This window comes from Streptomyces luteolus (genome assembly GCF_029968015.1).
GTDB lineage: Bacteria > Actinomycetota > Actinomycetes > Streptomycetales > Streptomycetaceae > Streptomyces > Streptomyces luteolus.
Genome location: NZ_JASCIS010000016.1, coordinates 55,986 through 112,110 on the forward strand (window position 1 = coordinate 55,986; position 56,125 = coordinate 112,110).

53 protein-coding genes, 1 tRNA gene and 1 pseudogene (2 of these 55 only partly in view) are annotated in these 56,125 nt (G+C 69.9%); 26 read left to right on the forward strand and 29 right to left on the reverse strand.

Features of this window, described 5'->3' with window-relative positions; genetic code table 11:
- Positions 1-417: the 5' portion of a DJ-1/PfpI family protein gene (locus QIT00_RS17640; protein ID WP_282536239.1), read on the reverse strand. The gene continues 228 nt to the left of window position 1, outside the view; 417 of the gene's 645 nt are visible here — the first part of the coding sequence; the start codon lies at positions 415-417; its stop codon lies beyond the left edge, outside the window.
- Positions 418-554: 137 nt separating this feature from the next.
- On the opposite strand from QIT00_RS17640, the gene QIT00_RS17645 reads away from it, so the two are divergent.
- Both QIT00_RS17645 and QIT00_RS17650 read left to right on the forward strand, forming a co-directional pair.
- Entirely contained in the window at positions 555-1,238 is a 684-nt protein-coding gene (locus tag QIT00_RS17645; RefSeq protein ID WP_282536240.1) for a DUF4956 domain-containing protein, read from the forward strand.
- Complete coding sequence (locus tag QIT00_RS17650; protein ID WP_282536241.1) at positions 1,235-2,107, forward strand: VTC domain-containing protein; 873 nt, start codon at positions 1,235-1,237, stop codon at positions 2,105-2,107. Before QIT00_RS17645 ends, QIT00_RS17650 begins: the two co-directional genes overlap by 4 nt.
- Before the next feature lie 26 nt (positions 2,108-2,133).
- On the opposite strand, the gene QIT00_RS17655 is transcribed toward QIT00_RS17650, so the two are convergent.
- Entirely contained in the window at positions 2,134-3,417 is a 1,284-nt protein-coding gene (locus tag QIT00_RS17655; protein WP_282536242.1) for a sensor histidine kinase, read from the reverse strand.
- Positions 3,417-4,136 (reverse strand): response regulator transcription factor, encoded by a 720-nt coding sequence (locus QIT00_RS17660; RefSeq protein ID WP_282536243.1) that lies wholly within the window; start codon positions 4,134-4,136, stop codon positions 3,417-3,419. The genes QIT00_RS17655 and QIT00_RS17660 overlap by 1 nt, the downstream gene beginning before the upstream one ends.
- A gap of 259 nt (positions 4,137-4,395) precedes the next feature.
- Between QIT00_RS17660 and QIT00_RS17665 the strand changes: the two genes are divergently transcribed.
- Complete coding sequence (locus QIT00_RS17665; RefSeq protein ID WP_282536244.1) at positions 4,396-4,896, forward strand: hypothetical protein; 501 nt, start codon at positions 4,396-4,398, stop codon at positions 4,894-4,896.
- A 145-nt stretch (positions 4,897-5,041) separates the two neighbouring features.
- Complete coding sequence (locus QIT00_RS17670; protein WP_282536245.1) at positions 5,042-6,412, forward strand: aspartate aminotransferase family protein; 1,371 nt, start codon at positions 5,042-5,044, stop codon at positions 6,410-6,412.
- Between the two features lie 226 nt (positions 6,413-6,638).
- Here the strand turns inward: QIT00_RS17670 and QIT00_RS17675 are convergent, their stop codons facing one another.
- From QIT00_RS17675 to QIT00_RS17695, 5 genes are all read right to left on the reverse strand, one after another.
- Complete coding sequence (locus QIT00_RS17675; RefSeq protein WP_282536246.1) at positions 6,639-7,289, reverse strand: hypothetical protein; 651 nt, start codon at positions 7,287-7,289, stop codon at positions 6,639-6,641.
- Positions 7,290-7,349: 60 nt separating this feature from the next.
- Positions 7,350-10,091 (reverse strand): glycosyltransferase, encoded by a 2,742-nt coding sequence (locus QIT00_RS17680; RefSeq protein ID WP_408909794.1) that lies wholly within the window; start codon positions 10,089-10,091, stop codon positions 7,350-7,352.
- 2 nt (positions 10,092-10,093) lie between these two features.
- Entirely contained in the window at positions 10,094-10,759 is a 666-nt protein-coding gene (locus QIT00_RS17685) for a GntR family transcriptional regulator (protein ID WP_282536248.1), read from the reverse strand.
- Positions 10,760-10,830: 71 nt separating this feature from the next.
- Positions 10,831-11,169, reverse strand: coding sequence for an ArsR/SmtB family transcription factor (locus QIT00_RS17690; protein ID WP_282536249.1), 339 nt, complete (start codon positions 11,167-11,169; stop codon positions 10,831-10,833).
- Positions 11,170-11,407: 238 nt separating this feature from the next.
- Complete coding sequence (locus QIT00_RS17695; protein ID WP_282536250.1) at positions 11,408-12,244, reverse strand: SLATT domain-containing protein; 837 nt, start codon at positions 12,242-12,244, stop codon at positions 11,408-11,410.
- Between the two features lie 302 nt (positions 12,245-12,546).
- On the opposite strand from QIT00_RS17695, the gene QIT00_RS17700 reads away from it, so the two are divergent.
- The 7 genes from QIT00_RS17700 (at position 12,547) to QIT00_RS17730 (ending at position 19,256) form a co-directional block, all read left to right on the forward strand.
- Positions 12,547-12,888 (forward strand): YbaB/EbfC family nucleoid-associated protein, encoded by a 342-nt coding sequence (locus QIT00_RS17700; protein ID WP_282536251.1) that lies wholly within the window; start codon positions 12,547-12,549, stop codon positions 12,886-12,888.
- Between the two features lie 181 nt (positions 12,889-13,069).
- Positions 13,070-13,669 (forward strand): recombination mediator RecR, encoded by a 600-nt coding sequence (recR, locus tag QIT00_RS17705; RefSeq protein ID WP_282536252.1) that lies wholly within the window; start codon positions 13,070-13,072, stop codon positions 13,667-13,669.
- The gene (locus QIT00_RS17710; RefSeq protein ID WP_282536253.1) at positions 13,662-14,372 is read left to right on the forward strand and encodes a DUF5063 domain-containing protein; all 711 of its coding nucleotides are present in this window, start codon (positions 13,662-13,664) and stop codon (positions 14,370-14,372) included. The genes recR and QIT00_RS17710 overlap by 8 nt, the downstream gene beginning before the upstream one ends.
- 239 nt (positions 14,373-14,611) lie before the next feature.
- Positions 14,612-15,907, forward strand: coding sequence for an aspartate kinase (locus QIT00_RS17715; protein WP_282536254.1), 1,296 nt, complete (start codon positions 14,612-14,614; stop codon positions 15,905-15,907).
- Positions 15,907-16,986: an aspartate-semialdehyde dehydrogenase gene (locus QIT00_RS17720; RefSeq protein ID WP_282536255.1), complete on the forward strand. Its 1,080-nt coding sequence runs from the start codon at positions 15,907-15,909 to the stop codon at positions 16,984-16,986. Before QIT00_RS17715 ends, QIT00_RS17720 begins: the two co-directional genes overlap by 1 nt.
- A 420-nt stretch (positions 16,987-17,406) precedes the next feature.
- On the forward strand, positions 17,407-18,021 hold the full coding sequence (locus QIT00_RS17725; protein ID WP_282536335.1) for a SigE family RNA polymerase sigma factor: 615 nt from the start codon (positions 17,407-17,409) through the stop codon (positions 18,019-18,021).
- Complete coding sequence (locus QIT00_RS17730) at positions 18,018-19,256, forward strand: hypothetical protein (RefSeq protein WP_282536256.1); 1,239 nt, start codon at positions 18,018-18,020, stop codon at positions 19,254-19,256. Before QIT00_RS17725 ends, QIT00_RS17730 begins: the two co-directional genes overlap by 4 nt.
- Positions 19,257-19,497: 241 nt before the next feature.
- Here the strand turns inward: QIT00_RS17730 and QIT00_RS17735 are convergent, their stop codons facing one another.
- From QIT00_RS17735 to QIT00_RS17745, 3 genes are all read right to left on the reverse strand, one after another.
- On the reverse strand, positions 19,498-20,364 hold the full coding sequence (locus tag QIT00_RS17735; RefSeq protein ID WP_282536257.1) for an SURF1 family protein: 867 nt from the start codon (positions 20,362-20,364) through the stop codon (positions 19,498-19,500).
- A 116-nt stretch (positions 20,365-20,480) separates the two neighbouring features.
- Positions 20,481-22,328: a S9 family peptidase gene (locus QIT00_RS17740; protein ID WP_282536258.1), complete on the reverse strand. Its 1,848-nt coding sequence runs from the start codon at positions 22,326-22,328 to the stop codon at positions 20,481-20,483.
- 386 nt (positions 22,329-22,714) lie between these two features.
- Entirely contained in the window at positions 22,715-22,882 is a 168-nt protein-coding gene (locus tag QIT00_RS17745; RefSeq protein WP_282536259.1) for a hypothetical protein, read from the reverse strand.
- Between the two features lie 188 nt (positions 22,883-23,070).
- On the opposite strand from QIT00_RS17745, the gene QIT00_RS17750 reads away from it, so the two are divergent.
- Positions 23,071-23,610, forward strand: a complete 540-nt coding sequence (locus tag QIT00_RS17750) for a flavoprotein (protein ID WP_282536260.1) — start codon at positions 23,071-23,073, stop codon at positions 23,608-23,610.
- A gap of 260 nt (positions 23,611-23,870) precedes the next feature.
- Positions 23,871-25,502 carry an adenosine deaminase family protein gene (locus tag QIT00_RS17755; RefSeq protein ID WP_408909792.1) on the forward strand — a complete coding sequence of 544 codons (1,632 nt, stop codon included), beginning with the start codon at positions 23,871-23,873 and terminating at the stop codon, positions 25,500-25,502.
- Between the two features lie 127 nt (positions 25,503-25,629).
- Here QIT00_RS17755 and QIT00_RS17760 read toward each other — a convergent pair whose 3' ends face one another.
- Entirely contained in the window at positions 25,630-26,673 is a 1,044-nt protein-coding gene (locus QIT00_RS17760) for an NAD(P)-dependent alcohol dehydrogenase (RefSeq protein ID WP_282536261.1), read from the reverse strand.
- 129 nt (positions 26,674-26,802) lie between these two features.
- On the opposite strand from QIT00_RS17760, the gene QIT00_RS17765 reads away from it, so the two are divergent.
- Positions 26,803-27,780: a helix-turn-helix domain-containing protein gene (locus tag QIT00_RS17765; protein WP_282536262.1), complete on the forward strand. Its 978-nt coding sequence runs from the start codon at positions 26,803-26,805 to the stop codon at positions 27,778-27,780.
- A 462-nt stretch (positions 27,781-28,242) separates the two neighbouring features.
- Here QIT00_RS17765 and QIT00_RS17770 read toward each other — a convergent pair whose 3' ends face one another.
- The 8 genes from QIT00_RS17770 to QIT00_RS17805 all read right to left on the reverse strand — a co-directional run bounded on the left by QIT00_RS17770 (position 28,243) and on the right by QIT00_RS17805 (position 37,308).
- Positions 28,243-29,157 carry an ornithine cyclodeaminase family protein gene (locus QIT00_RS17770; protein ID WP_282536263.1) on the reverse strand — a complete coding sequence of 305 codons (915 nt, stop codon included), beginning with the start codon at positions 29,155-29,157 and terminating at the stop codon, positions 28,243-28,245.
- Positions 29,154-30,281 carry an aminotransferase class I/II-fold pyridoxal phosphate-dependent enzyme gene (locus QIT00_RS17775; protein ID WP_282536264.1) on the reverse strand — a complete coding sequence of 376 codons (1,128 nt, stop codon included), beginning with the start codon at positions 30,279-30,281 and terminating at the stop codon, positions 29,154-29,156. Before QIT00_RS17775 ends, QIT00_RS17770 begins: the two co-directional genes overlap by 4 nt.
- A gap of 46 nt (positions 30,282-30,327) precedes the next feature.
- Positions 30,328-31,317 (reverse strand): aldo/keto reductase family protein, encoded by a 990-nt coding sequence (locus QIT00_RS17780; RefSeq protein ID WP_282536265.1) that lies wholly within the window; start codon positions 31,315-31,317, stop codon positions 30,328-30,330.
- Complete coding sequence (locus QIT00_RS17785) at positions 31,314-33,401, reverse strand: molybdopterin-containing oxidoreductase family protein (protein WP_282536266.1); 2,088 nt, start codon at positions 33,399-33,401, stop codon at positions 31,314-31,316. Before QIT00_RS17785 ends, QIT00_RS17780 begins: the two co-directional genes overlap by 4 nt.
- Complete coding sequence (dapF, locus tag QIT00_RS17790; RefSeq protein ID WP_282536267.1) at positions 33,398-34,264, reverse strand: diaminopimelate epimerase; 867 nt, start codon at positions 34,262-34,264, stop codon at positions 33,398-33,400. Before dapF ends, QIT00_RS17785 begins: the two co-directional genes overlap by 4 nt.
- An 8-nt stretch (positions 34,265-34,272) precedes the next feature.
- Entirely contained in the window at positions 34,273-34,974 is a 702-nt protein-coding gene (locus QIT00_RS17795) for a 2OG-Fe dioxygenase family protein (protein WP_282536268.1), read from the reverse strand.
- 22 nt (positions 34,975-34,996) lie between these two features.
- A complete protein-coding gene (locus QIT00_RS17800; RefSeq protein ID WP_282536269.1) occupies positions 34,997-36,043 on the reverse strand; it encodes an iron-containing redox enzyme family protein in 1,047 nt (348 codons plus the stop codon).
- 248 nt (positions 36,044-36,291) lie between these two features.
- On the reverse strand, positions 36,292-37,308 hold the full coding sequence (locus QIT00_RS17805; RefSeq protein WP_282536270.1) for a DMT family transporter: 1,017 nt from the start codon (positions 37,306-37,308) through the stop codon (positions 36,292-36,294).
- 229 nt (positions 37,309-37,537) lie between these two features.
- On the opposite strand from QIT00_RS17805, the pseudogene QIT00_RS38740 reads away from it, so the two are divergent.
- Positions 37,538-37,714: pseudogene (locus QIT00_RS38740) on the forward strand (LacI family transcriptional regulator); the annotation flags it as partial.
- 145 nt (positions 37,715-37,859) lie between these two features.
- Here the strand turns inward: QIT00_RS38740 and QIT00_RS17810 are convergent.
- Positions 37,860-38,372: an NUDIX domain-containing protein gene (locus QIT00_RS17810; RefSeq protein ID WP_282536271.1), complete on the reverse strand. Its 513-nt coding sequence runs from the start codon at positions 38,370-38,372 to the stop codon at positions 37,860-37,862.
- Positions 38,369-39,640, reverse strand: a complete 1,272-nt coding sequence (locus QIT00_RS17815) for a helix-turn-helix transcriptional regulator (protein WP_282536272.1) — start codon at positions 39,638-39,640, stop codon at positions 38,369-38,371. Before QIT00_RS17815 ends, QIT00_RS17810 begins: the two co-directional genes overlap by 4 nt.
- 242 nt (positions 39,641-39,882) lie before the next feature.
- Between QIT00_RS17815 and QIT00_RS17820 the strand changes: the two genes are divergently transcribed.
- The 6 genes from QIT00_RS17820 to QIT00_RS17845 all read left to right on the forward strand — a co-directional run bounded on the left by QIT00_RS17820 (position 39,883) and on the right by QIT00_RS17845 (position 43,365).
- Positions 39,883-40,389 (forward strand): ATP-binding protein, encoded by a 507-nt coding sequence (locus QIT00_RS17820; protein ID WP_282536273.1) that lies wholly within the window; start codon positions 39,883-39,885, stop codon positions 40,387-40,389.
- 62 nt (positions 40,390-40,451) lie between these two features.
- Complete coding sequence (locus tag QIT00_RS17825) at positions 40,452-40,583, forward strand: hypothetical protein (RefSeq protein ID WP_282536274.1); 132 nt, start codon at positions 40,452-40,454, stop codon at positions 40,581-40,583.
- On the forward strand, positions 40,580-41,737 hold the full coding sequence (gene amcB, locus QIT00_RS17830) for a cyclophane-forming radical SAM peptide maturase AmcB (protein ID WP_282536275.1): 1,158 nt from the start codon (positions 40,580-40,582) through the stop codon (positions 41,735-41,737). The genes QIT00_RS17825 and amcB overlap by 4 nt, the downstream gene beginning before the upstream one ends.
- Entirely contained in the window at positions 41,685-41,888 is a 204-nt protein-coding gene (amcA, locus tag QIT00_RS17835; RefSeq protein WP_282536276.1) for a multiple cyclophane-containing RiPP AmcA, read from the forward strand. Before amcB ends, amcA begins: the two co-directional genes overlap by 53 nt.
- A 5-nt stretch (positions 41,889-41,893) precedes the next feature.
- Positions 41,894-42,625 (forward strand): pentapeptide repeat-containing protein, encoded by a 732-nt coding sequence (locus tag QIT00_RS17840; RefSeq protein ID WP_282536277.1) that lies wholly within the window; start codon positions 41,894-41,896, stop codon positions 42,623-42,625.
- A 23-nt stretch (positions 42,626-42,648) separates the two neighbouring features.
- On the forward strand, positions 42,649-43,365 hold the full coding sequence (locus tag QIT00_RS17845) for a hypothetical protein (protein ID WP_282536278.1): 717 nt from the start codon (positions 42,649-42,651) through the stop codon (positions 43,363-43,365).
- Positions 43,366-43,381: 16 nt separating this feature from the next.
- Here the strand turns inward: QIT00_RS17845 and QIT00_RS17850 are convergent, their stop codons facing one another.
- The 4 genes from QIT00_RS17850 to QIT00_RS17865 all read right to left on the reverse strand — a co-directional run bounded on the left by QIT00_RS17850 (position 43,382) and on the right by QIT00_RS17865 (position 48,106).
- On the reverse strand, positions 43,382-45,097 hold the full coding sequence (locus QIT00_RS17850; protein ID WP_282536279.1) for a relaxase/mobilization nuclease domain-containing protein: 1,716 nt from the start codon (positions 45,095-45,097) through the stop codon (positions 43,382-43,384).
- Positions 45,094-45,603 carry a MobC family plasmid mobilization relaxosome protein gene (locus QIT00_RS17855; protein ID WP_408909793.1) on the reverse strand — a complete coding sequence of 170 codons (510 nt, stop codon included), beginning with the start codon at positions 45,601-45,603 and terminating at the stop codon, positions 45,094-45,096. The genes QIT00_RS17850 and QIT00_RS17855 overlap by 4 nt, the downstream gene beginning before the upstream one ends.
- Before the next feature lie 274 nt (positions 45,604-45,877).
- A complete protein-coding gene (locus tag QIT00_RS17860) occupies positions 45,878-46,603 on the reverse strand; it encodes a DUF2637 domain-containing protein (RefSeq protein ID WP_282536281.1) in 726 nt (241 codons plus the stop codon).
- Between the two features lie 225 nt (positions 46,604-46,828).
- Positions 46,829-48,106, reverse strand: coding sequence for a DUF3631 domain-containing protein (locus QIT00_RS17865; protein WP_282536282.1), 1,278 nt, complete (start codon positions 48,104-48,106; stop codon positions 46,829-46,831).
- A 249-nt stretch (positions 48,107-48,355) separates the two neighbouring features.
- On the opposite strand from QIT00_RS17865, the gene QIT00_RS17870 reads away from it, so the two are divergent.
- From QIT00_RS17870 to QIT00_RS17880, 3 genes are all read left to right on the forward strand, one after another.
- Positions 48,356-48,913 carry a helix-turn-helix domain-containing protein gene (locus tag QIT00_RS17870; RefSeq protein ID WP_282536283.1) on the forward strand — a complete coding sequence of 186 codons (558 nt, stop codon included), beginning with the start codon at positions 48,356-48,358 and terminating at the stop codon, positions 48,911-48,913.
- Between the two features lie 131 nt (positions 48,914-49,044).
- Entirely contained in the window at positions 49,045-49,422 is a 378-nt protein-coding gene (locus QIT00_RS17875) for a helix-turn-helix domain-containing protein (RefSeq protein WP_282536284.1), read from the forward strand.
- Between the two features lie 27 nt (positions 49,423-49,449).
- On the forward strand, positions 49,450-50,967 hold the full coding sequence (locus QIT00_RS17880) for a LacI family DNA-binding transcriptional regulator (protein WP_282536285.1): 1,518 nt from the start codon (positions 49,450-49,452) through the stop codon (positions 50,965-50,967).
- A gap of 119 nt (positions 50,968-51,086) precedes the next feature.
- Here the strand turns inward: QIT00_RS17880 and QIT00_RS17885 are convergent.
- Together QIT00_RS17885 and QIT00_RS17890 are read right to left on the reverse strand one after the other, a co-directional pair.
- A tRNA-Pro gene (locus tag QIT00_RS17885) sits at positions 51,087-51,160 on the reverse strand.
- A 178-nt stretch (positions 51,161-51,338) separates the two neighbouring features.
- Positions 51,339-52,277 (reverse strand): metallophosphoesterase, encoded by a 939-nt coding sequence (locus tag QIT00_RS17890; RefSeq protein ID WP_282536286.1) that lies wholly within the window; start codon positions 52,275-52,277, stop codon positions 51,339-51,341.
- Positions 52,278-52,364: 87 nt separating this feature from the next.
- On the opposite strand from QIT00_RS17890, the gene QIT00_RS17895 reads away from it, so the two are divergent.
- Positions 52,365-52,829: a GatB/YqeY domain-containing protein gene (locus tag QIT00_RS17895; protein WP_282536287.1), complete on the forward strand. Its 465-nt coding sequence runs from the start codon at positions 52,365-52,367 to the stop codon at positions 52,827-52,829.
- Between the two features lie 143 nt (positions 52,830-52,972).
- Here the strand turns inward: QIT00_RS17895 and QIT00_RS17900 are convergent, their stop codons facing one another.
- On the reverse strand, positions 52,973-55,219 hold the full coding sequence (locus QIT00_RS17900; RefSeq protein ID WP_282536288.1) for a transglycosylase domain-containing protein: 2,247 nt from the start codon (positions 55,217-55,219) through the stop codon (positions 52,973-52,975).
- Between the two features lie 581 nt (positions 55,220-55,800).
- Here QIT00_RS17900 and QIT00_RS17905 point away from each other — a divergent pair.
- A protein-coding gene (locus tag QIT00_RS17905; RefSeq protein WP_282536337.1) for a WhiB family transcriptional regulator crosses the window boundary here: on the forward strand, positions 55,801-56,125 show its 5' portion. Its footprint extends 47 nt past the window's final position; 325 of the gene's 372 nt are visible here — the first part of the coding sequence; it begins with the start codon at positions 55,801-55,803; its stop codon lies off the right edge, out of view.

Sequence of the window (56,125 nt, forward strand, 5' to 3'; positions counted from 1 at the left end):
GTAGCCGGTGGCCTGGAGGTAGAACGAGACGTTGCTGGTGTGCGGCCGGTCGTCCAGCAGCCCTTCGCGGGCCAGGCCGGCGGTGGCGCCGCAGATCGCGGCGACGGGCACCCCGGCGTCGAGGAACGCGCGGGCCTTGTGGGCGAACGGCGCGAGCTGCTCGCCTTCGTCCCACAGGCTGCCGCCGGTGAGGATCAGGAGCGCGCTGTCCTCGGGGCGTACGTCGGCGAGGGTGAGGTCGGGCGTGATGCGCAGGCCGCCGAGGGTGGTGACCGGGTCGAGGCTCGCCCCGACGTACCGGATCTCGTACCCGCCCTGGGCCAGCCAGGCCGTGGCGTGACCGGACTCCCAGTCGGCGTATGTGTCGTAGACGGCGACGTGCACGGGCTTGCGGGCAGTGCTGATCGTGTCGGTCATGGCTGCTCCCGGATGCCTGGATCCTGTGAACCTGACAGCAGTCTGTCAAATCGACAGCATATTGTCAATAATGTACGGGGAGGGGCTTAACCGCTCCGGGAGGCGGGCTTAAACCCCCCACCCCTACCTTCCGGGCCATGGAGAACCTGCAGAGCCTGCCCAGCCTCGCGGCCCACCTCGGCCTCGACCTCGCCGCCGTGACCGCGCTGACCTTCGGCGTCTTCTATCCACGCCACCGCCGACGCGAGCTGGTGCCCGCGTACCTCGCCCTGAACGTCGCCCTGTTCGCCGTCGTCGCGGCCCTCGCGCGCGGCGGCACGGGCGGCGGCACGGGCGGCGGGCTCGCCCTCGGCTTCGGGCTCTTCGGGGTGCTCTCGATCATCAGGCTGCGCTCCGACACGGTGCAGCACCAGGAAGTCGCCTACTACTTCACGACCCTCGTCCTCGGCCTCCTCTGCGGCCTGCCCGGCCTGGACCTCGGCACGGCCGCCGCGCTCGCCGCCGTACTCCTGCTCGTGATGTACGCGGCCGACCACCCCCGCCTCTACCGCCGCGACCGGCGTGCGCTCGTCACCCTCGACGCCGTGCACCGCGAACCGGACACGCTCCGCGCGGATCTGGCCGACCGCCTCGGTGAACCGCTCGGCTGGACCGTCCGTGAGGTCGACTACGTACGCGACCTCATGGTCGTGGAAGTCCGCTTCCGAGAACCGGAAGTCCGGGAACCCTCGGGCGGCGCCATACGTCCTTCCCGTACGCCCCGCCCCGCACCCCGGACCCGCACGATCGCCCCACGTCCCCCGCAAGAGGAGACCGTGTGAACCCCGCCCTGCGCGCTGTCGGCCGTGCCGCGCTCGCCGCCCATCCGATCCCGCTCGCCGAGGTCCTGGCCCGTGCCGAGCTGCTCGCCCGGTTCGACCACAGCTATCTGGTGCCGGTCGAGGTGTTCGAGGAGTTCGCCGCGCTGCTGACCGATCCGCGACGGCCGAGTGGGCCGTTCCGGGCCCTGTCGATCGGCGGCAAGCGCTGGTTCTCGTACCACTCCGTGTACTACGACACCCCCGCCCTGCGGACCTTCCACGACCACCGGCAGGGGCGGAGGCTTCGGTTCCGGGTGCGGGAGCGGCTCTACCGGGACACCGGGGAGCGGCAGTTCGAGGTCAAGCTCAAGGGGCCGCGCGGCGAGACCGTCAAGCACCGCGAGCGGCTGACCGGCACCGACCACGCCCTCGACGCCGACCGCCACGCCTTCCTCGGCGGAGTGCTGCGGTCCGCTTACGGGATCGAGGCGCCGGACGGCCTGGAGCCGGCGCTCGTCACCGACTACCGCCGGGCCACGTTCGTCGCGGACGGCCAGCGGGTGACCTGTGACGCGGGGCTCGTCGTGCGGGAGGCGGCCGGGCAGGGGCGCAGTGCGCGGGCCGACGCGGGCCTCGTCCTGGTCGAGACGAAGACGCGCGGCCATCTGACCGAGGCGGACCGCCTCCTGCACCGCTTCGGCCTGCGCGCCTCGGAGTTCACGAAGTACACCTGCGGATTCGCCGCGCTGCGGCCGGAGTTGGGGGTGAACCGGTGGACGCGGCCGGTGAATGAGGTTTTCTCTTCCCCACCCCGCCCCTTCCCGAATGTCCTGCCGGACGGGCCTCCTCAAACGCCGGAGGGGCTGAATTTGAGCCCCTCCGGCGATTGAGGAGCGGGGTCTGGGGCGGAGCCCAGTTACGGGAAGGGGCGGGACTGGGGAAAGAAGAGTGTCACCCGGGTCCCACCAGCACCGCCGTCCACCGTGAACCGACCCCCCGCCTCCTCCGCCGTCCGCCGAACGATGTCCAGACCGAGGCCCGTGGACCCGCCTCCGCTCGCCCCGCGTTCCGGTGCCCCATCCCCGAACCCCGGCCCGGCGTCAGCCACTTCGAGCCGCACAAACCCACCACCCCCGACACCGGCCGTGACCCCGAAATCCGTCCCCTGCGGCGTGTGGTCGAGCACATTCCCGATCAGCGCGTCCAACGCCGCCGCGAGATCGTCCTCCGCCACCGGCACCCACAGCTCCGCGTCCCCCGACGCGAGGGTCAGCTCCCGCTCCTGGTCCTCCGCCAACGGCAGCCAGAACGCGGTCCGTTCGCGGGTGACCCGGGCCAGGTCGGCGCGCGCGGGCCGGGTGCGCAGCGGCTTGCGGGCGCGCCGGATCACCTCGTCGACCTGTTGTTCCAGGGACACCACGCCCGCCGCGATCCGCTCGCCCTCCGCCTGGTCGCGCAGCCCCTCCGCGTCCAGGCGGAGCGCGGCCATCGGGGTGCGCAGGCGGTGCGCGAGGTCGGCGGCGTTCTCCCGCTCGGCGATGAGCAGCTCGTCGATACGGGCTGCGAGGTGATTCAACTCGACGCCGACGAGTCGGAGTTCGGGCGGACCCGAGGGTGCGGCTCGGGCCGTCAGGTCGCCGTCGGAGAGCCGCTCCGCGACCCCGGCGAGCCGGCGCGCGGAGCCGACCAGGCGGGCGCCGAGCCGGTCGGCGATCAGCAGGCCGACGAGGACGAGGCCGAGCCCTATCCCGGCGAGGATCAGCCAGGACGCCAGCATGCCCTCGTACAACTGACCCTTGCTCAGCGCCACTTGAACGACCGCCGTGCCCTCGCGCGGCCCCTGCACCGGGACCAGGACGAGGCGGCCGCCGTCCGGTGCCGTGTACGTGAAGGCGCGGCCGCGCCGGGCCAGGCGTACCGCGTCGCTCACGTGGGCGGGCGCGCCGAGGACCCGGCCGTCGGCGAGGATCACGGACGTGGCGGGTCCCGAGGGCGAGTTGGCGCCCTCGACGAACGACTCGGCGGCGCCGGTGCCGAGGACGGCGCCCGCGCCGGAGGCCACGTACTGGGCCCGCGCGGTCGCCTCCGCGGTCGCGCGCTCGGCGGCGTGCGTACGGGTGAGGAGCGCGAGTGGCACGAGCAGTGCGGCCAGGACGAGAGCGGTCGTCGCGGCGGTGAGAACGAGCAGCCAGCGCCGCATCAGCCGTCCGTTCCTTCCGTTCCTTCCGTTCCTTCCGTTCCTTCCGGTGGCGCGAGTTTGACCCCCACCGTGCGGACCGTGTGCAGATAGCGCGGCCGCTGGGCCGTCTCGCCCAACTTCCGCCGCAGCCAGGACAGATGGACGTCGACCGTCTTGTCGGCACCGCCCAGCGGCTGCTGCCACACCTCGGCGAGCAGCTCGCGCCGCGAGACCACCTGACCGGCCCGGCGCGCGAGGTGGGCGAGCAGGTCGAACTCGCGGGGCGTCAGGTCCAGGGCCCGCCCGTCCAGGTCCACTTCGCGCCCGGCGAGGTCCACGCGCAGCCCGCCGACCCGCAGCGGCTCGGCTTCCTCGGGCACGCCCAGGCGCCGCAGCACCGCCTTGATCCGGGCGTCCAGCTGGGCGGCGCCGAAGGGCTTCACGATGTAGTCGTCGGCGCCCGCGTCGAGCAGCGCCACCATGTCGGGCTCGTCGTCGCGGGCCGTGGCCACGATCACCGGTACGTCGCTGACCGCCCGCAGCATCCGCAGCACCTGCGCCCCGTCGACGTCCGGCAGGCCCAGGTCCAGGACGACGAGGTCGGGCCGGTCCGTGACGGCCGCGTCGAGCCCGCTCATCCCGGTGGGCGCGGTCGCCACGGCATGCCCCTTGTCGCGCAGGGCACGCACCAGGGCGCCGCGCAGCTGCGGATCGTCCTCGATGACCAGGAGATGGGGCATGTGGCCACGTTAGGACGGCAGTTCGGGCCGCGAGCAAGGGGGTACGAGGGGCTGCGCCCCGGCCGCGGCGGTTCCTTGGGCGGGCTTTAACCGGGCGTTAGGAAACGGTGGGGGAGGCTGGTCCCGCACGGCTTCTCGTGGACCCGTACGGATTCTCACGGACCCGTACGGATTCTCACGGACCCGTACGGATTCTCACGGACCCGTACGGCTTCTCATGGACAGGGGTGGATGACGGGTGAAGGGGCGGAGCGCCGCGGTGACCGCGGCCTGGGTGGCGGTCGCGGCCGTGGCGGGCGGCCTTGCCGCCTGGACCCTCGCGGGCTTCGACGGGGCGGCGGGCGACCGGGGCAGGCCCCTGGACGACGCGGCGGTCCGCCGAGCCCTCGCCGCCCGCCCGTCGACACCCACGACACCCACGACACCCGCGACGCCCGCCTCCCCGGACCCGTCGACGAGCCGGGAACCGGCCTCCTCCCCCGAGCCCACCGGCAGCGCCACGCCCCCGCCCCGCCGCTCCACCCTCCGCTTCACCGGCGGCACCGCCACCGCCGAGTGCCGCCCGGACGGCACGGTCTACCTGACCTCGTGGAGCCCGGCCGACGGCTACCACGTCGAGGAGTACGCCCGCGGCCCCGCGCGCTCCGCCCGCCTGGAACTGGAGCCGAGCGCGGAGGACGCTGACGACGTCGAGTACGAGATCTCCTGCGGGCCCACCGGCAAGGCGGCGGTGTCCCGGGCCCCGGAGGACGACGACTGAGTACGAGGACTGAGTACGACGACTGAGTACGACGACTGACGAGCGACCGCCGCCCGCGCGGCTCGACAACCTGTCGGGCCGACCCCGTACGCACCGAACACGACGCCGATGGTCCGTCCGCATCCCGGACATTTACTCTCGGCGCATGACCCCTCATGTCACCCCTCAGGCCGATCCCGCGAAGGGCGCCGCCGTCAAGGCCGCCGACCGCGCGCACGTGTTCCACTCCTGGTCGGCGCAGGAGCTGATCGACCCGCTCGCCGTCGCCGGCGCGGAGGGTTCGTATTTCTGGGACTACGAAGGCAACCGCTACCTCGACTTCACCAGCGGCCTCGTCTACACCAACATCGGCTACCAGCACCCCAAGGTCGTCGCCGCGGTGCAGGAGCAGGCCGGGCGGATGACGACGTTCGCGCCCGCCTTCGCCGTCGACGTGCGCTCCGAGGCCGCACGCCTCATCGCGCAGCGCACGCCCGGCGACCTCGACAAGATCTTCTTCACCAACGGTGGTGCCGAGGCGGTCGAGAACGCCGTCCGCATGGCCCGGCTGCACACCGGCCGCCCGAAGATCATGAGCGCCTACCGCTCGTACCACGGCGCCACCTCCGCCGCGATCAACCTGACCGGCGACCCGCGCCGCTGGGGCTCCGACAACGGTACGGCCGGTGTCGTGCACTTCTGGGCGCCGTTCCTGTACCGCTCGCCGTTCTACGCCGAGACCGAGGCGGAGGAGTGCGCGCGGGCGCTGCAGCACCTGGAAGACACCATCGCGTTCGAGAACCCGAACTCGATCGCCGCGATCGTCCTGGAGACGGTCCCGGGCACGGCCGGCATCATGACCCCGCCGCCGGGCTACCTCGCGGGCGTCCGCGAGATCTGCGACCGGTACGGCATCGTCTTCGTCCTCGACGAGGTCATGGCGGGCTTCGGCCGTACGGGCGCCTGGTTCGCGGCCGACCACTACGACGTGGTGCCGGACCTGCTGACCTTCGCCAAGGGCGTCAACTCGGGCTATGTCCCGCTCGGCGGCGTCGCGATCTCCTCGGCCATCGCGGAGACCTTCGCGCGCAAGCCGTACCCCGGCGGTCTCACGTACTCCGGTCACCCGCTGGCCTGCGCGGCGGCGGTCGCGACCCTGGAGGTCATGGAGGAGGAGCGGATCGTCGAGCACGCGGCCCGCGTCGGCGAGGACGTCCTCGGCCCCGGCCTGCGCGAACTGGCCGAGCGGCACCCGTCGGTGGGCGAGGTCCGCGGCCTCGGCGTCTTCTGGGCCCTCGACCTGGTACGCAACCGGGAGACCCGCGAGCCGCTGGTCCCGTACAACGCGACGGGCGAGGCGAACGCCCCGATGGCGGCGTTCGCGGCGGCCTGCAAGAGGAGCGGCCTGTGGCCCTTCGTCAACATGAACCGCACGCATGCGGTACCGGCGTGCAATGTGACGGAGGCCGAGGCCAAGGAGGGCTTGTCGATCCTGGACGAGGCGCTTTCCGTCGCCGACGAGCACGTGGTGGCCTAGCGGATCGGCCGTCTGCGGCGCCGTAAGGGCCTTTTCCCCTCCCCGCCCCTTCCCGAAAGTCCTGCCGGACGGGCCTCCTCAATCTCCCCCAGCTACCGCTGGGAGGTGCCCCCAGAGGGGCTCAAATTGAGCCCCTCCGGCGATTGAGGAGCGGGGGTCCCGGGGGCTGGCCCCCGAAGCTCCGCAGGCTTTCGGGAAGGGGCGGGGAGGGGATAAAAGGGCCCGCTCAGCTGAAGACGATCATCGACCCCTGCCCCAGACTCCGCGTCGCCGCCGCGTGCAACCCGAGCCACACATGCCGCTCCCGCGCGAACGGATCATCCCCGCAAGCAACCGGAGCCGCACGCTCCGCCAGCTCCGTCGGGGCCGGGGGCGGTGCCGGAGCCGGGGGCGGGTTGGCCGGGTCGAGGCCGATCGACGGGGCCACGAACTCCAGCTCACGCAGCAGCGCCTGCACCGACCCCAACGGCCCACCCCCCGCGAGAAGTTCCTCGTCGGCGAGCGGCGCCGCGAAGTCCACCGGCACGTACGCCCCCGCGTGGTCGTAGTGCCACACCAGGTGCGACTCCTTGGCCGTGGCCTCGAACATCTCCAGGAGCTGTTCGTAGTCCCCGCCCAGCTCGTCCACCGGCGTGACCTCAAGGCCGCACAGCTTCAGCAGATACGCCCGGCGCAGGAAATGCAGCGCGTCGTAGTCGAAACCGGCGACCGGCGCCACGTCCCCGGAGAGCCCCGGCATGTACGCGAAGACCGGCACCGGCGGCAGCCCGGCCTCGCCGAGCGCCTTGTCGTAGAGGGCGAGTTCCTCCGCGAACGGATTGTCGGGGCTGTGGCACAGCACATCGACGAGGGGGACGAGCCACAGGTCACAGGCCAAGGGAGAACTCCTCGGGTCGGCGTACGTGCTGGCAGGGTAGTGCTCACCCCCGTACGGCACTCACCCCCGTACGGCGGGGTTCTCTGCGTTCTGCCCATCCAGGTCCCACACCCACACCCCGTCCACCAACTCCCCGTCCTTCCCCAGGAGTTGCCGCACCGTGGCCCGCAGCGCCGCCGCACCCGGCTGCGGCGCGAGCACGAGGGCGCCCGCGTTCCAGTACGCCAGGTCCTGCGCGGCCTGCCGGCGCCACGCCTCACCGAGCCGCGGCGCGCGGCCCGAGTAGCGGACGTCGCGCAGCAGGTTCGCGGTGTGCCGGGGCGCCGCGCCGTAGATGCCGATGCGCTCCTCGCCCCAGGGCCCGTTGAAGTAGCCGCCGGGCAGCTTGAAGCCGAGGCCGGCGGCGGTCTGCCAGTGCAGGCCCTCGGCGTTGCCGGGGTCGGGCAGCGGCACGGGGACGAGGGTCTCGCCGCGCGCGGTGTCGACGTACCGCCGCCAGGTGCCGTCGGTGATGAACGGCGGTACGGCGACCCGCTCGACCGTGGTCAGCGGCATCGGCACGATCGGCACGAGCGCGGCGGCGACGGCGGCGAGGCCTAGGGCCCGTCTTCCCGATCTTTGCGGATCAGGCCGCGGCGTCATGGGGGTCCCCCCTGCTCTGGGGGCACCTCCCGGCCGAAGGCTGGGGGAGGAGCCGAGAGCTTGGGGGAGCGTGCTCTCGGCGTGCGCCCGGATCGCCCTCGTACCGGACGTACTTGGGTGATTCGGGCGTGCGGCGAGTGGGGGTCCCCCCGGCCGAAGGCTGGGGGAGCGTGCCTGGGGGCACCTCCCGGCCGAAGGCTGGGGGAGTCGTGGACCCGCGAAGATCGGGGAGACGGGCCCTAGCGCGCGCCGCGACGGTCGGGCGACGGCCAGGCGGTCCACGGCGAGCGCGACGAGCATGCCGAGCGCGGGCGCGCACACCATCGCGACCCTCGACTCGATGACCGACTCGAAGAGCGGCGCGTGCGCGAGCGGCCGCCAGGGCCCCGGCAGCACGACCTCCGTGAACGGAATCCGGAACTCCGGCCCGAGTGACAGGAACGCCGCCGCGAGCGCCGTGAAAGCGAGCGCCCGCACGGCCGCCCGGTGCCACAGTCCGAGGGTGATCGCCACGGCCAGGGTGACCAGCGGCCAGCCGTAGAAGGCGTTCTGCTCGGTGATGTTGAGGGCGAGCGGCTCGGCGGCCTCGCGGCTCCCGGCGAGCGAGCGCTCGGCGAAGGAGAGCAGCGCCAGCGGACTGTTGCCCGCGCCCTCGCCGTGCAGCACCGAGTGGTAGCTCTGCGGCCCGAAGAACTGCCAGTACAGCGGGTACGCGACGATCGGCAGCGCCACCCCCGCGCCGATCGCGAGCCCCTTGCCGAGCGGCCGCCACGCCGCCCGCGCCACGTCCCGCCGCAGCACCGCGTAGGCCACGGCGAACAGCAGCATCCCGATCACGGCGAGCAGCAGCGGCTCCTCGCCGAGGAAGATCTGGTACGCGGCGAACAGGCCGAGCACGACCCCGTCCCGTACGACCCGCGCACCCGGCACACACAGCCTGAGCGCCCGGTCGACGATCAGCGGGATCATGAACAGGACGACGAAGTTGGGGTGCGCGTTGGCGTGGCTGACCATCGGCGGCGCGAACGCGGCGAGCAGCCCTCCGACGACCGCCGCGACCCGCCCGGTGCCGAGCCACTTCCGGATCAGCCAGTACCAGGCGAGCCCCGTCGCGGCGAGGCCGAACGTCATCACGAGCGCGAGCGAGAGGGCGGCCCCGAAGGCGGCGGTGACCGGCGCGAGGGGCACGGACAGGCCGAGCATCACGGTGTTGGCCATCAGGTTCACGCCGTCGGGGAACCCCTGGAGATCCGTGAAGAGCGGGTTCCGGAGGTGGAGCACGTTGTCGGCCGTGACGGCGAAGAACCACTCCCACTGGTTCTGGTCCTGCAGCGAGTCCGGCAGATAGCGGCTCGACGGGTCGGGCCAGCGGCCCTGGTGCAGGAGGAACGAGGCGAGCAGGAAGAAGCCGAGGACGGCGAGCCGCAGGGGAGGGGTGGCCCGCGCCTTCATCACCACCAGCTCGCCGAGGACCCGCGGATAGTCGAGCGGGCGGACCTTCGAGCCCTCCTGGTGCGCCCAGCGCACCGGCACTTCCGCGATCCCCAGACCCCGCCCGCGCAGGTACCGCAGCACCTCGACGTCGATGGCCCAGCCGTCGGTGCGTGCGGCGGCGAACGCGGCGCGGGCGTGCGCGCCGTCGAACAGCTTGAAGCCGCACTGGGTGTCGCGGATGCCGGGCACCGCGACCGCGCGTATCAGGAAGTTCCCGCCCCGGCCGAGCAGTTCACGCAGCCGGCTCTGGTGCGTCTCGATGGTCGAGCCGGGCCGGGCCCGGGAGCCGACGGCGGCCGCGCAGTCCTCCCCGAGCTCCTTCTCCAGGTGCTCCAACTCGTCGACGGGCGTGGCCAGATCGGCGTCCGTGACCAGGACGAGCCGCCCGCGTGTGTGCGCCACGCCCTGGCGCAGCGCGTACCCCTTGCCGCGGTTGCGGTCGTACGCGACGACCTGGATGCGGGCGTCGGCGGCGGCCGCCTCCTCGGCGATCGCGCGCGTGCGGTCGCCGGACCCGTCGTCGACGACGACGATCTCCCAGCTCTCCCACGGCCCGTCCGCGAGATACCGCCGCACGGCGTCGAGGCTGGGCCGAAGGCGCAGCTCCTCGTTGTACGCGGGCACGACGACGGACAGTTCGGTCGTCGCTGACGTCACGGGGGCCACGGTCACTGTGCGAGGTTCTCGACCAGCGCGAGGGAGTGCTCGTTGTACGCGGCCACCAGCGCGTACGCGGCCCCCGCGTCCTGCCGCGCCACCGCCTCGACCAGCTCGATGTGGCCCCGCCACAGCTTGCCGCGCAGATCGGGTGCGCGGCGCAGACGCGACACGGCGAACACCCAGGACTGCACGCGCAGCCGGTGCAGGAAGTCGCTGAGGTACGGATTGCCGAAGAGCGCGCCGAGCTCGCGCCAGAACCGCAGGTCGTAGCCGATCAGCACGTTCAGGTCCCCGGCGGTGGCGGCGCGCTGCGCCTCCTCGGCGCGGCGGCGCACGGAGGCGAGGTCGAGGCGGATGCCGTCGGTGCCGCGCTCGGCCATGCCCCGGAAGATCGCCTCGGCGACGATGCCGCGGGCCTCGACCATGCCGCGGTAGTCCCCGAGCGTGAACTCGTGCACCTTGAATCCGCGGTGCTGCACGGAGTCGAGCAGCCCCTGAGCGGACAGGTCGACGAGCGCCTCGCGGACGGGGGTGGCGGAGACGCCGTACTGGTCGGCGATCTCCTTGACGCTGAACTCCTGACCGGGCGCGAGCCGCCCGGCCAGGACCTCGTCGCGCAGGGCGTCGGCGATCTGCTGGCGCAGGGTGCTGCGGGTGACCGCGGTGCCGCGCATGGTCGTGGCTGTCCCTCTCGAAGGCTCCGGCTGCCTGCCGTCATCGGAGCTGGTCACGATACGCGCCCGGCCTAGTGCCCCACCGAGCCGCGTCGACCGGGCCCTGGGGCCTCCTCGACGGCCTCGGCGACCAGGACCGCGTGCTCAAGGAGGGCCCGTACGTGCTCACCGGCGGCCCGGTAGTACACGTGGGTGCCGACCCGGCGGGAGGTGACGAGTCCGGCGGTACGCAGCCGCGCCAGGTGCTGGGAGACGGCGGCGACCTGGGCCCCGGCCAGCTCGGCCAACTGCCCGACGGCTCGCTCACCCTGAGTCAGTTCCCACAGCACCGTGAACCGGGTCGAATCGGCCACGGCCTTCAGCACGACCACCGCGGCGTCCCGCCGAGCCGAGGTTTGTTGCACATCCACGCAAGCAGCGTACGTGCGTACGTGCTTCGGGTTGGGTTTCGGCTCCTCCGGCGGATAAATCAGCCCCTCCGGTGTTCCTCTCAGCCCCTCCGGCGTTTGAGGAGCGGGGGTCCGGGGGCGGAGCCCCCGCAGCCGACGGCAGTCTTTCGGGAAGGGGCGGGGAGGGGAAAAAAAATCAGCCGGTCCGGCGCTTGAGGACGAGCCCGAAGGGCGATGGGGGTCCGGGGCGGAGCCCCGGTCAGCGCGCGTCCGGCGGCCGCTGCCGGGGCATGTTCGGCCGAGCCGCACCAGGCGGCAGCGGAAACCGCCCCACCGGCGCCCCCTCCGGCCGAGCCCCGACGGGCACCGACGACTGCAGCCCCAACGGCGCCGGCCCGGCCCGGAACTCCACCATCCAGTCCGCGGTCTCCGACCGCACCAGCTCCGTGACGTCCTCGGAGAACCTCCGCAGCACCCCGAGACACCGCTCCGCCGCCTCGCTCGCCGTGCCCTCGGTGGGCCCGAGCACCTCGCGCACGCTCTCCGACGCCCAGTCGAACTGCAGCACCTGGAGCCGCCGCTGCACCGCCTGCGCCGTGGCCATGTCCCTTATCCAGCCGGAGGTGAGCCCGAAGTACCGGTCGCAGGCCACGCAGGCCACCGCGAGCAGCAGAGCCAGATACCCCCAGGGCGCCACCCCCTCGACCGTGGACGTCACGTCGAGCAGCGGCAGTGCCGCCCCGGCCACCGCGCCGAGCGCCGCCCCGAGCCGCAGCAGCCGCGCGCCCCGCCGCTTCCAGGTGCGGTCGGCCAGGTACCAGGCGGCGGTGTGCAGCGCGCCCGCCTCCACCCAGCGGTACAGCTCGTCCAGGCGCTCCGCCGGCTCACCCCAGTCGCCGAGCGGGAACGCCCGCCCGGTGAGATCGTCCGCGCCCCGCACCCCGCCCGCCCGTTCCCCGCGGCGCTCCGTACGCCCGTCCGTACGGCGGTCCGTACGGCGGTCCGTACGGCCGTCCGTACGGGGGTCCGCACCTTCGCCCGGCCCGTGCGCACCGCCGCCCCGTGGCACCTCGGGCTGCATATCCGGCTGGCTCACCCGGCACTCCCTCGACTCCTGCGGCCTGCGGTACGTACCGCCCCTGCCGGGACGGGTGTGGCTGATGTGCAGGACCCTTACTACCTCCCAATGGGTGGCCGTGAGCCCTTTTTCATAGGATTTACGACCGGAAGTGGGCCTTGATCAGGTATAGGGCCCCGGTCCGCGGTCCCGCGCCTCACTCGAAAGAGTGCTGGGGCGATCCGCCCCTTGAACACGTAGGCTCGTGCCAGGCGGAAAAAACCCGCCGTGTACGCCCGTACGGACGTAACCCCCGACCAGTCGAGAGCCAGGAGCTGATCGTGATTCCCGGTGGTGGCCAGCCCAATATGCAGCAGCTGCTGCAGCAGGCCCAGAAGATGCAGCAGGACCTCGCCAAGGCGCAGGAGGAGCTGGCGCAGACCGAGGTCGACGGGCAGGCGGGCGGCGGCCTGGTGAAGGCCACCGTCAACGGCTCGGGCGAGCTGCGCGGCCTGGTCATCGACCCGAAGGCGGTGGACCCTCAGGACACGGAGACGCTGGCCGACCTGATCCTCGCCGCGGTGCAGGCGGCCAACGAGAACGCGCAGGCGCTGCAGCAGCAGAAGCTCGGCCCGCTGGCCCAGGGCCTCGGCGGCGGCGGCATCCCCGGCCTGCCGTTCTAGCGGCGGCCCCGGGTCCGTCACGGAAGGGTGACGCCGGGATCTCCTCTATCTGAGGTCCCGGTCCACCAACTACCGTACGTACCAAGGCAGAACAGCAGCCGGAACAGCAGCGGGAACAGAAGCCAGAACAGCAGCCAGAGCAGAAGCCAGAACAGAACAGAAGCACCAGGAAGGCAGTCCGTTGTACGAAGGCGTGGTCCAGGACCTCATCGACGAATTGGGCAGGCTGCCCGGCGTCGGTCCCAAGAGCGCGCAGCGGATCGCCTTCCACATCCTGCAGGCGGAGCCGACCGATGTGCGCCGCCTCGCGCACGCCCTCCTGGAAGTGAAGGAGAAGGTCCGCTTCTGCAGCGTCTGCGGGAACGTGGCGCAGGAGGAGCAGTGCGCCGTCTGCCGCGACCAGCGGCGCGACCCGGCGATCGTCTGTGTCGTCGAGGAGCCCAAGGACGTCGTGGCGATCGAGCGCACCCGCGAGTTCCGCGGCCGCTATCACGTCCTGGGCGGGGCGATCAGCCCCATCGAGGGCGTCGGCCCGGACGACCTGCGGATCAGGGAACTCCTCGCCCGGCTCGCCGACGGCACCGTCACCGAGCTGATCCTGGCCACGGACCCCAACCTGGAGGGCGAGGCCACGGCGACGTACCTCGCCCGCATGATCAAGCCGATGGGCCTGAAGGTCACCCGACTGGCCAGCGGCCTTCCCGTCGGCGGAGACCTTGAGTACGCGGACGAGGTCACCCTGGGCCGCGCCTTCGAAGGGAGACGACTGCTCGATGTCTGACGCCACGCAGGTCAAGAACGGTACGCCGGGGCGCGGGCCGGCAGACGGTGCTCCGACGCCGCCCGACCCGGCCGATTTCGCGGTGCAGATCGCCGATCAGGTCGAGAGCTTCATCCTCACGGTGACGGAGGTCGCCAAGGGCGACGAGCCGGACTCCGCCATTCCGTACCTCCTCCTGGAGGTCTCCCAGCTCCTCCTCGCCGGCGGCCGCCTCGGCGCCCACGAGGACATCGTCCCGGACGAACGGTACGAACCGGATCTGGGACCGGAGCAGGCCGTCGACGAAGCGGACGAGCTCCGCGAGCGCCTCGCCGCCCTCCTCGACCCGGTCGACGTCTACTCCGAGGTCTTCGACCCGTACGAGCCCCGCAAGGCCCCGGTGGCCTGCCGTATCTCGGACGACCTCGCGGACGTCGTCACGGACCTGCGCCACGGCCTCGCCCACTACCGCGCGGGCCGCACGGTCGAGGCGCTGTGGTGGTGGCAGTTCTCGTACTTCTCCAACTGGGGCTCCACGGTCTCCGCCTCCCTGCGCGCCCTGCAGTCCCTGGTCGCCCACGTCCGCCTGGACCAGCCGCTGCAGGAGTTGGACGGCCTGGACACCGACCAGGACCTCGGCGAGGAGGACGAGCTGGCCGAGGAGGCCGGCAAGGTCATGGCCGAGGAGATCGCGGGCCCGCTGGGGCTGCGTCAGGGGCGCTGACCGGTGCACGGGCGGATGGCCGGAACACGCACCCCGGGCACCCGCCCCGCTGTGACCCGCCCCACTTTCCGGAGTGTCCCGGAGCTCAGCGGGCATGTGCCGTTCTGGAGCGGCCGGGTGACAGGGGCCCTGGTGATCACTTCGTGAGCGGGACATCTCACGATGCGATACATGCGGGGCGATAACCGGCCGCTCGTTAAACTGAGCCGACCGCACCAAGAATTGAGCGAGGAGCGCACGTGAGCCTTGTCGTGCAGAAGTACGGAGGCTCCTCCGTAGCCGATGCCGAAGGCATCAAGCGGGTCGCCAAGCGCATCGTCGAGGCCAAGAAGAAGGGCAACCAGGTTGTTGCCGTGGTCTCCGCGATGGGTGACTCGACGGACGAGCTGATCGATCTCGCCGAGCAGGTATCGCCGATCCCTGCCGGGCGTGAGCTCGACATGCTGTTGACCGCCGGGGAGCGGATCTCCATGGCCCTGCTGGCGATGGCGATCAAAAACCTGGGCCACGAGGCCCAGTCCTTCACCGGTAGCCAGGCGGGTGTCATCACCGACTCGGTTCACAACAAAGCGCGCATCATCGATGTCACGCCGGGCCGGATCCGCACCTCCGTCGACGAGGGCAACATCGCCATCGTCGCCGGCTTCCAGGGCGTGAGCCAGGACAACAAGGACATCACCACGCTCGGTCGCGGTGGCAGTGACACCACGGCGGTGGCCCTCGCGGCCGCCCTCGACGCCGACGTGTGCGAGATCTACACCGACGTCGACGGCGTCTTCACCGCCGACCCGCGGGTCGTCAAGAAGGCCCGCAAGATGGACTGGATCTCCTTCGAGGACATGCTGGAGCTGGCCGCTTCCGGTTCGAAGGTGCTCCTCCACCGCTGCGTGGAGTACGCCCGTCGCTACAACATCCCGATCCACGTACGGTCGTCCTTCTCGGGGCTGCCGGGTACGTGGGTCAGTAACGAACGACCGCAGCAATCTGCACAGTCTGCACAGGGAGCCGAGCAGGTGGAGCACGCACTCATTTCCGGAGTCGCCCACGACGTCTCCGAGGCCAAGGTCACCGTCGTCGGCGTCCCGGACAAGCCCGGCGAGGCCGCGTCGATCTTCCGCGCCGTCGCGGACGCCGAGATCAACATCGACATGGTCGTGCAGAACGTCTCGGCGGCCTCCACGGGCCTGACCGACATCTCGTTCACGCTGCCGAAGGCCGAGGGCAAGAAGGCCACGGCCGCCCTGGAGAAGATCAAGCCGTCGGTGGGGTACGACTCCCTGCGCTACGACGACCAGATCGCCAAGATCTCCCTGGTCGGCGCCGGTATGAAGACCAACCCGGGCGTCACCGCGCAGTTCTTCGAGGCGCTCAGCGACGCGGGCGTGAACATCGAGCTCATCTCGACCTCCGAGATCCGCATCTCGGTCGTCACCCGCGCCGACGACGTCAAGGAGGCCGTGCAGGCCGTGCACACCTCCTTCGGCCTCGACAGCGACTCCGAAGAGGCCGTGGTCTACGGAGGCACCGGCCGCTGATGACCCCTGCGCCGACGGCCCCGGACGCCCACGCCCGACCCACACTCGCGGTCGTCGGGGCGACCGGGGCCGTCGGCACGGTCATGCTCTCGATCCTGTCCCAGCACGCCGACATCTGGGGCGAGATCCGACTCGTCGCCTCCCCGCGCTCGGCCGGCCGCAAGCTGACCGTGCGCGGCGAGGAGGTCGAGGTCGTCGCGCTCACCGAAGAGGCCTTCGAGGGCGTCGACATCGCGATGTTCGACGTACCCGACGAGGTCTCCGCCCAGTGGGCGCCGATCGCCGCCGCCAAGGGCGCGGTGGTCGTGGACAACTCGGCCGCCTTCCGGATGGACCCGGACGTCCCCCTCGTCGTCCCCGAGGTCAATCCGCACGCCGCCCGGGTCCGCCCGCGCGGCATCGTCGCCAACCCGAACTGCACGACGCTCTCCATGATCGTCGCGATGGGCGCGCTGCACGCCGAGTTCGGCCTCCGTGAGCTCGTGGTCTCCTCGTACCAGGCGGTGAGCGGGGCCGGGCTCGCCGGAGTGGACGTGCTGCGCGAGCAGTTGGAACTGGTCGCCGGCTCCGATCTCGGGACCAAGCCGGGCGATGTGCGCCGTGCCGTCGGCGAGAACACCGGGCCCTTCCGCGAACCGATCGCGCTCAACGTCATCCCCTGGGCGGGTTCGCTGCAGGACGACGGCTGGTCGTCCGAGGAGCTCAAGGTCCGGAACGAGTCCCGGAAGATCCTGGGTCTTCCCGATCTGCGGGTGAGTGTCACCTGTGTCCGCGTACCGGTCGTCACGACCCATTCGCTGACCGTCCACGCCCGCTTCGAGAACGAGGTGACCGTGGACCGCGCCCACGAGATCCTCTCCACGGCGCCCGGCGTGGTGCTCTTCGACAACCCCGCGGCCGGTGAATTCCCCACCCCCGCGGACGTGGTGGGCACCGACCCCACCTGGGTCGGCCGCGTACGCCGCGCCCTCGACGACCCGGCCGCGCTCGAACTCTTCGTCTGCGGCGACAACCTGCGCAAGGGCGCCGCGTTGAACACGGCACAGATCGCGGAGCTCGTGGCGGCTGAACTGTCGTAATTCGCCCTCTTTTGCGGGTTGTTGGTCCGGAACTTCAGGGGAAACCCGGGCGATTTTCTATGTGAGATCTGTGTAAGTTGTGTGTCCAACTTGCTGGTCCAGGCCACTTGAGCTGGACCACTGCCCCGTACGACGATTCGCTCCCCACTCTCCGCGCGATGCGCAGGATTCCCGCATGGTTTCCTGCAACCGCGGTCGGCCGGGGAGCGTCTTTGCGGTCGGCCTTCCAAAGGCATCGCACTGAAACGGGGCACATCGGGGCGTAGGGGAAGAGCTGGTACGCATGACGGCATGGGGTGCATCGCCACACACGCGGTTCGCGGCGCCGGTGGCGCCCGCGGCAAACATCCGGCGCGAGGCGTACAACCCTGACGGGGGGAAGCGTGTCCAACAAGCGTGGCAGAGGTACTCGAATTCCCCATGGCCCGCGGCGCAGCCGTGCGGCCGCAGCGCGGCGGCATGCCGGTGATCGCCCCCATGCCCGCGACGCGGCACACCCGCATGCCCGGCCAGCGCGAGGGCGCTGACGAAGCCATGGCCTCCGGCACCACCGTCGACCACCTCACCGAGACCTACCGCGCGCACTACCGCTCGCTGCTCGGCCTCGCGGCACTGCTCCTCGACGACACCGCGTCCTGCGAGGACGTCGTCCAGGAGGCCTTCATCCGCGTGCACTCCGCGCGCAAGCGGGTCCGCGACCCGGAGAAGACGCTGGCCTACCTGCGCCAGACCGTCGTCAACCTCTCCCGCTCCGCCCTGCGCCGCCGCATCCTCGGCCTCAAGCTGCTCTCGAAGCCGATGCCGGACATGGCGAGCGCGGAGGAGGGGGCGTACGACCAGCTGGAGCGCGACGCCCTGATCAAGGCGATGCGCGGCCTCCAGCGCCGCCAGCGCGAGGTCCTGGTGCTGCGGTACTTCGCGGACATGACCGAGGCTCAGGTCGCCGAGACGCTCGGCATCTCGCTCGGCTCGGTCAAGGCGTACGGATCGCGCGGCATAGCGGCCCTGCGCGTCGCCATGGAGGCGCCGGCATGAGCGAGTACGACCCGCACGACGAGCGGCGCGATGACGGCCGCCCGGGAGATCAGTCCGGCAGCCGGTCCGGCGACCGGTCCGGCGACCGGTCCGCCGGCTCGTCCGACGGCCGGGAGTCCCGGTACGACGACCGGCTCGGCCGCAACAGCGGCAACGCAGCTCAGTACGAACAGCACGGCGGGAACGAACCGGTGAACAACGGCCCCAGCACCCACGGCGACGAGGGCGAGCACGAGAGCCCTGCGGACAGTGCGGCCGGCCTGGACGCCGACGAACTCCTGGTCCGCAACCTCCTCCAGGACGCCGTCCAGGAACTCGAACCCTCCGACCAAGCCCTCGACCACCTGCGCCGAGCCGTGCCCGCCCGCCGGGCCCGCAAGCGTCAGGCCGTCGTGGGCATGGCCGCCGCGGCGCTGTTCATCGGCACCGCGGTCCCCGCCCTCGTCCACGTCACCGGCTCGCCGAGCGCCGACGACGACCATCCCTCGGCCGTCGGCCACAGCTCCCAGGTTCCCGGCGGCAACGGCTCCGCCCGGGTCACCGGCGGGAGCGAGCAGGGCGGCGACCAGCCCTCCGGCAAGGACGACGAGGGCGCCAAGGGCAAGGACGACGAGGGCGGCAAGGGCAAGGGCAAGGGCGGCACCGAGCCCGGCGAGGGCTCGACGGCCGGCGCCGACCCGAAGGCCACCGAAGCCATCACCGCCACCACCTGCGACGCCGCCCAGCTGGGCAGCGCCACCGCGACCGCCGAGCCCCCGGACGCCGAGGGCAAGGTCTACGGCACGTTCCGCGTCGCCAACACCTCCGACGCCGAGTGCACGGTCGGCGGTGCGGGCAGCGTCGTCTTCGCCGCCCAGGGCGCGGCCGACCCCGCGAAGATCAACGTCGTGGACCACGCCGCCGGTGACGCGGCGACCCGCCTCCCGGACCCGGCCACCAACCCGACCTCGGTCGTCCTCAAGCCGGGCACGGCCTACGAGGTCCGCTTCGCCTGGGTACCCTCCGAGAGCTGCCCCGGCCCGGGCGCCTCCCCGGACCCGACACCCACGGGCGACGGCGCCAGCGGCGGTACGGAGCAGAGCGGCATGGACCCCCAACTCGGCGCCGAGGAAGGCCCGTCCGACGGCACGGTCTCGGTCACCCACACCGCGGAGCCGGGTGCGCCCAGCGCGGCAACCACCCTCGCGGGCTGCGCCGGCACGATCTACCGAACGGGCGTACTGACGGCTTCTTGAGGTCGGTACGGCTTCTTGAGGTCGGTACGGGATTCCAGCCTCGGCCCGTCTCAGGCCTTGGCCTTCTCCCCGGAGGCGGTCCCGGTGCCGGAGGCAGATCCGGCCTCTGCAGCGCTTTCGTCCGCGCCTACGTCGTCCAGGCCGTGCGCGCCTACGTCGTCGCCCTCGTCTTTCGTTTCGCCCGAGCCTGCGCCTGCGCCTGCGCCTGCGTCCGCGCCCGCGCCTTCCGTTTCGTCCGCGCCTACGTCCGCGCCCTCGCTTCCGTTTCGTCCGCGCCTTCGCTCTTCACTTCGCCCCCGGCCTCACTCCTCACCTCGTCCGTGGACGACGACCCGCTCGTCTCGTCGTCCCTCGGTACGAGGCCCAGCTCGGCGTCCTTCGCGAACTCCACCTCGCGCCGGAACAGCCGGAACCACATGAACAGCACGAACCCCGCGAAGATGAACCATTCCCCGGTGTAACCCAGGTTCTGGAACGCCTTCAGGTCGAGCCCGCTGCCCTGCGGCGCCAGCGGCGGTACGGGCGTCATCCCGTCCGCTGCCCGGTCGACGGTGACCCAGGCGTCGTACACCTCGTACGGCACCAGGTTCACCAGCGACGCGGCGCTGATCATGCCCAGCTGACCCTCGGGCAGGCCGCCCTCCTTGTGCACTCCGTCGGTGCCGGAGTTCTCCGAGGCCTGCAGCGCGCCCGTCACCGTGACCTCGCCGGAAGGCAGCTCCGGCGCCTTCGCCTTGCCGGCCTCACCGGGCATCCACCCGCGCACCACGGGCAGCGCCTTGCCCCCGTCCGTACGCAGCAGCCCCAGGACGTAGTATCCCCGCTTGCCGTCCAACTGCCGCTCCGGAACCAGCAGTTGACGGTCCCAGCGGCCGGTCGCGGTGGCCCGCTCGCCGGAGGTCTCCTTGTCGACGGGCAGCAGCTCGGTCAGCGGCCGCGCCGCCCCTTCGCCCGCCTCGTCGCTGCGCTTCTCGGCCGCCTGATGGCTCTCCACACGGTCCTCGAACCGCCCGAGCTGCCAGGACCCCATGAACACGCAGAAGGGGATGGCCAGCACCAGGAAGAGGTTGATCCCCCACCATCGCGGAGTCAGCAGAAACCGATACACGCCTACCACCGTACGGTGCCCCACTCCGCCCCCGGGCTCAGGGTGCCGGGTAGAACTTCCCGGCTGCCCGGCCGCCCGCCCGTACCCGGGGCCAACCGCCCCGGCAGCCCTCAGCCTCACGCTCTGTAAGGGCTCACCCCCAAGTGCCGGGTGGCGAAGTCCAGCTCCAGGCGGACCTGCTTGATCCGCTCCTCCACGACCAGCGAACCGTGCCCCGCGTCGTAGCGGTACACCTCGTGCACCGCATCCCTCGCCGCCAGCCGGTCCACATAGTTCTCGACCTGGCGGATCGGGCACCGCGGATCGTTCACGCCCGCCGAGATGTACAGCGGCGCACGCACCCGGTCCACGTACGTCAGCGGCGACGAGGCCTCGTAGCGCTCCGGGACCTCCTCCGGCGTACCGCCGAGCAGCGTGCGGTCCATCGACTTCAGCGCCTCCATCTCGTCGTTGTACGCCGTGACGTAGTCCGCGACGGGCACCGCCGAGAGGCCAAGCGACCAGGACTCGGGCTGGGTGCCGAGCCCGAGGAGCGTCAGATAGCCGCCCCACGACCCCCCGGAGAGCACCAGCTTCGCCGGGTCGGCGAGGCCGGAGGAGACGGCCCACTTCCGGACGGCCTCGATGTCCTCCAGCTCGATGAGCCCGACGCGGTGCTTCAGCGCGTCCGTCCACTCCCTGCCGTATCCCGTGGAGCCGCGGTAGTTGACCCGCACGACCGCGTACCCGTGGTCCACCCAGGCCGCCGGGCCCGCCGCGAACGCGTCATTGTCGTGCCAGGTGGGGCCGCCGTGGACCTCGAAGACCGTCGGGAACGGGCCCTCGCCGACGGGCCGTTGCACGAGCGCGTGCACCCGCCCGCCCGGGCTCTCCACCCACACGTCCTCGACCGGCACCGAACTCGGAGCCTTCATGCCGGGCGGATCGAGGACGACCGCACCCGTCGTCGACCGCACCTGCGGCGGCTCGGCCGCGGAGGACCACAGGTACTCCACCGTGCCGTCCGGCCGCGCCGTCGCCCCCGAGACCGAGCCCTTCGGCGTCTCCACCTCGATCAGCTCACGCTCCGCCAGGTCGAACCGGAACAACTCGCTACGGGCCTCGAAGCTGTGCACGACGAGCAGCGCCGAGCCGTCCGGATACCACTCCGCGCCCACGTCACCCGGCAGCTCCAAGGCCAGGTCGAGCTCCTCGCCGGTGGCGACGTCCCAGATCATCGGCTCCCAGCGCCCGCGCCGCTGATGTCCGACGAGCAGGCGGCTGTCCCCCTCGACCGGCGCGAAGCCGAGCACCTCCAGGCCCAGCTCCTCCGTGCCGCCCTTCGAGTCGTCGAGCTCGGCCACCGTGCCGCCGTCGAGCCGGACCACGCGCAGCGCGGCGTGCATGGCGTCGCCGTGCTCGGTGTGCTCGACGGCGATCAGCGTGCCGTCGTACGACAGGTCGCCGACGCCCGCCGACTCGCGGTGGCGATAGATCTCGACGGGCTTCTCGCCCGCCCGCGCGACGTGGATCGTGGAGCCGTCCTCGTCCGTGGAGCGGCCCACGACCGCGGTTCTGCCGTCCCTGCCGATGGCTAGGCCCGCCGGATAGGAGGCTTCGAGGCCCGGAGCGGCCGGCTCGTCCGCTCCTACGGCATCCGCGCCCCCGTCCTGCTCCCTCTGTGCCGCGCCGCCCGCGAAGGGCTGACGCATCCACACGCCGAACTCGTCCCCGTCCGTGTCCGAGAACCACCAGATCCACTGGCCGTCCGGGCTCAGGGCGCCGTCCGTCGTGCCGTTCGGCCGGTCCGTCACCTGGCGTTGCTCGCCGGTCGCGCGGTCCCAGGCGTACAGCTCGAATGTCCCCGTCGCGTTCGACACGAACAGCGAGCGGTCCGGTGCGTCCTCCGCCCACTCGGGCAACGACACACGTGGCGCCCTGAAGCGCTTCTCCCAGTCCGGCCAGTTCGGCATCTCCGCAGTCATGGCCCCATACTGCCTGGCCCGACCGACATCCTGCCGTCGCGGCCCTCAGCCTGTGGATAACTCCGACGGGACACCTCCGCCGCCTGTGGATAACTCTCCGCGGCCGACCGGGATTGTCAGTGCGGCGATGCAGACTCGCGGCATGACTTCACACACGACCTCATCCACGCCGCCCTCGTACGACATCACGCCCGCCGCGCTCTCGTACGACCTCATGCCCGCCGCGCTCTCGTACGACCTCACGCCCGTGCCTCCGAGCCGTGGCGTGGGCGCGGGGCGCGGGGCGCAGGGCGCAGGGCGCGGGAAAGCCAGGGGCCCGACCCGGGATCCGGGTCAGGCCCCTGACGTGATCGTTCGCGACGACTGTGGTTCGGGGCGGCGGCCTCTCAGCGGTTGCCCTGGCGGCGTGCCTGGCTCTTCTGCTGCATCCCCCGCGTCTTGGCCGAGATCGACTGCACCTCGGGATGCGTGCTCTTCGACCGCGCCTGCTGAGCGGAAATCTTCGAGTGCTGGGGATCCTTCGGACTGTTCTGGCCGTGGACGTTCTTGGGCATGGTCCCCTCTCCTCCTCGCGTCGGAGCGCCATACGCATTCCACTGTCCACCCGACCGTCCCCGTCGGCATCTCGACCTTGCCCGAATCCACTCAGAGACCGCTCTGAACTGCACAAATGCCAAATCGCACCCGAAGATCCAGCCCGGCGACCGACCGCCACAGACCCCAGCACGAAAGACTCGGAGCCGTGACTGACAAACCCTTCCTGTACGTCGTCGTCTGCGCGGCCGGAGTCGCCGCCGACACCGGCATGTTGATCACCGCAGCCCAGGAGCGGCAGTGGGAGGTGGGCGTGATCGCCACCCCGCAGGGCCTCGGCTTCCTCGACGTCGAGGCCGTGGCGGAGCAGACCGGCTACCCGATCCGTTCGGCATGGCGGGCCCCGGGCGACCCCCGGCCGCTCCCCGACCCGGATGCGATCGCGGTAGCCCCGGCCACGTTCAACACCGTCAACAAATGGGCGGCGGGAATAGCCGACACCCTGGCCGTGGCCACCCTGTGCGAGGCGTACGGCAGCGGCGTCCCCACGGCCGTACTGCCCAGTGTGAGCGCGCAGTTGGCGGCGCATCCCGCGTACGGAGCGAGTCTGGAGCGGCTGCGCGACATGGGCGTGGCGATCGCCGACAGCAGACCGTCACCGGGCACGGACGACTTCCCCTGGGAGCGCGTGCTCGATCTCCTGCCGGACGCGGACGGGAGGAGAGGCCGGGGGCGCAAGGACGAGTAACCCCCACGTCCGCGACCGGATCCTGACCCAGCCAGATCCTGGCCAACGGCCGCACCGGACCGAGAGGACCCGCCCGAGAGGACCCGCCCGAGAGGACCCGCCCAACAGGACCCGGCCAAGAGCACCCGGCCAAGAGGGCCCGGCCCGAGCGGGCTCGCTCCTCCGTTCGCCTCCACCAGCCGGGTGGCTTACGGACGGATCGAAAGCACCGTCGGCGTCGCTGTCGCCCGGCCACCGCCCGCGCTGTTGATCATGACCCGGTGAATCTCCGACACCGTTACTCCTCCGGCCGGACCGCCAGGACGTACGCCGCCGTGGCTGTCACCGCCGGCGCGGCCCTCTCGTCACTGCTGCTGCCCCCGACATCCGCGTCGGCCACCGCCGACGCCGCGCCCCCGCCTTCGCCGACCTCTGCCCGCGAGGCCGCGACGGACGCGTACCTGCAAGGCATCAAGGACAAGCCGAGGCTGCTGAACGACTTCTTCCGGAAGCTCCCGAAGGGAGGTGAGCTGCACAACCATCTGTCGGGCGCGGTCTCGACCGAGTACCTGGTCGAGCTGGCCGCGGAGGACGGCCTGTGCGTGGACACCCGGACCATGACGGCCGTCCCGCCGCCCTGCGCCGCGGGCACCCGCCCGGCCAAGGACGCCCGCACCGACCGTGACTTCCATGACGCGCTCGTCCGCGCCTGGTCCATGCAGGACTTCCCGCAGGACGGCAACGGCCACGACCACTTCTTCGACACGTTCGGGAAGTTCGGCGAGGTGACGGGGCGGAACCGCGGAAAGCTGCTCGCCGAAGTGGCGGACGACGCGGCCGAGCAGCGGCAGTTCTACCTGGAGACCATGGTCACGCCGGCCTCGGATGGTGCGAAGCGCCTCGCCGCAGCCGTCGGTTGGGACGCGAACCTCGCCGACCTGCACCGCAAGCTCGTCGCCGGCGGACGCCTCGACCAGCTCGTCACGGAGGCGGGCAAGGAGGCCGACGCCGCCGACACCGAGTTCCGTACGGCTGCCCGCTGTGGCACCCCAAAGGCACGGCCGGGGTGTCGGCTGCCCGTGCGCTGGATCTCGCAGGTCTCGCGAGGCAGCGCACCCGAGCGTGTGTTCACCCAACTCGCCCTCGGCATGCGCCTGGCCGAGCGTGACAGCCGGTTCGTCGCCGTGAACCTGGTCCAGCCCGAGGACGGCGAGCGCGCGCTGCGCGACTACAGCCTGCAGATGCGCATGGTCCAGTACCTTCGCGGTGTCTACCCGCGGGCCCATGTCACCCTGCACGCGGGCGAGTTGTGGCCCGGCCTGGTCAAGCCGGAGGACCTGAAGTTCCACATCAAGGAAGCGGTAGGTGTCGCGAGCGCCGAACGCGTCGGCCACGGCGTCGATCTCGTCCACGAGGACGACTGGCGGCGCACGGCCCGCACCATGGCGCAGCGCGAGGTCGCGGTCGAGGTGCCGTTCACCAGCAACGCGCAGATCCTCGGCGTACGCGGCGCCGACCACCCCTTCGAGACGTACCGCCGCCACGGCGTGCCCGTCGTCCTCGCCACGGACGACCCGGGCATCAGCCGTATCGACATCAGCCATGAGTACAGGTACGCGGCCGAGACGTACGACCTGTCGTATCCGCAGCTCAAGGACCTGGCGCGGGCCTCGCTCGAGTACGCCTTCCTGCCCGGCCGCAGCCTGTGGCGGGGCAACCCGACGCGCGACGGCCACCACTTCACCACCGCCTGCGCCGACAGCGTCCCCGGCCTGGTGCCACCCACCCCGGCCTGCCGAAACCTGCTCGCGACCAGCGCGAAGGCGGAGGTCCAGTGGCGCCAGGAGGCAGCCCTGTACCGCTTCGAACGCGCCTACCGCCCCGGCCGCCCCTGGACGGGCTCACGCGCGTAACCCCACCCCCCTCGCGGCGGATGGCGGCCCGGAAACGGGCGCCATCCGCCGAGTGCGTGGGGCGCCATCCGCCGAGTGCGTGGGGCGCCATCCGCCGAGTCCGTGGACGTCTGCCGACGCAGCTACCTCAGATCGTCGCCGCGTCGATCACGAAGCGGTAGCGCACGTCCGAGTTCAGGACCCGCTCGTACGCCTCGTTGATCTGGCCGGCCTCGATCAGTTCGATCTCCGCGCCGATGCCGCGCTCGGCGCAGAAGTCGAGCATCTCCTGGGTCTCGGCGATGCCGCCGATCATGGAGCCGGCGAGTACCTTGTTGCCGCCGATGAGGGAGAACAGGTTGAGCCCGATCGGCTCCTCCGGGGCGCCGACGTTCACCAGCGCGCCGCCCGTCTTCAGCAGCCCCAGGTACGCACCGAAGTCCAGCGGCGCGGAGACCGTGGAGAGAATCACGTCGAAGCTGCCGCCCAGCTCCTCGAAGGTGGCCGGGTCGCTCGTCGCGTAATAGTGGTCGGCGCCCAGCTTCAGGCCGTCGTCCTTCTTGCGCAGCGACTGCGACAGGACGGTGACCTCCGCGCCGAGCGCGTGCGCGATCTTGACGCCCATGTGGCCGAGGCCGCCGAGCCCGACGATCGCGACCTTCTTGCCGGGGCCCGCGCCCCAGTGCTTCAGCGGGGAGTACGTGGTGATGCCGGCGCAGAGCAGCGGCGCGGCCACGTCGAGCGCGAGGGCGTCGGGGATGCCGACGACGAAGCCCTCGGTGACGACGACCTTCTGCGAGTAGCCGCCGTAGGTGGGCTCGCCGTCCTTGCCGACGCCGTTGTACGTCTGGATGTTCCCCTCGACGCAGTGCTGCTCCTGCCCGGACCGGCAGGGCTCGCACTCGCCGCAGGAGTCGACCATGCAGCCGACGCCGACGCGGTCGCCGACCTTGAACTTGGTGACACCCGCACCGACGGCCTCCACGACACCGGCGATCTCGTGTCCCGGCACCATCGGGAAGATGGCCTCGCCCCAGCCCTCACGGGCCTGGTGGATGTCGGAGTGGCAGATTCCGGCGAACTTGATGTCGATCAGTACGTCGTGCTCGCCGACGGCACGGCGCTCGATGGTGGTGCGCTCCAGCGGTGCCTTGGCGCTGGGAGCGGCGTATGCGGCAACAGTCGTGGTCATGGCCTCAAGACTGCTCCCGCCCCACCCCGTTCACCAAGGAATCCGCAGGTCACCGCTTTGCGTACGTTCAGTGGTCCTACTACTGGCGGGGTCAGGCTCACGGTCGTACGACCGGGAATACTGGATGTCATGGACGCCATGGACGAGAACGATGCGGCCGAGGCACCGGCGGCCGACCACCTGGACCGTTCGGGCAGCCCGGAGCACGTGGACCGGCCGGACCACCTGGACCGGCCGGACCACCTGGACCGGCGGGCCGAGCTCAGTGAGTTCCTGCGCACCCGGCGGGCCCGGCTCAAGCCGGAGGACGTGGGGCTCGCCTCGATGGGGCGGCACCGGCGGGTGCCGGGCCTGCGGCGCGAGGAGCTGGCGCAGCTCGCCGGGGTCTCGGTCGCGTACTACACGCGCCTGGAGCAGGGCAACGGGCGCAATGTGTCGGCGGAGGTGCTCGACGCCATCGCGCGCGCCCTGCGACTCAGCGACACCGAGCACGCGCACCTCGTCCACCTCGCGAGGCCGACCCGCCAGCGCCGCAAGCCGCCCGCGCCGAAGCGGCAGCAGCAGGTACGGCCCGCGCTGCGGCACCTGCTCGACTCCATGGAGGGCGTGCCCGCGTACATCGGCGGGGCGCGCGCCGACATCCTCGCCTGGAACCGGATGGCGGCGGCCCTCTTCGGCGACTGGGGCCGGCTGCCGCGCGCCGAACGGAACTGGGCGCGGCTCACCTTCCTCGACCCGGACTACCGAAAGCTGTTCCTCGACTGGGACACGAAGGCCACCGACATGGTCAGCTACCTGCGGCTGTACGCGGGCCGGAATCCGGAGGACCCGGAACTGTCGGCGCTCGTGGGTGAACTGTCCGTGAAGAGCGAGGAGTTCAGGCGGCTGTGGGCCACGCATGACGTGAAGGAGAAGGGGCACGGGGTGAAGCGGATGCGGCATCCGGTGGTGGGAGAGCTGACGCTCGCATACGAGACGCTGCACCTGCCGGACGACGACGGGCAGTTCCTGTCCGTGTATCACGCGGAACCGGGAACCTCCTCGGCGGAGGCGTTGCGGTTGCTCGCCAGCTGGGGTGTGGGCGACTCGATGCGAGCGAACTCGTAGGCCCTGCCGACCAAGATCTTCGCCCTCCGGGCGCCCCAACGATCACAGGGGAACGAGGAAGGGCCTGATCCGATTTCCGGATCAGGCCCTTCCTTGCTGTTTCAGCTGTCAGGGTGGCGGGATTTTGAACCCACGACCTCTTCGTCCCGAATGAGGTTTCGGCACTGATCTTGCCTGCGTGGACAGCATTCGTGCTGGTCAGAGACATGGCCCTGGGTGGCATCGAGTGGTGTCGAAGGGGTTTGGGGCGCGAGTCGGCTCCCAGATGGCTCCCACATTGCCGCCGTCATTCGAGCGAGGACAGGGTGGTTGCCATCGGGGAGAAGGGATTACTGACGGCCCTCGCGGGCCCTCGGTGTCGGTTGGATGCCGTCCAGTCGAGTAGTTCTACGGCTTGCGTCTCGGTCGGCGCTGGGGCTGTCCGGTCAGGAGACCGTACGCAGCCCCTTTCTGGCGCAGGAGCTATCCGACGGCGGCGACGGCCACCACCAAGTCTTGCCAGGGCATACCCACGCTCTTGAACAGCCGCGGGCGCGAGGGCTCGGTTTCCACGGATCCGTTGACGAGCTCGGCCAGGTTGCCCGCGACTACATCGGCGCCGATCTGGCCATCGCCTAGCGGAATGAGCAGGTCACCCGCCTCGCGCATCGCGGCAGTCCGCGCTTCGACGACCACCGTGGCCCGGCTGACCATTCCGGTATCTACCTCGCGGGCCGTCGCCTCGTGGGCCCCGATGGCGACGACGGTCGTGTGGGGTGCGACCAAAGAGGATGGGAAAAGGGGGGTACGGGACGTAGTGCAGCAGGCCACGATGTCGGCCTGGGAAACGGCATCGGGTGACACCGCCTCCGCGTCGAGATCTGCCGCGCGACAGCGCTCGACCATCGTCACCGCCTGCTCCGGACGGCGCGCTACGACACCGACCGAGGCGAGGGGACGCACCGCTCGGATCGCTTCCACATGAGCCCACGCCTGTGGCCCGGCCCCGAAGACGACGAGTCGTTTGGCCTCCGGAATCGCCAGGTGCTTGACGGCCACGGCGGACACCGCCGGGGTGCGCAGCAACGTCAGGGCCGCGCCGTCGACAAGAGCGACGGGCGATAACGTCGCCCCGCCCAACAGGAGATACGAGGCGACGATGCGGGGCAGCCCCCGGGCGGGATTGCCGGGCACGACTCCCGCGATCTTGACACCGGTGTACGAGGACGTTGTGGAGGGCATCAGGAGCAACTGGCCCGCGTCGATGTCGAGCACGGTCCGGGGAAGGTCTGCCTCGGGGTCGAGCCCCGCGAGCAGGGCCTGCTCGATCGCCTCGATGGCCCGATGCATGGGTACATGGCGCAGCAGCTCGTCTCCATCGATCTGCGGCAGAGTCATGCGGCGAGATCCTTGAGGACGTGTGACGTCTTGTCCAGAGCAGCCGCGAGCACAGCTGGTTCCTGACCGTAGGTGAACCGGAGGTGGTGCTCGGCCCCGAAATGGGTGCCGGCACCGACCAGCACACCGCCACGAGCGTGCAGCGCCTCAGCGACCTCGGTGCTCGGGAGGTCCAGGTCATAGTGGACGAGCGCCAGAGAAGTGGCCTCGGGCGGCACAACAGACAACAGTGGGTGGTGCGATTCGACCCACCGTTGCATGTGGGCCCAGCTCTCCCGGAGGAAGCCGCGGTAGCGGTCAAGCAGCCTGTTGCAGGTGGTGGGTTCGAGAGCCAATTCCGCGAGGGCCATCGCGGGCCCGGCTGCGGACACGGTGGCGTACTCGTGCCGCTGACGAAGCCTGGGGGTCAGCGTCGGCGGCGCGATCAGCCAGCCAAGACGCAGGCCAGGCATGCCGAAAGCCTTGGAGAGGCTGCCGACGCACACGACCTTGTCGTAGCGCCCCCAGAAGGTGGGGCTGGGGTCGTCGGTGTGGAGTTCGGTGCCGCGGTGCACCTCGTCGGAGAGGATCCAGGCACCAGCGCGGTCGGCGATGGCAACGATCTCCCGGATCTCGTCCTCGGTGAGGATCGTGCCCGTCGGGTTGCTGGGCGTCGTCACCGAGATGGCCCGGGTGCCCTTCCGGACGACGCGGGCCAAAGTGTCGAGGTCGGGCCGCCAGCCACGACCGGCGTCCAGCGGGAAGTCCTCAACGACGGCACCTCGGTTGTGAGCAGCGCCCCAGACCTGGCGGTACCCGGGAGACATCGTCACTACGTGGTCGCCGGGCTGGATGAGAGTTTCGACCGCGACGGCGTTGGCCTCCGCCGCCCCGACGGTGACGATGACCTCCGGGGCGTGGTCAGCGCTCCCGGCATGCCACGCGGCGATGCGCTCGCGCAGCTGGTCCGTGCCACACACGGGCGGGTAGCCAAGCTCGCTGTCGAGTAGCCGGTTCAGCGACTCCTGGTTGTCCACGATGTCGCGGAGCCGAACGGGCCGGCAGCCACTGTCGGCCAGGGTGTAGGTGGCCGTGCTACCGAACCGCCCCTGCCACTCCAGCAGTTCGAACGGGGTGAACGTCATGTGTGCCCCAAGGTTGTGAATGGAAAGATGCGAGGTGCCCGCTGCTCTACTCGGCGCCGTCGACCTTGGCCGGGTCGCGCTCGACGACCGGGCCAAGGACGGCATCGATGCGCCGCATCACGTCCTCGTCGAGGCGGACGCCCGCCGCCTTGGCGCTGTCGCGGACCTGCTCGGGCCGGGAGGCCCCCACGATGGCTGCCGCGACATTCGGGTTCTGCAGCGTCCAGGCGAGGGCGAGCTGGGCCTGCGTAAGGCCCAACTCCGCTGCAATAGCGGCGAGTTGCTGCACGCGCTCCAGCACGTCGTCACGGAGAAAGGTCTTCACCCAACCGGAACCCACCTCGTCGGTGGCACGGGATCCCGCGGGCAGGGGCTGCCCCGGCAGGTACTTGCCGGTGAGGACACCCTGGGCGAGCGGCGACCAAACGATCTGGCTCATCCCCTCCCGTTCACAGACGGGTACGACCTCTTCCTCGATGACGCGCCACAGCATCGAGTACTGGGGCTGATTGGAGACGAACCGGTCCAGTCCCATCTCGGCGGCGAGCTTCATGGCACGGGTGATCTGGTCGGCCGTCCACTCCGAGACGCCGATGTAGAGGACCTTGCCCTGCCGGATGAGGTCGTCGAACGTCTTAAGGGTCTCCTCGAGCGGGGTCCGGTGGTCGAAGCGGTGTGCCTGGTACAGATCGACGTAGTCGGTGCCGAGCCGCGACAGTGAGCCGTTAATCCCCTCGGTGATGTGTTTGCGGGCTAGACCGCCGTCGTTGGGGCCGGGGCCCAGGGGAAAGAACACCTTGGTGGAGAGAACGAGGGATTCCCGACGCTGTCCCTTGAGCGCTTTACCGAGCACCGACTCGGCGGCCGTGCCCGCGTAGACGTCGGCCGTGTCGAAGGTGGTGATCCCCTCATCGAGTGCCGCGTGGACACACCGGACGGCGCGGTCGTCGTCGATCTGCGATCCGTGCGTGATCCAGTTGCCGTAGGCGATCTCGCTGATCTGGAGCCCGCTGCGGCCGAGCTGTCGGAACTTCATTGCGCATCCTCGTTGTCGGTGTCGGCGCCCCCGAGGGGCGTGATCTGCACGCGGTTGTCGTGGAAGACCGCTCCGCCGCCCATGTCCGCATCTCGTTCGGCGACGGTGGCGTTCGGGCCGGCATCGTCGGTGTGCTTGGGCCAGTGGCCCTTCGTCGACATCGCGACGCCCGGGCGCACCACGTCGGCCACCTTGGCCAGGGCCTCGAAGGCGCCACGGGCGTTGGACACCCTGACTCGGTCACCGTCCGTGATGCCGTACATCGAGGCGTCCTGGGGGTGTACGACGACTTGCGGAGGGCCGGCTCGCCGGCGCAGCTCCGGTTTGTTCCCGAAGACGGTGTTGAGGAAAAAGTGGGATGCAACGGAGATGAGGACGAAGGGTAACTGCCTTGCTAGTTCGGCGTCTTGGGCCTCCAGAGCGGGAACGTATCCGGCGACGGCGTCGAATCCGTCCGCCTCGGCTGTCTCCGAGACGAACTCGAGCTTGCCCGAGGGTGTGGGGAATCCGTCCGCGAACGGCACGTGGTCCTCCGGATAGGCGAGCCGCGCCCATCCCTTGGCGCGCAGGGAGTCCACGGTGATGTCGGACAGGGACGGATGTTCAGAGTCGAGGAGTTCGCTCGCCAACTGCTCGTCACTGGCATACAGCGCCGGTTCCGTCAGCCTCATGGCCCGAGCCAGGCGCCGGAACGTCTCTGTGGTGGACAGGCACTCGCCGGGCGGGGCGACTGCCGGTTCGTTCCAGGTGACGTACACGTGGCCGTAGCCGTCGTGGACATCGAGGTGCTCAGGCTGCATGGTGGCGGGCAGGACGATGTCGGCGTAGTCGGCGGTGTCGGTCTGGAAGTGGTCCATGACCACGGTGAACAGATCCTCCCGAGCCAGACCCTGGCGGATCCGGTTCTGGTCGGGGGAACTGGCCAGAGGGTTGGCGCCGTAGACGATTAGCGCTTCGACGGGCGGGTCGTCTGTCTCCAGCAGCCCTTCGGCCAGTCGTGTCATGGACAAACTCCTGACGGGACGCTTCAGCAGATCGTCCCGGTAGAGGGCCTCTCGGTTGCCGCCGAAGTAACCGTCCGTCGAATAGAGGAGGCCGCCGCCTGGTCGCCGCCAGTCGCCGGTGACGCCGGGCAGGCAGGCCAGAGCACGCAGCGCGGAACCGCCTCCAGCGTGGCGCTGAATGCCCTGCGACACCCTGATCGCTGTCGGCCTACTGGTGGCGATGCGCTGTCCGAGCCGGACGATCTCCTCCTCGGGCACACCCGCTTCCCGTGCAGCGCGGCCGGGGCTGAACTCCATGACGAGCTTGCGGAATTCGGGCCAGCCCACGGTGTGCGTGTCCAGGTACTCCTGGTCCTCGGCGCCCTCCTGGACCACGACGTGGAGCAGGCCGAGGGCGAGTGCCGCGTCCGAACCCGGCAGAGGCGCGATGTGCTCATCCGCCTGAGCCGCCGAACGGCTGCGGATCGGGTCGATGACGACGACGTGGGCACCGTCGCTCCGCGCGCGCTGGATGACCTTCCAGAGGTGATGGTGGGTCGTCAGGGGGTTGCTTCCCCAAAGGAGGATCAGCCTGGACTGGGCCAGGCTCTCCGGGTCGATGCCCGTGCTGGTGCCGAGGGTGTACGTGAGACCGGCGAGACCGGCGATGGAGCAGATCGTCATGTCGTGGCGGGACGCGCCCAGGACGTTCCAGAGCCGGCTGCCGGCCCTGCCCTGCAGCCCCTGGAGGAAACCCAGAGTGCCTGTGCCCTGGTAGGGCCAGATGGCTTCACCGCCATGCCGCTCGATGGTCTTCGTCAACCGCTGCGCGATCTCGGTCAGGGCGTCGTCCCAAGTGATGCGCTCGAACCGGCCCTCGCCCTTACGGCCGGTGCGCCGCAGCGGGTAGAGGAGCCGGTCCTCAGCGCGTGTGTGTTCCAGGAACTGATTGACCTTCACGCACAGGGTGCCTCTGGTGTAGGGGTGGTCCGGCGTGCCGCGCAGTGCGACGGCTTCGCCGTCCTGGACGGTCACCTGCCAGCTGCAGCCGTCGGGGCAGTCCAGCGGGCAGGCCCCGGGAACGACTCGTGTGCCACTCATGCGTCACTCCTCTTGGCAAGTTCCTTGCGCAGAGACGGTGAGAAGGAGCCGCGCATGACCTCCTGCGCCGTACCGGTCAGGCTGACGCGGCCGTCGAGAGCGATGCTCACGTCGACAGTGCCGCCAGGCATGCGAACGGTGACATCGCGTTCGACGAGCCCGCGTTGGTGGGCCACCGCTGCCGAGGCACACGCGCAGGCCCCGGACGCCGGAACGTAACCGGCGGCTCGCTCCCAGACTTCGGCATCCAGTGTGCGGCGGTTGTGTATGCGCACGAACGACACGTTGGTGCCCTTCGGAGTGCGGGAATGCCAGGCCAGGGCGGGGCCGAGACGTCGGGCCAGGTTCTGGTCGATCCGCTCCCTGAACAGGACAGTGTGCGGGACGCCTAGGTGGACGTCGGTGACGGTGAGGTCGTCGTCTTCATCTTCGGCAAGGGAGACGTGCTCGGTGGCTGATGCGAATCGCGGTAGTCCCATGTCCACCCGCACCCGGCAGTCGACGAAATCCACGATCTCGACGGCCGCGTCACCGCCCCGCGTCCGCACTGCGAACGGTGCACCCGCACGCCATCCCTCGACGTAGTGTTCCGCGAGGTATAGGGCGAACATCCGCAGGCCGTTGCCGCTCATCCCGCACTCGCTGCCGTCGGCGTTGAAGATCCGCAATGGCACCGCGTCACCGGGCCGGGGCGGTGCGAGCGGGCCGAGAAGCAGCCCGTCCGCGCCCACGCCGTAGTGCCGGTCGCACAGCAGCCGGACGGCTGCGGGACCGGGATCCGTGCCGAGCACCATGCCGCCATGCCCCGGGCCGACGACGAGGTAGTCGTTGCCCAGGGCCTGGTACTTGACGAAGTCGTCCACGTGGCCGGTCAGCTCGCCGGGGTGTTGGCTAGGGCTGCGGCGTCGTGGTCGTCGCCGTACCACTTGTCCTTCCAGCGGGAGAAAGCGACGATCACGATGTCCCGGTGACCGGGCCCGCCATCGGCGGACGTCACATCGGTGACGTCGTGCTGCAGCGCCTTGTCATCCAGCAGGACCGCCTGTCCGGGCTTCAGCGTCCCGGTCCAGAACGGCGCGTCGGCTCCCGGCTTCCACAGCCGCGTCTCGCCGCCGCCGGCGTTGTTCCGCCGGAGCACTGCGATCATGACGAACTCATGCCCGTCGTGGTGAACGCCTTCCGGTGTCAGCGGACCCGGACGTCCGCCGTCGGCCCTGGTGCGGTTCTGGTGGACGTTGATCTGCCAGTCTTCACCGCGGTCGAGGCCGATCGCATCCGCGCCCAGCGTGATCATCGGGGTGAAGTCGGTGACGATCGTCTCGTACTTGCGACGGATGCCGCCGCCCACCGAGTTGAACCTCGTGTATGTGGTGTAGTCGCGCTGCGGCAATTTCTCGAAGAGCCATCCGGTGTCCTGCCCGGACTCCGGAGTCAGCCGATACTGGGCGAACCGTTTGAACCGGGTGCCATTACCCATGTAGTCGTCAACCGGCAGTTCGTCGTAGCTATCGAGCATCTCCGGCGCGGCCGGGGGGAGTTCGATGATCGAGAAGCCCTGGGGGCCGAGTGCCATGGCGCTGAGCCTTCCTGTCGGTCTATCGGTGAGAGGCCAGTTCGGGCATGCGCTCGTCGAGGTAGCGCGCCGAGGAGTTGAGCCGCCACAGCGTTCCCCGGGCGATCGCGCGCCGCATGCGTTCCGATTCGGCTGCCGGTACAACAACGTTGTGGAACCAGCCCGCCGCGTGACGGGAATCGACCGTGATATGCAGTTTGTGGTAGACGATGCCGATGTCGGGCAGCCCCAGCCGGTCCCAGGCGTGGACGACCTGCACGAAGCGGTCAGGGGCCAGCCACTCGGTCATGCCGAGGAACCCGACGGCCTCGGCGTACAGGTTCCGGTATCGGCAGAGGAGTACCGCGAGATTTCCGGAGAGAAGGGCGTTCGCGGTGAGTGAACGCTCCAATTCGTCCGGCGAAATATCGAATACCTCATAGATCTGGTTGAAGAGGTGGGTGTGGACCTGCGAGGGGTCCCCGTTTCCCATCTCGTCCCAGAAATTTTCGGCTATCTCCATTTTCGCAGCCCCGCTGGTGCCGACCTGCATCATTGCGAGCAGGTCGTCGAACCGTCCATCTACGACCGATTCCTGGATCACGTAGTGACGCAAATCGTCAGCCGTGGCCTGGTCGCGGATGAATTCCCGGTAGTAGGGGTGCTTGTAGACCCGGTGTTCCTTGGCGAGCTTCTTCAGCCAGGAGAGGAACGCAGTGGGTTCGGCCGGCGCGGCGTCGAGGATTCCGGACTCCAGCATGCCGTCCTCGGCCGCGATGGTGGCCTGCTCCAGCTGGCGGAGCACCTCCTGGACGACGATCGACCCCTCGGCGGTTGGGCCCTCAGGTAATTGCGTGACGAGCCCGTAGATCCGGGAGAGCAAAAGCTGCTGGCCATAGAAGGCCGCCGGGTCACCTGCAGCTGACTTCGCATTCAGTTCGCTGACCCGAGTGCTGAAATCAGCCCGCTCCCCGAGGGATACCGAAGCATCGATCTCATCGGCCGGTCGATTGAGAAGGGAGGACACCTCCTCGACCACCGGATACGGCGCCAAGCCGGCCTGACCCGATACCTCTGCACCCGTTTCCATGTCGCCTCCTGTTATCTGGCCTATGCCAGGGGCACGCTCTAGTGATTTCGATCAACGCTAACTTGGCGCCCATCAGGAGATCTATGCCTGGCGGAAGTTGGGCTGGATCAGGGGTCTTGACAGACCATGGGCCCCGTTAAAGAACTCTCGCGCGCAGGCCCCACTTCTCACCAACGACCAGCAGAAAGACAACAGGGCGGGCGGCAGGGCGAGTGGCCCACCGCCCGCCCTTCGGACGTGATGTCGTCTCAGTCCTTGGTCTGCCTGGCTGAATATGACGGCGCGTCGTCGTGGCAGCCCGCCTCTGCTTCGAGGGGCTTGCGGGCCGGTGCCCGGGCCGGCCGCTCACCAACCACGAGGAGGAGCACGGCGCCCATCAACAGCGCCGTGCCTGTGGCGACGAAGGCGTTCAGCCGCTCACCGAACACGGAGATGCCGATGACCGCGGCGGTGAGGGGCTCGACCAGGGCGACCACGGAGGCCGTTGACGCCCGAACGACGCCGAGCCCGGCGAAGAACAGCGTGTACGCCAGCGCTGTCGGAACCGCCCCCAGGTAGCCGATCAGCGTCACCGTCCATACGGCCTGCTCCATGTCTGGCAGCAGCCCTTCCCACAAGGCCAGCGGCAGCAAGCAGATCGTGCCCACCGCGAAGCCCATGACCGTCGACTCGAATGCGCCGCCGGACTTCTTGCGGCCGGACGCACGCCCCAGCAACGTCACGCCCGCGTACCCGGCGGCGGACAGCAGCGCATAACCGATCCCCAGCAGAGGGGCCGGGCCCGTGCTGCCGTCGGCGCCGCCCATCAACAGCACCAGGCCAACGACACCGCCCGCCACGGCGGCTGCCCCGGCTGCACCGGCATGCTCGCCCAGCAGAAGTCGAGCCCCAACGGTGACGAGCACCGGACCCGAGCCGAGTGTCACCACAGTGGCCACCGTCAGCCCGGCCTGCTGGACCGCAGCGAAATAGGCGGTCTGATACACCGCCAGACCGAAGCCGGTGATCAGGAACCTGCGCTTGTTCGCCAAGAACGTCGCGCGCAGCGAAACGACTGTCTGAGGGCGACGGGCCCGCCGGACCAGGTGAGCCGTCAGAAGCAGGCCGAGCCCCGTCAGGAACCTCCAGAAGGAGACGGAGACGGGGCCGATGTTCCCGACGCCGTACAACTCGGCCGCAACAGCACCGCCGGTGCCCCACGCGGTGGCCGCGATCGCGACATACAGGACACCCTGCCGGTAAGACAGGGGAAAAGAGGAATGCAACGAAGATCTCCTCGCTTGATTGCCATCACGATGTCGTCGTGGGCACTCAACGCAGCCGCCCTGGGGTGCCCAGGGCGGCTGGGAAATGGTGCCCGCCTAAGCGGCGGGCGGCGGAGGAGTCAGAAAGAGCTGCATGTGATCACCCTACCGGTGACCTACGGGCGCCGACAGCAACTTCCGTCACCTCGCTGTCAACCATGGCGTCTGCAGTTCGTGAGGCGTGGAGCGTAAGGACGACAGCTACCGCACCATCGACTCGATGGACTGGCTGTCCGACCTGGTCGCCAACCACGTCGCCCGTACGAAGCCGATGTCCTGTCCCTACCACGGCAGGACGTACGTCTTCCGAGGGCAAGGCACAGCGCGCACCGGCGGCCACCAGGGCGCGAAGCTGGTCGATGTCGCGTGCCAGCGTGCCCGCCGGTCGGGTTGTCGGGTCTGCATTGATGGGGTCTCAAGTGAAGCGGAGGCGTCGGCCCCGACGTGTTGCCGATGACGCAGCTCACCGTTGGGACTGGGCGCCGCGGTGGGTGTGATCCGGGTCCCGGCTGCTATGCGGTGTGTTCGCCGTCTCGCAGGTATCGGGGTAGGCCGCTCGCCAGCGCATCCAGCGCCGCCGAGTAGCGGCGGCCGAGGCGCTCACGGAGTATGTGGTGGGCCTGGGCAGGCGGGGCGAACCGCAGGGCGGCGATCTCTTCGTCGTGGGGGCGGAGAGTGTTGGCCTGGTCGTGGGTGAGAGTGCCGGCGTCGAAGATGAAGGCGATCTGGTCGTCCCAAGGCCCGTGGGGCGTGACCCAGTCGACGACCAGGAGCCGGTGGATGGTGATGTCGAGGCCGAGCTCTTCTTTGAGTTCGCGGCGGGCGGTGTCGTCGGGGGCTTCGTTGGCTTCGGACATGCCGCCTGGCAGGTCCCAGCCGGGCTTGTAGGTGGGGTTGACCAGCAGGATGTGGCCGTCGAGGTTGCGGAGAATGACGTCGGCGGCGACGCGTTTGCGGGCTTGGGTGGCGTTGCCTTCGGCGAGGTAGGCGTTCCAGGCGGCGGGGTCTGCTGGGGTGGGCCTCATGGTGCTGTGCCTTTGTTGGGCGGCTGGATGATGTCGGCGAGCAGGAGCATTCTGGCCCGTCTCGCCTCCTCGAAGCGCGTCAGGAGTTCCCGTACCGGGGGATAGCTGCGGTGTGGCTCCAGCCGGGCGCGTAGGCCGTCGAGCTGGTGGATGACCCGCACGGAGCCGAGCGTGGGGTCCGCGGCGAGGAGTTCGTGGCCGATGCTGACGGCTGCATCCAGGTCTTGGCGCTGGAGGTGGATGCGGGCCAGGGTGATCCGGCTGAGCGCGAGCGAGCGGGCGCGGCTGCCGGAGCGGCGTAGGGCGATGGCGCGTTCGGCGTGGTGCAGGGCCTCGTCGTATCGCTTCATGTCGCCGAGTACGAGGGCCGATTCGCTGGCCAGGGCAGCGCTGTCGAAGGGGCTCAGCCAGGGATGCTGGGCCTCGGCGCTGGTGTCGAGGATTTCGTGGGCCTGGTCGAGGGCGCGGGCTGCCGGAGTAGGTGTGGTCGCGGCGAGTGCTCTGGCAGTCATGGTGTGGAGGCGGGCGGTGAGCGCTGGGATGCGGGGGCCTTGGGCGGTGAGGTCGAGCCCGGCGCGGGCCCAGTGGGCTGCGGCTGCCGGGTCACCGGTCTGGAGGGCGAGGTGGCTGTTGCTGGCGGCGATGTTGGCGGCCAGGGACACGTCGCCGGAGGTGCGCGCAAGCGGCAGGGCGCGGTTGAAGTGGCGGGCAGCCAGGTCGTCGCGGCCGGAGTCGTGGGCCATCCAGCCGGCCATCTCGGTCATGGCCGCGGCCGTGGCGAAGATCTGCTGGCTGCTGTCGGCGTCGACGAGGCGTGGGGCGATGTTGTGGCCGAGGTGGCGGACCACGGCGCCGTAGAGGCGGCCGCCGCCGGTCTGCCGGTCGGCGTTGCGGAAGGCGTCCATCGCGGACAAGTCATCGTCGTTCGGGGGTAGTTGCGGTGCGGAGCGCGGCGGAGGCACATGCCCGGCCGGCGCTGGTTCCCAAGGGCGGACGGCGAGGCCGAGGAGTCGGCCGGGGATGTGGAAGGCGTCTGCGATCTGCTCGAAGATGACGAGCTTTTCGACCCGGCTCTTGCCGTTCATGTAGTCGTAGAGCCGCCCTTGGGTGATGTCGACCGCAGCGGCGATACGTCGTGTGCTGATGCCCCGGTGGTTGAGCAGCCGGAACAGTGCTCCCATGTCGCGCTCAGCGCAGGCGGCGGTGAACCGCTCGTCGCTGAGCAGCCCGGCCACGACGTGACGAGGATCTTGCTGTTGACGGCCCATCGGCGTTTCCCCCTGGCGCGGCGTGTATCGAGGCTATGCCCAACGGGCCAGGTGTGACTCCGACTTGGGGTCACCTGACGGAGTCCCGTGGGTGCTTGTCTCGGTCCTTTACTGAATTTCGCCGCCGCGGAGTGAGCATCAGCAGAAGCCTCCGCGGCGGCGTACACAGCGGCTCTGTCTCTACCTCCCCTGGCCGGAGGCAGAGCCGCTCCCCCTCTCCCTTCGGCCGAGGAGTTCTCCTCATGACCACTCGCCACGCCCGGATCACCTTCAGCCCCGACTGCTCCGCTGTCGCGACCGTCCGCAACCGCATCCTCGCGCGCGCTGACGGCTGGGGCGTCCCGCTGGACGCGGACAATCGAGAGTCGCTGCGGCTGGTCGCCTCGGAGCTGATCACCAATGCCGTCGTGCACAGCAGTGGCCACATCACGGTCGGGCTCTCCTACGAGCCCGAGGAGGGGCGTCTTCTGCTGGTTGTGCATGACGGCGGTGCGTCACCGCCCAAGCGGCGCGATGCAACAGCCGACGAGGATTCCGGCCGAGGGCTGGCCTTGGTCGATGCGCTGGCCGCCCGCACGGGGTGGGAGCCGACCGAGCGTGGCAAGAGTGTCTGGGCGGAGTTCGAGGTAACCGCGCTGGTGTGTCGGACCGGAGCCAGCACGCCGTTACGGCTGCGGATGCCGGCTCTGACGCCCCGGCGGGGCGCGAAAAGCGCGCGGCCCCCATTCGCGATGGCGGTCGCGCTGTGAACGCCGAGGTCCGAGCCCCGGCAGCGGGGTCGATCAAGGAACCGGGTTGGCGATTCGTCCTGATGGCTCTCGGGCTCTGGCTCACCCCGCCCTTCGTCATCCTGCACACCCCCGCCGCCGGCGCGCTCGATTCCGCGATGCGTCCGACGACAGCAGCACCGGACACCGATCCGCTGAACGAGGAGCTGACATGACGACATCGACCGAAGAGTTCGAGCGCCTTGCCTCCGTACCAGGCGCGGTGATCATGCAGCCGACGACGCTGTGCCAACCGCTCGACTGCCGTTACTGCTACCTGCCGTTCCGCCACGAGAAGCACCTCATGCCCGTCGAGGTGGCGCAGGCGGTGGCGCAGTCGGTCAACGAGTGGGCCCGTGAAGATCCCCGGTTCGAGATCGTATGGCACGGAGGCGAGCCGCTGTCCGTCGGCAGGCTCCATCTGACCAAGCTGATGGCGCCGTTCGGCCGGGTCAAGCACACCGTGCAGACGAACGCCGTGCTGATCGACGACGCCTGGTGCGAGTTCTTCCTGCAGCACGACATGGGCGTGGGCGTCAGCATCGACGGCCCGCCCGATATGAACCGCAGTCGTGTCACCCGCGTCGGTCACCCCGCCCACCGCGTCATTCTGCGCGGCATCGAACGGCTCAAAGCCCACAGCATCCCGTTCTCCGCCATCGCCGTGGTCACCGATCCCGACCCTGCCCGCGCTGCCGAGTTCTACGACTTCTTCGCCGACCTCGGCTGCCACTCCCTCGGCGTCAACGTCGAGGAACAGGAGGGCGCCAACACCACCACCCGCACCCCCGATCCCGCCCGCGCCACCGAGTTCTGGGCGGCGCTCACGGCGGCCTGGCGGGCAAGGCCCGTCATCCAACTGCGAGAAGTGGCAAGGGTGCTGGACTTCGCGCGTGCAGTCCTGCAGGGCCAAGCCTCCGGCCGACCGGCATCAGCGGCGTGGGACCCGCTGCCGACCATCGCCTACGACGGCGGAGTGGTCCTCCTGTCACCGGAGCTGGCCGGGTTCACCGATCCGCGCTTCGGTGACTTCACCACCGGCAACGTCCTGCACCACAGCCTGGCCGGCCTCCTCTCCGAAGCCGAACAGCGCACCAGCTGGCTGCCGGAGTTCTGGCGCGGCGTGGACGCCTGCCGCCGCACGTGCCCCTACTTCGCCTTCTGCGGTGGCGGTCACGCAGCCAACCGCTATTTCGAGCACGCGGGCCGCATGGACGGCACCCGCACCTCCTACTGCACCACCGCCAAAATCGCTCTCCTCGAAGGAGTCACCCGACATGTCCGAGACGACGAACCCCACACCGACCACCGTCCCCGTCACGGCCGCTGATCTGGTCCGAGCTTCGGCTGACCGCCTGTGTGCCCTGCTGGGCACCTGCCCGCCTGCCTTCGGTGGCAAGTTCGACAACCGGCCTACCTGGTCCAACACGTCACCTGCCTTCGACAACCGCCCGACCTGGGACAACTGGGACAAGAAGTAGCCTCGGTGGCTGGCCCCGACCCCTTCGCAGAGACGGAGCACCGCACCATGGACAGCCGCACCATCGGCCGCATCACGCTGAACCTGCCCGACCTGAGCGGACCGGGCCTGTACCTGTCCAACGTTCAGTCCCTTGAAGGCGGCCGGGGCGTCCTCCAGGACTTCCACTACACGGGTGCCGAGCTGCGCTCACTCGACCTGGCCGACGCCCAGCTCGTCACCGGCCGCATCAGCGGACTGCGGGCCGGCCGCGTCCAGATGGAACAACTCCGACTCCACTCAGTCGAGTTCGACAGCTGCGACCTCGGCTCGGCCACGTGGAGCGAGAGCAAGCTCTCCCGCGTCGCGTTCCGCCAATGCAAGCTCATGGGCGCCACACTGAGCGATCTCACCCTGGACCACGTCCTCTTCGACGGCTGCCGCCTGGACTACGCCACTCTCGAAGCCGTACGCGCCACCGGGCCGGTCGCCTTCTCCAACTGCATCCTCACCGAGGTGTCCCTCACCGGTTGCGACCTCACCGACGCCGTCCTCGACTCCTGCACCCTGCGCCTGACCGAGTTCGGCAAAGGCCGCTACAAGGGCCTCGACCTGCGCGGCAACGACCTCTCCTCCGTACGCGGCGTTGCCCACCTCGCCAAGGTCGTCATCGACCATTCCCAGCAGGCAGACCTCGCACAAGCCCTGATCACCGACCTCGACGTGACCTATGGCGAGGACCTCGACCATCCACGCTGACCCCGAAGGGGGCCTGTCCCACCATGACCCTGCGCATCGCGGTCACCGACCCCACGGCCCTGCGGAAGCGATGTGAAGTCACCACGCTCCGCACGACCTACGGAGAGCCGGCCTACGAAGACGGAGCCGTCATCCCCGCCACCTCATGGGCAGAGATCACCGACGAGACCGCCCACGACCTCACTGCCACCGCAGCCCGTGCCCAAGACACCACCCTGGTCGAACTGGTGAAACCTCCCGAGCCCGCCGACGCCCTCGCCACGCTCACCGACCGGCTCGGCGACCCGGACGCTCTCCACCTCGGTCAGGCCACCGCCCCCGCAGCGGCCCTCACCACCACCCCCAACCACGAGACCGGTGGCCACCGCATCGGCCTGCACGTCGACAACTGGGACCGACTCCCGTACGCCGAGAAACATCAGGGCCGCCGCAGGCTCTGCCTCAACCTCGGCCCCGGCACCCGCTACCTCCTTCTCGGAGATCTCGACATCCGCGCCATCTGCCGAGCCGTACACCACGACTATGCCGACCGCTATCCGCACACCAACGACCTCCGCCGTTATGTCGAGAGCGGCCACCTCGTCCTCTGTTACCGCTTCCGCCTGGAGCCCAGTGAGGGCTACATCGCCCCCACCGAACTCATCCCGCACGACGGCTCCACCCAGGGCCAGCCGGAGCCATCCACCGCCGCGTTCTGGCTCGGGCACTGGCCCCGGGGAGTGCTCCCATCCCTGGCCTGACTGGCGCCCTCCAGCCTCAGCGGCGTCGGCCCGACCGAGGCACCGCTCCGAACGTGGGCAGAGCGGCTGAGCCGTACTCGGTGCCCCGAGAGGTCGGGGACGATACCGGTGTTCGGGGCAGAGCCGTGCTCCGAGATTGCGCCGCACGAGCTTGCGCGCTCGGTGCCGGCCGCGCCGCGAGCCGTTCGACGCGCCAGGTCAGGACTCGCGCGGGTCGGCGGGCATCGTCCAGGGCGCGCTGGTCGGCTGCCTGCTGGAGGAGCTGTTTCGGGTCGTGGCCGGCCTTCTCGGCGTGAGCGAGTACGGCTGCGAGCGCGTCGAAGTTCGAGTCCTCCAGGACCTGTTCCGCGTGATCGGGCACTGTCTGCCGGATGAGGACGATGTGCCGCTCCACCATCTGTTGGGGTGGCCGGCGCTGGGCGAGAACGGTCAGCGGCGCGACGGCCGTCTGTTCGTAGGCGGCCTGGAGGTGGACCAGGGCCTGGTGTGCTGCGGCCACTTGCTGGTCGTGGTGACGTCGCTGGTGCCAGCGGGCGGCGGCGATGACGACGAGGATCGCCGCGTCGAGGAACATCGCCAGCAGCGCGCCGTCCTTGGGCGCGGGCTCGCGGACCATGGCTCGCACGGCGCCGCGCATCGCGCGGGCGTGCTGGTGCTCAGCCTGGACGCGGGAGCGGGTGGCACGCTCGAACGCCTGTGCCGCTTGCTGGAGTTGAAGCCCGACGGCCTGGGGCGCGAGCAGCGGCAGGACGTCGAGGGCCTCGCCGAAGGCAGCCAGGTGAGCCTGAGCGGCCGAGCCGTCCGCCTCCTCAAGGCGTCGGGGGATGCGTTCCGCGGCGGCGGTTGCCTGGTGCCACGGATGCACCCTGCGCGGACCTCGCTGGGGTTCGGTGGCGTCGAGGCGCTTGCGGATCTTGGGGAGGGACAGGTCCGGGGCGAGTTCGGAGCCTGAATACCAGATCGGCTCCTGCTTGCCGTTGACGTCGCCCTGGAGAGCGACGGTGTATCCGCGTACGTCTCCCGAGGGGAAGTGCTTGACGTCGACGAGGATGCCGTCGGTGTGCTCCAGCAGACGGATGAACTCTTCGGTGCTGGTGGCGGCGGCCACGGCGGTACGGATCGTGGTGCGCAGGTGTTCGCGGGCGGTGCGGGCCTGGCCGGCGCGCTTGGCCTTCTCCTGCTCGGCGCGGGTGGGCCGTTTCGCGGCGGTCCGGTCCCCGCGTATGACTTGGAAGAGGCCGTATTCCTTCTCGATAGCGGCGAGTTCGCGGTCGGCAGTGAGGTAGTCGTTCCAGTGGCGGGCGGTGCGCAGGTCCGCGCGGACCTTGGTGGCGGCGATGTGGATGTGGTCGGGTGCGTGTCGTACGGCGACCCAGCGGCAGCCGTCCGGATCACCGTCCGGCGCGATGCCGGTGGCAGTCACGACGCGGCGGGCGACGTCGCCCCACTCCTCGTCGCTGAGGTGACGGTCGGTCTTGGCAGCACGGACTGAGCAGTGCCACACGTGCTGCTCGGGGGCGCGGCCGAGGCGCTCGGCCTGCTTCACGTGCAAGTCGAGGTCGGCGACGAGGCGCCTCTTGGCTGCGTCGAAGTCGTCGGCGCGGCCCGGGTCGGGGGCGAAGCCGTCCCAAGAGGCGACCAGGTGCGGGTCGGTGTGGCCCTTCTTGCGGGTGTTGTACAGGTAGCGGATCAAGTTGGCGGTCTCCTTGCCGCCCGTGATCTTCGCGATCATCGGGCCGCCTTGTGGCTGACGGCCCGGTTCGCGGCTGCCGCGATGTGGCGCACGGCCGTGCTGACGGCATCCAAGGTTTGGTCGGTCTGGGCCAGCAGGGCACTGTCCCCAGGGTGTGGGTGGCCGCCGGAGTTGAGTTTCTTGGCGATCTGATTGACGTTGTGGCCGATCGCGGCGACCTCGCGGCGCAAGGCGTTGAGTTCGTCGATGTAGTCGTCAAGCTGGGTGCGCTGGCCGGGCACGGTGAGATCACCTTCCACGTGAGCCAGGGTGACGGCGGCCACGTAATGGGCGCCGCTGAGGGTCAGTGACGTGGCCTTGGTGCGGATGGCGTCCCTTTCCTCGACGCTGTAGCGGGCATCGACCCGCTCCTTGCGCCGGCCGTTCGGGTCGGGCTTGCGGCGCTGGGCGACGCGGTGCAGGGCGGCGACTTCGGCGGCACGTGGCAGCGGCACGGAAGCAGCGGCGGGATTGGCGACGTCGGCGGGCTGTTCCTCCTCGGGCACCCCCTGGTGCCCGAGTGCCTCCGCCACCCCCGGGGCGGAGGCTTCCCCGTGAGGCCGGCCTGTGGACGGTCCAGCGGGATACCTTGCTGCGCTGTTTTCGCTCGTGATGCTGGTGGTCATCTGCTGGTCTGGGGTGGGGAGTTCGCGGGGTTCGTGGTGCATGGGCTGGTGCTCCGGTGGGGGTGTGGGGCCTGAGGGTGTGGACTCCAGGCCATCCCCGCGTCTGTGGTCACGGGGATGCCCGGAAGGGCTCGGGACAGTTCGTCCGAAGGAGTCAGGCGGCGTCTGCGGCGGCTGGGCTGAGCTCGGGCTGAGGCTCGCTGGTTTTGTCGAGTTCGGTCTGGACGATGCCCTTCAGCAGGTCCGCTTCCTTCCGGCCGATGGTGAGGTCACGGTCGCGGAAGGTGGCTTCGATGTGGCGGCGGGAGGCGCGGCCCTGTCGTCCGAGTGGGGCCGTGCGTGCGATGGAGAGCCTCTCGGCGGAGACCTCATCGGCCATGAGCTCCTCCGACGCACCCGCCCCCTGCTGCCCATCAGCCACTGCGGCCGCGCCCGGAGCCACATCAGCCACGTCCTGGCGGCGCACGACGATGTAGAGGTGTACGGCTCCTGCCAGGGCGAGCGGGGCGATGGCGGACAGGCCGCCGACGGTGATGTCGTCGAGGCGTAGGCCATCGCCGTGGCGAGCTTGCTGGTTGAGGCGTATGGCGTGCAGGGCGTTGGCCCAGATGCTGGTCGCGGTCGCGGCGCCGACGAGCAGCCATACATACGCACGAGAGCCTGTCGGGGCAGTCCGCAGCATGAGTAGGGCACCGACGCCGATGGCGATGAACCCGTCGATGACGAGGGGAAAGGCGTAGGTGAGCAGGCCGCGGATGTGGATGGCGACGGCCATCTGACGCAGAGCGTCGTAGGAGAGAGCGAAGGCGAACCCGGCGAGCAGGGCGATGCCGGCGCGGATCGCACCGGTGCCACGGAGGGCGGCGATCCAGGAGTTCATACGAGAGAACAAGTGGGGGTACTCCAGGTGGGCTTGGGGGCGGCGGCCTCGGCGCAAGGGAGGGCAGGGCGTGGCCGCCGTGAGGTGCTGGGACTCGTACCACTCGTCGCGTGCCTGGTCAGCACAGGTACGAGTGACGTGGTGATGTCGAGACGACTCGTTGCGGGCTGTTCACTCGTCCCCGCGCTGACCTGCGCGGGGACGAGTGATGCGAGTGGAGTCGGGTCAGGCTGCAGGGCCGGGCAGCGGCGCTTCCGCAGGCTGGGCGGGCTCGTCAGCCGACTTCGGCTCGGGGCAGTAGCGCGCCCACGTGTCGAGGAATTGGTTGCGCGCGAAGCCCTTGGCCTGAGTGCCGTCAGGGAAGCGGCGGTTGGCCGAGCCAATCCCGTACGGCTTCAGGAGCAGCTGCAGGCCGCGCGGGGTCAGGCCGTTGGCGCCGTACTCCGCCCACGGTGCTTCCTTGTCCGCGTTGAGGGACTCCAGCAGGTGCTTCGTGCCCAGCACGGCCGGGTCCCCGACGGCGGCGAAGGCACGGCGGATGCCGACCAGGAGGCGGGTGCGCAGACCGCCCTCCTCGTCTTGGCCGGCCTCGTAGTCGGTCATGGTGCGGCAGGCGGTGCGGGCCAGCATCGGCCAGTCGCCTCCGGAGAGGTCGGCGATGATGACCAGCGGTTCCCAGGTGTCTGCCGCGCGGTCCTCGACCGGCATGGGCGGCTCCATCTCCATCGCCCTCTCGTGCAGCGGCTGGAGCCAGGCGTGGAGGCGGTCGCGGATCGCGTTCAGGGCTGGGGTGTCACGGCCGGTGCGGAAAGATGCCACCTTCTCGCCTGCCGCGCGGCGGCGCATCCGGATGACCACGGCCCGGTCCATGATCGTGCCAGGCAGGTCGCCGATCCCGGCGAGAGCGGCCATGGCGAAGGTAGGGAACTCCTGCACCTGGTGCTCGGGCCCGGACACCCGCAGCGTCGGTCGGCCACGCTGGTGCCCGGCGTTGATCAGGCCGCGGACCTCTTCGTTTTTCTCGGCGGCCTTGCTGGTGCTGAACATGGTGTCGGCCTCGTCGACCAGCAGGGTCGGCGAGTCGTCGCCGTCGATCGACCGGAAGATCGCCGCCGCGCTGGCGTTGACCGTGATCAGGCGCTTGTGCACGGTCTCGGTCACCACGTCCAGCAGCCTGGATTTACCGCACCGCTTCTCCGGAGCGACTATCGCCAGTCGCGGGGCGTGCTGCCATGCGCGCTGCAGATGTGTCGCCGCGATCCACAGCGCCACCGCGGTGACGGCTTCCTCGCTCGGCATCGCCACGTACCGCTTGATCTGCGCCCGAAGGTCGTTCAGGATCTGCGCTCCCTCGGTCAGGGGTGCAGCTGCCGGAGCATCGTCGGGGCCCTCGTCGGCAGGAGGCACGGCTGAGTCGGCCGGTTGGCCGGGTACAGCAACCGGAGGCCACGATGTGCTGGCGTCGGCGGGAAAGGATGGCGTATTCGGCTGGGCATCGGTCATACTGGGCATCAGCTCCTCTGCTTGCGGGCCATATGGGACGGCAATCCCGGTCTCCGCAGGTTGATCGCTAGGGATGGCGGTTGAGAGGTTTGCGCTTGGGCCCCCGGCATCGCCGGGGGCTTCTTTCATGTGACGTGCGGGCGTGCGGACTCCTGAGGTCGGTGGGGTGGGATGCCACCACTATGCCACAGGAATTGCAGATCGCAGAAGTGCTTTGCGTCTCGCAGTAGCGATGCTACTGTTTAGGCTGTGCTGCAAACCGCAGTGCATCGCTACGAACGGAAGGGGGTGCCGGTGGCGGAGGAGGAACCGTCCGAGGGCGTCCTGCTCAGCGGTGAGGCGAACGTCGCGACTCGCATCAGGGTGGAGCGCGAGGCGCGCGGCTGGAGCACCAACGCCCTGTCCGACCGGCTCAACGAGGCCGGCTTCGAGATGAACCCGTCCGCGGTCTGGCGGATCGAAAACGGAAAGCGCCGCATCAACCTCGACGACGCCATCGGCTTCGCCGAGGTCCTCGGTATCGACCTGCGCAATCTCGTCGGGCCACCGCAGCTGGCGGCCAAGGCCCGCGCCATGGAGCTCATCGACGAGGTCGTGGACGCGTTCCGCGCGACCCAGAGAGCCAACATGGCCTTCTCGGAGGCGCGCGACTCACTCGACGCCTACCTCGTCGAGCACTCCGACATCCGCGAAGAAGCCGACCTCATGGTCCAGAGCGCCATCGCGGACGAGGCCAACAAGACCATGCTGAAGATGCATGGCCCTCCGCCTGGTGACGGCGACGCCCACCCCATCGACGAGGCATAGCCGCCGAGGAACCCGCCCGACCTGGACCCGCAAACCTCCAGGCCGGGCGGCTCACCCACATCCCTAGCGATCGACTGGCGGGTCAGCGTTGCCGCGCACACGCCCGCCACAACCTGAAGAGGACTCGCTCCTTGCGTCAACCCGCAATACCCTCTGCCTCCGTTCCGACTCCGGGCGCCGAGGTCGCCCTGCCGCGCCTCTACGTCCCCGAGGACGTCGCCGCCGTACTCGGCTGCTCCGCCTGGTGGGTCAAGGACCGAGCCCGCCGTCGTCTCATCCCGTTCACCCGCGTCGGCCGCGCGTACCGCTTCACTGGCGAACACCTCGCGGAGATCATCCGCATGAACGAGGACCGCCCTGCCCTGCCGCAGCAACGAGCAGCGAACGAGGCTCCGGCTGCCAAGTCCCCTGCTCCGCAACATCCCTCGTCACCCGCCGCTCCCACGGCTCGTCTCCGCGCCCGGCCACCACGCCGAGCACGCCAGAGCCAGTACGGGACCGCGGCCTAGCACAACGACGAAGAAGGGGAGGGATACATGGGTTTCGGCGAGAAACGCGGAAACTACTGGCGCGGCCGCTACAAGATCGCGCCCGGCAAGCACCTCACCGTCGTCGGCGAGGACGGAAAGCCGATCAAGTTCGCCAACAAGGGAGAGGCCCAGCGCGCCGCGAGCGAAGCCGAGAACAAGTACCGGCGAGGCGAATGGCGCGACCCGGCGCTTGGCCAGGAAACCTTCGGCGAGTACGCCAGTCGCTGGTACGCCACCCAGGACCTGGCCGCCTCGACGATGCAGAACTACAAGCGCCACATCGAGGAGCATCTGCTCCCCGACTTCGAGGACAAGGCGCTCGCGGGCATCCTGCGCACGGACGTCGAGCTCTGGGAGAAGAAGGAGCGGGCCACGTACGCGGCTTCGAGCGTCAAGACCTGGCGCTCCACGCTCCACCTGATCTTCGAGGACGCGATCGACGAGGGCCTGCTCACGTCCAACCCGGCCATCCGGCGACGCGGACGCGGCAAGCGCGCAGGCCGCTCCCGCGACCGAGGCCCGGAAAAGGTCATCACCGACGCACTCGGCATCCTGCTCACCGCCGAGCGGGCGGCCCTGCTCTCCGGCCGCGACGACGAGTTCGTCGCCACGGTCCTCAAGGGCTACACCGGCAAACGCTGGGGCGAAATCGTCGGCCTGGAAACGGAGTTCGTACGCCCCGACGCTTTCCGTGTCGAGTGGCAGCTGTACGAACTCGATACCGGCGAGATGGTGCGCTGCCCGCCCAAGGACGACAGCTACCGCACCATCGACTCGATGGACTGGCTGTCCGCCCTGGTCGCCAACCACATCGCCCGTACGAAGCCGACCCCCTGCCCCTGCCACGCCAGGACGTACGTCTTCCGAGGTCAGGGCGCGGCGCGGATCGGCGGCCACCAGGGCGCGAAACTCGTCGACGTCGCACGCCGCGCCGAGGTCTCCACCGGGACGGTGTCCAACGTCCTCAACCACCCCGACCGCGTACGAGAGGACACCCACGCACGCGTCGAACTCGCCATCACGGAGCTCGGGTTCGTACGCGGCGGCACCACGTCCGAGTACGCGGCCCACTGGCGTCGAAACGGCTTCGCCACGTGGCTTTTCACCCCGGCGGTCTCCGGCTGGTACCCAAAGAAGGCGCCACAGGAGGCCCGTCCGGTACCGATCCTCGTTGAGCCCTGGCCCGGCATCCCGGCCCGAGGCCGAGGAGCAGCTGCTAGGGCGGACGCCTGCTGGCTCCCGATCGCCAAGGGCCTCACGCCGCACGGCCTGCGCCACACTCACCGCACGATGATGGAGGACCTCGGCACCGAGAAGGTCCTCATGGATGAGCGCATGGGTCATATCGATGGCTCGGTCTCGGCGCGCTACGCCCACGTCACCCGCGGGATGCGCCAGCGGCTCATGGCCGGCCTGACCGAGCAGTGGGATGCGGCGCTCGACGCCCGGCTCGCGATGTCTCCGACGTCACCGGTGCGCGTACTCAATGACCTACTGCGCGCACGCGCCACGGCCCTCAAGTAGCGGCTCCCTGGGAGCCGAATCTCAAGGTCGGCTCCCAAATGGCTCCCAAGTTGGCCCCCTGACGCAAATCAGGCCCGGTACTGATCTCTCAGTACCGGGCCTGACCTGGTGTTTCTCTGTCGGGGTGGCGGGATTTGAACCCACGACCTCTTCGTCCCGAACGAAGCGCGCTGCCAAGCTGCGCCACACCCCGATGTCGCTGCTGTGGGTGACCACGTCGCGGCGACATCGATTACTTTAGCGGACCGTCGCTCGTAGACGAAATCCGGTTTTGGCGGGGCCCCAGGCCGGGGCGGATGTGGCCCCGGCCGAGCCAGTCCCGCGAGGGCGTCCTCAGTCCCGCCGGCCCCGCCGGCCCCGCCGCAGCGTCCTCACTCGTGCCAGTCCCGTCGCGGTGTGAGCGTGAGCAGTGTCGCCTCCGGGGGGCAGGCGAAGCGGACCGGGGTGTAGCGGTTCGTGCCGCAGCCTGCCGAGACGTGCAGGTACGAGTCGTGGCCGCCGGCCGTGTGCCGGGAGAGGCCCTTGACGCGGTCCGTGTCCAGGTCGCAGTTGGTGACCAGGGCGCCGTAGAAGGGGATGCACAGCTGGCCGCCGTGGGTGTGCCCGCCGAGGATCAGCGGGTAGCCGTCGGCCGTGAAGGCGTCCAGGGAGCGGATGTACGGGGCGTGCACCACGCCGATGGAGAAGTCGGCGCTCGACTCCGGGCCGCCGGCCACGCGGGCGTACCGGTCGCGCTTGATGTGCGGGTCGTCCACGCCGGTGAGGCCGATCTCGTACCCGTCGATCTTGAGCGTGCCCCTGGTGTTGGTGAGGCCGACCCAGCCCGCCGCGTCGAAGGCGTCGCGGAGGTCCTCCCACGGGTTGTGGACGACGCCGACCGCGGGAGCGTTGCCGTTCAGGCCGTGCCGCCCCTGCAGCTTCTCGATCAAGTACCGGGCGGGGTTGCGGAGTTTGGGGCCGTAGTAGTCGTTGGAGCCGAAGACGTACGCGCCGGGGAACTCCATCAGCGGGCCGAGCGCGTCCAGGGCCTCGGGGACACCCTCCGGGTCGGAGAGGTTGTCGCCGGTGTTGATGACGAAGTCGGGGCGCAGGCCCGCGAGGGACTGGAGCCAGCGCTGCTTCTTGCGCTGCCCGCTCACCATGTGGATGTCGGAGACCTGAAGCACCCGCAGCGGGCGCATCCCCTCCGGAAGCACCGGCACGGTGACCCGTCGGAGCCGGAAGGAGCGGGCCTCGAACCCGGCCGCGTACACCACACCCGCGGCTGTGGCCGCGGTGATTCCCAGAGGTACTCCGTATCGCGCGCGCATACGCCCATCGTTGCAGAAGCGCCGCCGAAGTCGTACCGCCGGGAAATCGGCGGGCGCCACCGGCCGCGCACCTGCGACACTTGGGCCATGACCACGCTCAAGTCCAAGCTGCAGGAAGACCTCACCGCGGCCATCAGGGAGCGCGACGAGCTGCGCTCCTCCACGCTCCGGCTGACCCTGTCCGCCATCACGAAGGAGGAGGTCTCGGGCAAGTCCGCCCGCGAGCTCTCCGACGACGAGGTGCAAAAGGTGATCACCCGCGAGGCGAAGAAGCGCCGCGAGGCGGCGGAGGCCTTCGCCAACGGCGGGCGTGCCGAGCAGGCCGAGCGCGAGCAGGCCGAGGGCGAGGTGCTCGCGGCCTACCTGCCGAAGCAGCTGAGTGACGAGGAGCTGCAGGAGATCGTCGCGCAGGCCGTGGAGGAGGCGAGGGCCGCCGGTGCCGAGGGGCCGCGCGCGATGGGCCAGGTCATGAAGATCGTGAACCCGAAGGTCGCGGGCCAGGCCGAGGGCGGCCGCGTCGCCGCGGTGGTCAAGCAACTCCTCGCGGGCTGATCCACACCGGCGGAACGGCGGGTACGGCAGTGCGTCGGTAAGGCGGTCCGTACCAGCCCCGTACGGGATACCAGCCCCGTACGGGAAAGAGGGTGCCCCCTGGCTCAGGGGGCACCCTCTCTCACATCAGCCGCCGACGGGGCTCACCGCGGCTGCGGCCAGCGGCCGCCGCCTCCGCCGCCGTTGCCGCCTCCGCCGCCGTTGCCGCCTCCGCCGAGGACGTCCGGCGGGATCCTGAAGTCCGGCCACGGGTTGCCTCCGCCGGGCTTGTTCGGCTTGCCCGGCTTCTGGTCGTCGTCCTCGTGCTCGTCCTCGTCCCGGTCGCCCTTGGGCTTGTCCTTGGGGAGGTCGACGAGGTTGAAGTCCGGCGCGACCTTGCCTTCGAGGGCGCCCGACATCGCCGCCTTCCAGATGGGGCCGGGGACTTCACCGCCGTAGACCTTGTCGTAGTACCTGCCGCCGATGCTGATGTCGGTCATCTGCCGCTTGTGCTGCGGGTCGCCGACCCAGACCGCGCCGGCCATGTTCGGCGTGTAGCCCACGAACCAGGCCGCGTAACGGAAGTCGGTGGTTCCGGTCTTGCCCGCGCTGGGGCGGCTGCCGAGTCCGGCCTGCTTGCCGGTGCCGTCCTCGACCACGCCCTTGAGGAGGGTGTTGACGGTGTCGGCGGTCTTCGGCGACATGGCCCGGTTGCACTTGGTCTTCGGCACCGGCATGGACTTGCCGTCGGCGTCGGTGACCGCCTCGATCGCCACGGGTGTGCAGTACGTGCCCCGGCTGGCGAACGTCGCGTACGCGGCCGCCATCGTGAGCGGCGACATCTCCTGCGTGCCGAGCGCGATCGACGGCGCCTGCGCCATCTGCTGCCCGTCGGCCCGGTTGACGCCCATCTTCTCGGCCATCGAGGTCACCGGGCAGATCCCGATGTCGCTGATCAGCTCCACGAAGTAGGTGTTGACCGACTTGGCGGTCGCCTCCGGCATCCCGTAGGGGCCGACCTCTTCCTCGTTCTCGTTGCTGAGCTTCTCGTTCTGCGTGTTCGTCCACTGCCCGGAGCAGGTGTTCACCGGACTCGGGTACGGCATCTCGTACGGCGAACCGTACTTCTGCGCCGGTGTCTTGCCCTGCTCGATGGCGGCAGCGGCGACGATCGGCTTGAACGTCGACCCCGGCTGGTAGCCCGCGCCGCCGCCCATCCGCTTGTCCACGGAGAGGTTGATCGATGTCTGGTTCGGTCCGTAGCCGTACGGGCGTGACTGGCCCATGCCGAGGACCTTGCCGGTGCCGGGCTCGACGATGGAGACCGCGGTCGCCACCTGGTCGTCCTGGCGGACGTTGTCCTTTATGGCCGTCTGCACCGACTCCTGGGCCTGCGGGTCGAGTGTCGTCCTGATCTTCAGGCCGCCCTTGTCCCAGATCTTCACCCGGTCCTCGCGGGTGTCGCCGAAGGCCGGGTCGTTCAGGAAGGCGTTGCGGACGTAGTCGCAGAAGAAGCCGGCGCCGCGCGTGGCCGTGATGCAGCCTTCCCGGGGGCGGCTGACCTGGAGGCCGAGCGGCTTCTTCTTCGCGGCGTCGGCCTCTTCCTGCGTGATGTCGCGGGTGGCGGCCATGCGCTGCAGTACGACATTGCGCCGCTTCCTGGCCTCCTCCGAGTCGTTGACCGGGTCGTACCGGCTCGGGGACTGGACGATGCCGGCGAGCAGCGCGGCCTCCTCCAGCTCCAACTCCTTCGCGGACTTGGAGAAGTAGCGCTGGGACGCGGCCTCGACGCCGTACGCCTGCTGCCCGAAGAACGTGATGTTGAGGTAGTTCTCCAGGATCTTCTTCTTGCCCAGCTCCTGCTCGACCTGGATGGCGAACTTCAGCTCACGGATCTTGCGGCCGAGGGTCTGCTGGGTGGCCTGGGCGACCTTCGTCGGGTCGTTGCCCGCCTCCTCGACGAAGACGTTCTTCACGTACTGCTGCGTGAGCGTGGACGCGCCCTGCGAGACGGTGCCCGACTGCGCGTTCTCGTTGAGGGCGCGCAGGATGCCCTTCATGTCGACCGCGCCGTGCTCGTAGAACCGGGAGTCCTCGATCGCGACGATCGCCTTCTGCATGTACGGCGAGATGTCCTTGAGGTCCACCAGGGTGCGGTCGCGCGAGAAGACCGTGGCGATCGTGCCGCCCTCGCTGTCCAGGATCGTCGTGCGCTGACTGAGCGGCGGACGCTTCAAGTTGGCCGGGATCTCGTCGAACTCCTCGACCGACCCCTTGGCCGCCAGACCGAGCGCGCCTGCCGCGGGCAGGGCGATACCGGCGAGCACAGCTCCCGCGAGGGCGCTGACGCCGAGGAACTTGGCCGCCTGCTGAGTCGGGGACAGGCCTCCGCCCGAGCGCTTGTTTCCCATGGGGGCAGCCTAATCCGTGGTCAAGGGTGTTCCGACGGAGCGGGTGCTCCTCGGGATGTTCGGGCCACGGCGCATGACACGTACGGCTACAGCGGCTTCACGCACCGGCGTTACACAACAAAGCGCCCGTGCGAAAGCCCTAGTGAGAGGCCTACGTTCCGAATCGCCGGACAGGCGTAACGCCTTGGCCTAAGCTGGTTCTCACTGTCACAGCAGTGCGGTGCCGCATCAAGTGCTCATGCGCGACCACATGCAGAACTTGAGCGGAACCCGACCTGGCTGTTCGGCCCCTTCGCCGTCCCCGAATCCGGCGGAGCGGTGCCCGAATCCGCCGCATGCGTCACCTGGTGTCCGCTGTGACTCAACTGAACTGTCCTGGTTTGCCCGGGATAGTCGCGCATGTCTTCGGCTCACTCCGTCGGGTGATCTGCCGCTTACGCATAGTCCGTTCGGGCCATTCAAGATTGGGCCCGAAGGGGGTGTTGCGCTGTGCCCGCCTTCCGTAACGTCCTCAACTGGCGGCGGTGAATATGCCGCTGCCGCCGTGGGGGAGCCTCGATTCGGGAGAGGACGGCGCCGGTATGGGCTGGGTAACCGACTGGAGTGCGCAGGCGGCCTGCCGCACTACCGATCCGGATGAACTGTTCGTTCAAGGAGCAGCGCAGAACCGGGCCAAGGCGGTGTGCACCGGATGCCCGGTGCGCACGGAGTGCCTGGCCGATGCGCTGGACAATCGCGTCGAATTCGGCGTGTGGGGTGGAATGACGGAGCGGGAGCGCCGCGCACTGTTGCGCAGGCGTCCCACGGTGACCTCCTGGCGCCGGCTCCTTGAGACCGCGCGTACGGAATACGAGCGCAGCGCGGGAATCCTCCCCGTGGACGTCGAAGAGCTCGAAGAGCTCGAAG

Excerpts from the sequence above, each read along its gene's own strand:
- QIT00_RS17780 (WP_282536265.1), bottom strand. The coding sequence starts at position 31,317 with ATGAAGTTCCGACAGCTCGGCCGCAGCGGGCTCCAGATCAGCGAGATC.
- QIT00_RS17850 (WP_282536279.1), bottom strand. The coding sequence starts at position 45,097 with ATGATCGCGAAGATCACGGGCGGCAAGGAGACCGCCAACTTGATCCGC.
- QIT00_RS17765 (WP_282536262.1), top strand. The coding sequence starts at position 26,803 with ATGGACGCCATGGACGAGAACGATGCGGCCGAGGCACCGGCGGCCGAC.
- QIT00_RS17655 (WP_282536242.1), bottom strand. The coding sequence starts at position 3,417 with ATGCGGCGCTGGCTGCTCGTTCTCACCGCCGCGACGACCGCTCTCGTC.
- QIT00_RS17645 (WP_282536240.1), top strand. The coding sequence starts at position 555 with ATGGAGAACCTGCAGAGCCTGCCCAGCCTCGCGGCCCACCTCGGCCTC.
- QIT00_RS17745 (WP_282536259.1), bottom strand. The coding sequence starts at position 22,882 with ATGCCCAAGAACGTCCACGGCCAGAACAGTCCGAAGGATCCCCAGCAC.
- QIT00_RS17865 (WP_282536282.1), bottom strand. The coding sequence starts at position 48,106 with ATGACCGATGCCCAGCCGAATACGCCATCCTTTCCCGCCGACGCCAGC.
- QIT00_RS17895 (WP_282536287.1), top strand. The coding sequence starts at position 52,365 with ATGACCACGCTCAAGTCCAAGCTGCAGGAAGACCTCACCGCGGCCATC.
- QIT00_RS17670 (WP_282536245.1), top strand. The coding sequence starts at position 5,042 with ATGACCCCTCATGTCACCCCTCAGGCCGATCCCGCGAAGGGCGCCGCC.
- QIT00_RS17785 (WP_282536266.1), bottom strand. The coding sequence starts at position 33,401 with ATGAGTGGCACACGAGTCGTTCCCGGGGCCTGCCCGCTGGACTGCCCC.
- QIT00_RS17860 (WP_282536281.1), bottom strand. The coding sequence starts at position 46,603 with ATGAACTCCTGGATCGCCGCCCTCCGTGGCACCGGTGCGATCCGCGCC.
- QIT00_RS17685 (WP_282536248.1), bottom strand. The coding sequence starts at position 10,759 with ATGCGCGGCACCGCGGTCACCCGCAGCACCCTGCGCCAGCAGATCGCC.
- QIT00_RS17815 (WP_282536272.1), bottom strand. The coding sequence starts at position 39,640 with ATGGGCCGTCAACAGCAAGATCCTCGTCACGTCGTGGCCGGGCTGCTC.
- QIT00_RS17725 (WP_282536335.1), top strand. The coding sequence starts at position 17,407 with ATGGCCCGCGGCGCAGCCGTGCGGCCGCAGCGCGGCGGCATGCCGGTG.
- QIT00_RS17730 (WP_282536256.1), top strand. The coding sequence starts at position 18,018 with ATGAGCGAGTACGACCCGCACGACGAGCGGCGCGATGACGGCCGCCCG.
- QIT00_RS17795 (WP_282536268.1), bottom strand. The coding sequence starts at position 34,974 with ATGGCACTCGGCCCCCAGGGCTTCTCGATCATCGAACTCCCCCCGGCC.
- QIT00_RS17800 (WP_282536269.1), bottom strand. The coding sequence starts at position 36,043 with ATGGAAACGGGTGCAGAGGTATCGGGTCAGGCCGGCTTGGCGCCGTAT.
- QIT00_RS17825 (WP_282536274.1), top strand. The coding sequence starts at position 40,452 with ATGGCTCTCGGGCTCTGGCTCACCCCGCCCTTCGTCATCCTGCACACC.
- QIT00_RS17775 (WP_282536264.1), bottom strand. The coding sequence starts at position 30,281 with ATGACGTTCACCCCGTTCGAACTGCTGGAGTGGCAGGGGCGGTTCGGT.
- QIT00_RS17720 (WP_282536255.1), top strand. The coding sequence starts at position 15,907 with ATGACCCCTGCGCCGACGGCCCCGGACGCCCACGCCCGACCCACACTC.
- QIT00_RS17770 (WP_282536263.1), bottom strand. The coding sequence starts at position 29,157 with ATGACTCTGCCGCAGATCGATGGAGACGAGCTGCTGCGCCATGTACCC.
- QIT00_RS17740 (WP_282536258.1), bottom strand. The coding sequence starts at position 22,328 with ATGACTGCGGAGATGCCGAACTGGCCGGACTGGGAGAAGCGCTTCAGG.
- QIT00_RS17900 (WP_282536288.1), bottom strand. The coding sequence starts at position 55,219 with ATGGGAAACAAGCGCTCGGGCGGAGGCCTGTCCCCGACTCAGCAGGCG.
- QIT00_RS17760 (WP_282536261.1), bottom strand. The coding sequence starts at position 26,673 with ATGACCACGACTGTTGCCGCATACGCCGCTCCCAGCGCCAAGGCACCG.
- QIT00_RS17710 (WP_282536253.1), top strand. The coding sequence starts at position 13,662 with ATGTCTGACGCCACGCAGGTCAAGAACGGTACGCCGGGGCGCGGGCCG.
- QIT00_RS17880 (WP_282536285.1), top strand. The coding sequence starts at position 49,450 with ATGGGTTTCGGCGAGAAACGCGGAAACTACTGGCGCGGCCGCTACAAG.
- QIT00_RS17810 (WP_282536271.1), bottom strand. The coding sequence starts at position 38,372 with ATGAGGCCCACCCCAGCAGACCCCGCCGCCTGGAACGCCTACCTCGCC.
- QIT00_RS17660 (WP_282536243.1), bottom strand. The coding sequence starts at position 4,136 with ATGCCCCATCTCCTGGTCATCGAGGACGATCCGCAGCTGCGCGGCGCC.
- amcA (WP_282536276.1), top strand. The coding sequence starts at position 41,685 with ATGTCCGAGACGACGAACCCCACACCGACCACCGTCCCCGTCACGGCC.
- amcB (WP_282536275.1), top strand. The coding sequence starts at position 40,580 with ATGACGACATCGACCGAAGAGTTCGAGCGCCTTGCCTCCGTACCAGGC.
- QIT00_RS17820 (WP_282536273.1), top strand. The coding sequence starts at position 39,883 with ATGACCACTCGCCACGCCCGGATCACCTTCAGCCCCGACTGCTCCGCT.
- QIT00_RS17845 (WP_282536278.1), top strand. The coding sequence starts at position 42,649 with ATGACCCTGCGCATCGCGGTCACCGACCCCACGGCCCTGCGGAAGCGA.
- QIT00_RS17890 (WP_282536286.1), bottom strand. The coding sequence starts at position 52,277 with ATGCGCGCGCGATACGGAGTACCTCTGGGAATCACCGCGGCCACAGCC.